41 protein-coding genes and 4 pseudogenes (2 of these 45 running past the window's edge) are annotated in these 57,671 nt (G+C 72.2%); 15 read left to right on the top strand and 30 right to left on the bottom strand.

The window, feature by feature from the left end; translation table 11 throughout:
- The 4 genes from F3L20_RS14230 to F3L20_RS14215 form a co-directional block, all read left to right on the top strand.
- Positions 1–332: the 3' end of a thiamine pyrophosphate-binding protein gene (locus F3L20_RS14230; protein ID WP_150154708.1), read on the top strand. The gene continues 1,351 nt to the left of window position 1, outside the view; only the last 332 of its 1,683 coding nucleotides appear in the window; its start codon lies beyond the left edge, outside the window; its stop codon occupies positions 330–332.
- A gap of 11 nt (positions 333–343) precedes the next feature.
- The gene (frc, locus tag F3L20_RS14225; RefSeq protein ID WP_145826314.1) at positions 344–1,576 is read left to right on the top strand and encodes a formyl-CoA transferase; all 1,233 of its coding nucleotides are present in this window, start codon (positions 344–346) and stop codon (positions 1,574–1,576) included.
- 4 nt (positions 1,577–1,580) lie between these two features.
- The gene (locus F3L20_RS14220) at positions 1,581–3,725 is read left to right on the top strand and encodes an acetate--CoA ligase family protein (RefSeq protein ID WP_150154707.1); all 2,145 of its coding nucleotides are present in this window, start codon (positions 1,581–1,583) and stop codon (positions 3,723–3,725) included.
- A gap of 123 nt (positions 3,726–3,848) precedes the next feature.
- Positions 3,849–5,228, top strand: coding sequence for an OFA family MFS transporter (locus F3L20_RS14215; RefSeq protein WP_150154706.1), 1,380 nt, complete (start codon positions 3,849–3,851; stop codon positions 5,226–5,228).
- An 81-nt stretch (positions 5,229–5,309) separates the two neighbouring features.
- On the opposite strand, the gene F3L20_RS14210 is transcribed toward F3L20_RS14215, so the two are convergent.
- The 19 genes and pseudogenes from F3L20_RS14210 to F3L20_RS14125 all read right to left on the bottom strand — a co-directional run bounded on the left by F3L20_RS14210 (position 5,310) and on the right by F3L20_RS14125 (position 30,805).
- A complete protein-coding gene (locus tag F3L20_RS14210; RefSeq protein ID WP_150154705.1) occupies positions 5,310–6,512 on the bottom strand; it encodes a sugar phosphate isomerase/epimerase family protein in 1,203 nt (400 codons plus the stop codon).
- A 113-nt stretch (positions 6,513–6,625) separates the two neighbouring features.
- Positions 6,626–8,005: a nucleotide pyrophosphatase/phosphodiesterase family protein gene (locus F3L20_RS14205; protein ID WP_150154704.1), complete on the bottom strand. Its 1,380-nt coding sequence runs from the start codon at positions 8,003–8,005 to the stop codon at positions 6,626–6,628.
- Complete coding sequence (eboE, locus tag F3L20_RS14200) at positions 8,002–9,171, bottom strand: metabolite traffic protein EboE (RefSeq protein WP_150154703.1); 1,170 nt, start codon at positions 9,169–9,171, stop codon at positions 8,002–8,004. Before eboE ends, F3L20_RS14205 begins: the two co-directional genes overlap by 4 nt.
- 3 nt (positions 9,172–9,174) lie before the next feature.
- A complete protein-coding gene (locus tag F3L20_RS14195; RefSeq protein ID WP_145826320.1) occupies positions 9,175–10,065 on the bottom strand; it encodes a TatD family hydrolase in 891 nt (296 codons plus the stop codon).
- Positions 10,065–10,814: an EboA domain-containing protein gene (locus tag F3L20_RS14190; protein WP_150154702.1), complete on the bottom strand. Its 750-nt coding sequence runs from the start codon at positions 10,812–10,814 to the stop codon at positions 10,065–10,067. The genes F3L20_RS14195 and F3L20_RS14190 overlap by 1 nt, the downstream gene beginning before the upstream one ends.
- Positions 10,811–11,758, bottom strand: a complete 948-nt coding sequence (locus tag F3L20_RS14185; RefSeq protein ID WP_150154701.1) for a sugar phosphate isomerase/epimerase family protein — start codon at positions 11,756–11,758, stop codon at positions 10,811–10,813. The genes F3L20_RS14190 and F3L20_RS14185 overlap by 4 nt, the downstream gene beginning before the upstream one ends.
- Positions 11,755–12,812, bottom strand: a pseudogene (locus tag F3L20_RS14180) (SCO3242 family prenyltransferase). The gene F3L20_RS14185 and the pseudogene F3L20_RS14180 overlap by 4 nt, the downstream one beginning before the upstream one ends.
- A 25-nt stretch (positions 12,813–12,837) precedes the next feature.
- Positions 12,838–14,004, bottom strand: a pseudogene (locus tag F3L20_RS14175) (inositol-3-phosphate synthase); the annotation flags it as partial.
- Positions 14,005–15,112: 1,108 nt separating this feature from the next.
- Positions 15,113–18,826 carry a ThuA domain-containing protein gene (locus F3L20_RS14170; protein WP_150154700.1) on the bottom strand — a complete coding sequence of 1,238 codons (3,714 nt, stop codon included), beginning with the start codon at positions 18,824–18,826 and terminating at the stop codon, positions 15,113–15,115.
- A 261-nt stretch (positions 18,827–19,087) separates the two neighbouring features.
- A complete protein-coding gene (locus F3L20_RS14165; RefSeq protein WP_150154699.1) occupies positions 19,088–20,086 on the bottom strand; it encodes a sugar phosphate isomerase/epimerase family protein in 999 nt (332 codons plus the stop codon).
- Between the two features lie 15 nt (positions 20,087–20,101).
- The gene (locus F3L20_RS14160; RefSeq protein ID WP_167534524.1) at positions 20,102–21,310 is read right to left on the bottom strand and encodes a Gfo/Idh/MocA family protein; all 1,209 of its coding nucleotides are present in this window, start codon (positions 21,308–21,310) and stop codon (positions 20,102–20,104) included.
- A 79-nt stretch (positions 21,311–21,389) separates the two neighbouring features.
- On the bottom strand, positions 21,390–22,439 hold the full coding sequence (locus F3L20_RS14155; RefSeq protein WP_150154698.1) for a substrate-binding domain-containing protein: 1,050 nt from the start codon (positions 22,437–22,439) through the stop codon (positions 21,390–21,392).
- Between the two features lie 17 nt (positions 22,440–22,456).
- Positions 22,457–23,476, bottom strand: coding sequence for an ABC transporter permease (locus tag F3L20_RS14150; RefSeq protein ID WP_150154697.1), 1,020 nt, complete (start codon positions 23,474–23,476; stop codon positions 22,457–22,459).
- Complete coding sequence (locus F3L20_RS14145; RefSeq protein ID WP_145826329.1) at positions 23,473–24,993, bottom strand: sugar ABC transporter ATP-binding protein; 1,521 nt, start codon at positions 24,991–24,993, stop codon at positions 23,473–23,475. Before F3L20_RS14145 ends, F3L20_RS14150 begins: the two co-directional genes overlap by 4 nt.
- 735 nt (positions 24,994–25,728) lie before the next feature.
- Positions 25,729–26,909: pseudogene (locus F3L20_RS14140) on the bottom strand (ROK family protein).
- Positions 26,910–27,219: 310 nt separating this feature from the next.
- A pseudogene (locus F3L20_RS14135) lies at positions 27,220–27,896 on the bottom strand (GntR family transcriptional regulator).
- 321 nt (positions 27,897–28,217) lie between these two features.
- Complete coding sequence (locus F3L20_RS14130) at positions 28,218–29,174, bottom strand: beta-ketoacyl-ACP synthase III (protein ID WP_150154696.1); 957 nt, start codon at positions 29,172–29,174, stop codon at positions 28,218–28,220.
- A 169-nt stretch (positions 29,175–29,343) separates the two neighbouring features.
- A complete protein-coding gene (locus tag F3L20_RS33975; RefSeq protein ID WP_167534523.1) occupies positions 29,344–29,484 on the bottom strand; it encodes an MFS transporter small subunit in 141 nt (46 codons plus the stop codon).
- Positions 29,453–30,805: an OFA family MFS transporter gene (locus F3L20_RS14125; protein ID WP_150154695.1), complete on the bottom strand. Its 1,353-nt coding sequence runs from the start codon at positions 30,803–30,805 to the stop codon at positions 29,453–29,455. Before F3L20_RS14125 ends, F3L20_RS33975 begins: the two co-directional genes overlap by 32 nt.
- 179 nt (positions 30,806–30,984) lie before the next feature.
- Between F3L20_RS14125 and F3L20_RS14120 the strand changes: the two genes are divergently transcribed.
- From F3L20_RS14120 to fdhD, 5 genes are read left to right on the top strand one after another with little or no spacing between them, the layout of a single operon-like run.
- Positions 30,985–31,956: a 2-dehydropantoate 2-reductase gene (locus F3L20_RS14120; RefSeq protein ID WP_150154694.1), complete on the top strand. Its 972-nt coding sequence runs from the start codon at positions 30,985–30,987 to the stop codon at positions 31,954–31,956.
- Positions 31,953–33,878, top strand: coding sequence for a molybdopterin oxidoreductase family protein (locus F3L20_RS14115; RefSeq protein ID WP_150154693.1), 1,926 nt, complete (start codon positions 31,953–31,955; stop codon positions 33,876–33,878). Before F3L20_RS14120 ends, F3L20_RS14115 begins: the two co-directional genes overlap by 4 nt.
- Before the next feature lie 6 nt (positions 33,879–33,884).
- Positions 33,885–35,750: an NAD(P)H-dependent oxidoreductase subunit E gene (locus F3L20_RS14110; protein WP_150154692.1), complete on the top strand. Its 1,866-nt coding sequence runs from the start codon at positions 33,885–33,887 to the stop codon at positions 35,748–35,750.
- Entirely contained in the window at positions 35,747–36,607 is an 861-nt protein-coding gene (locus F3L20_RS14105) for a 2Fe-2S iron-sulfur cluster-binding protein (protein WP_145826337.1), read from the top strand. The genes F3L20_RS14110 and F3L20_RS14105 overlap by 4 nt, the downstream gene beginning before the upstream one ends.
- Before the next feature lie 17 nt (positions 36,608–36,624).
- The gene (fdhD, locus tag F3L20_RS14100; RefSeq protein ID WP_150154691.1) at positions 36,625–37,473 is read left to right on the top strand and encodes a formate dehydrogenase accessory sulfurtransferase FdhD; all 849 of its coding nucleotides are present in this window, start codon (positions 36,625–36,627) and stop codon (positions 37,471–37,473) included.
- Positions 37,474–37,756: 283 nt separating this feature from the next.
- On the opposite strand, the gene F3L20_RS14095 is transcribed toward fdhD, so the two are convergent.
- Positions 37,757–38,770, bottom strand: coding sequence for a bile acid:sodium symporter family protein (locus tag F3L20_RS14095; RefSeq protein WP_206338920.1), 1,014 nt, complete (start codon positions 38,768–38,770; stop codon positions 37,757–37,759).
- A gap of 202 nt (positions 38,771–38,972) precedes the next feature.
- Here F3L20_RS14095 and F3L20_RS14090 point away from each other — a divergent pair, with 202 nt between their 5' ends.
- The 3 genes from F3L20_RS14090 to F3L20_RS14080 all read left to right on the top strand — a co-directional run bounded on the left by F3L20_RS14090 (position 38,973) and on the right by F3L20_RS14080 (position 42,894).
- Positions 38,973–39,854 carry a LysR family transcriptional regulator gene (locus tag F3L20_RS14090; RefSeq protein ID WP_150154689.1) on the top strand — a complete coding sequence of 294 codons (882 nt, stop codon included), beginning with the start codon at positions 38,973–38,975 and terminating at the stop codon, positions 39,852–39,854.
- Between the two features lie 296 nt (positions 39,855–40,150).
- The gene (locus F3L20_RS14085) at positions 40,151–41,977 is read left to right on the top strand and encodes an AMP-dependent synthetase/ligase (RefSeq protein ID WP_150154688.1); all 1,827 of its coding nucleotides are present in this window, start codon (positions 40,151–40,153) and stop codon (positions 41,975–41,977) included.
- Between the two features lie 125 nt (positions 41,978–42,102).
- Entirely contained in the window at positions 42,103–42,894 is a 792-nt protein-coding gene (locus F3L20_RS14080) for an aldo/keto reductase (protein WP_150157328.1), read from the top strand.
- A gap of 66 nt (positions 42,895–42,960) precedes the next feature.
- On the opposite strand, the gene F3L20_RS14075 is transcribed toward F3L20_RS14080, so the two are convergent.
- The 3 genes from F3L20_RS14075 to F3L20_RS14065 all read right to left on the bottom strand — a co-directional run bounded on the left by F3L20_RS14075 (position 42,961) and on the right by F3L20_RS14065 (position 46,642).
- Entirely contained in the window at positions 42,961–43,665 is a 705-nt protein-coding gene (locus F3L20_RS14075; protein ID WP_150154687.1) for an SDR family oxidoreductase, read from the bottom strand.
- Between the two features lie 187 nt (positions 43,666–43,852).
- Positions 43,853–44,770, bottom strand: a complete 918-nt coding sequence (locus tag F3L20_RS14070; RefSeq protein WP_150154686.1) for a class I SAM-dependent methyltransferase — start codon at positions 44,768–44,770, stop codon at positions 43,853–43,855.
- Positions 44,771–44,920: 150 nt separating this feature from the next.
- On the bottom strand, positions 44,921–46,642 hold the full coding sequence (locus F3L20_RS14065) for a glycoside hydrolase family 6 protein (RefSeq protein WP_150154685.1): 1,722 nt from the start codon (positions 46,640–46,642) through the stop codon (positions 44,921–44,923).
- A gap of 492 nt (positions 46,643–47,134) precedes the next feature.
- Between F3L20_RS14065 and F3L20_RS14060 the strand changes: the two genes are divergently transcribed.
- The gene (locus F3L20_RS14060; RefSeq protein ID WP_150154684.1) at positions 47,135–50,050 is read left to right on the top strand and encodes a glycoside hydrolase family 48 protein; all 2,916 of its coding nucleotides are present in this window, start codon (positions 47,135–47,137) and stop codon (positions 50,048–50,050) included.
- Between the two features lie 123 nt (positions 50,051–50,173).
- Here F3L20_RS14060 and F3L20_RS14055 read toward each other — a convergent pair whose 3' ends face one another.
- Both F3L20_RS14055 and F3L20_RS14050 read right to left on the bottom strand, forming a co-directional pair.
- On the bottom strand, positions 50,174–50,917 hold the full coding sequence (locus F3L20_RS14055; protein ID WP_150154683.1) for a class I SAM-dependent methyltransferase: 744 nt from the start codon (positions 50,915–50,917) through the stop codon (positions 50,174–50,176).
- Positions 50,918–50,922: 5 nt separating this feature from the next.
- Positions 50,923–51,228, bottom strand: a complete 306-nt coding sequence (locus F3L20_RS14050) for a 4a-hydroxytetrahydrobiopterin dehydratase (RefSeq protein WP_145826347.1) — start codon at positions 51,226–51,228, stop codon at positions 50,923–50,925.
- A 125-nt stretch (positions 51,229–51,353) separates the two neighbouring features.
- Between F3L20_RS14050 and F3L20_RS14045 the strand changes: the two genes are divergently transcribed.
- The gene (locus F3L20_RS14045; RefSeq protein WP_150154682.1) at positions 51,354–52,166 is read left to right on the top strand and encodes a helix-turn-helix domain-containing protein; all 813 of its coding nucleotides are present in this window, start codon (positions 51,354–51,356) and stop codon (positions 52,164–52,166) included.
- On the opposite strand, the gene F3L20_RS14040 is transcribed toward F3L20_RS14045, so the two are convergent.
- A complete protein-coding gene (locus F3L20_RS14040) occupies positions 52,148–52,573 on the bottom strand; it encodes a hypothetical protein (protein ID WP_150154681.1) in 426 nt (141 codons plus the stop codon). The genes F3L20_RS14045 and F3L20_RS14040 overlap by 19 nt on opposite strands.
- Before the next feature lie 195 nt (positions 52,574–52,768).
- On the opposite strand from F3L20_RS14040, the gene F3L20_RS14035 reads away from it, so the two are divergent.
- Entirely contained in the window at positions 52,769–53,632 is an 864-nt protein-coding gene (locus F3L20_RS14035) for a helix-turn-helix domain-containing protein (protein ID WP_150157327.1), read from the top strand.
- Between the two features lie 168 nt (positions 53,633–53,800).
- Here F3L20_RS14035 and dnaK read toward each other — a convergent pair whose 3' ends face one another.
- The 4 genes from dnaK to F3L20_RS14015 form a co-directional block, all read right to left on the bottom strand.
- Positions 53,801–55,684: a molecular chaperone DnaK gene (gene dnaK, locus F3L20_RS14030; RefSeq protein WP_150154680.1), complete on the bottom strand. Its 1,884-nt coding sequence runs from the start codon at positions 55,682–55,684 to the stop codon at positions 53,801–53,803.
- Between the two features lie 96 nt (positions 55,685–55,780).
- Positions 55,781–56,524 (bottom strand): glycerophosphodiester phosphodiesterase family protein, encoded by a 744-nt coding sequence (locus F3L20_RS14025; protein ID WP_150154679.1) that lies wholly within the window; start codon positions 56,522–56,524, stop codon positions 55,781–55,783.
- Positions 56,525–56,604: 80 nt separating this feature from the next.
- On the bottom strand, positions 56,605–57,033 hold the full coding sequence (locus F3L20_RS14020; RefSeq protein WP_024883822.1) for an OsmC family protein: 429 nt from the start codon (positions 57,031–57,033) through the stop codon (positions 56,605–56,607).
- A 101-nt stretch (positions 57,034–57,134) separates the two neighbouring features.
- Positions 57,135–57,671, bottom strand: partial view of a vWA domain-containing protein gene (locus tag F3L20_RS14015; protein ID WP_240810895.1) — the final stretch only. It continues 1,284 nt past the right edge of the window; the window shows 537 of its 1,821 coding nt (coding positions 1,285–1,821); its start codon lies off the right edge, out of view — the gene reads right to left on this strand; its stop codon occupies positions 57,135–57,137.

Genomic DNA, 57,671 nt, shown 5'->3' with positions numbered 1-57,671 from the left:
CCCTCACCGGCTGGGACTTCGAGACGCTGGTCCGCTACGACCTGCCGTTCGTCGGCATCGTCGGCAACAACTCCTCGATGAACCAGATCCGTTACGGCCAGGCCGCCAAGTACGGCAAGGACCGCGAGCGGGTCGGCAACACCCTCGGGGACGTCCGCTACGACGAGTTCGCGCGGATGCTCGGCGGCCACGGCGAGGAGGTCCGCGACCCCGCCGACATCGGGCCCGCGCTGCGCCGCGCCCGGGAGTCGGGCAAGCCGTCGCTGATCAACGTCTGGGTGGATCCCGACGCGTACGCCCCCGGAACCATGAACCAGACCATGTACAAGTGAGGTGAACGCCCGTGACCCCCAAGGCACTTGAGGGCATCCGCGTCCTCGACATGACCCACGTCCAGTCCGGGCCCTCCGCGACCCAGCTGCTGGCCTGGCTCGGCGCGGACGTCGTCAAACTGGAGGCACCGACCGGCGACATCACGCGCAAGCAGCTGCGTGACCTGCCGGACGTCGACTCCCTCTACTTCACGATGCTCAACTGCAACAAGCGGAGCATCACCCTCAACACCAAGACCGAGCGCGGCAAGGAGATCCTCACCGAGCTGATCCGGCGCTCGGACGTCATGGTCGAGAACTTCGGGCCGGGCGCGGTCGACCGGATGGGGTTCACCTGGGACCGCATCAGGGAGATCAACCCGCGCATCGTCTACGCCTCCATCAAGGGCTTCGGGGACGGGCCCTACACCGCCTTCAAGGCGTACGAGGTCGTCGCGCAGGCGATGGGCGGTTCGATGTCGACCACCGGTTTCGAGGACGGGCCGCCGCTCGCCACGGGCGCCCAGATCGGCGACTCGGGCACCGGCGTGCACGCGGTGGCCGGCATCCTCGCCGCGCTGTTCCAGCGGGAGCGCACCGGGCGCGGGCAGCGGGTGAACGTGGCCATGCAGCACGCGGTGCTCAACCTCTGCCGGGTGAAGCTGCGCGACCAGCAGCGCCTGGCGCACGGGCCGCTCGCCGAGTACCCGAACGAGGACTTCGGCGACGAGGTGCCCCGCTCCGGCAACGCGTCCGGAGGCGGTCAGCCCGGCTGGGCCGTGAAGTGCGCGCCGGGCGGCCCGAACGACTACGTGTACGTCATCGTGCAGCCCGTCGGCTGGAAGCCGGTCAGCGAGCTCATCGGCCGGCCCGAGCTGGCGGACGACCCCGAGTGGGCGACGCCGGAGGCCCGGCTGCCGAAGCTGAACAAGATGTTCCAGCTGATCGAGGAGTGGTCCTCGACGCTCCCCAAGTGGGAGGTGCTGGAGCGGCTCAACGCGCACAACATCCCGTGCGGGCCGATCCTGTCCACCAAGGAGATCATCGAGGACCGCTCGCTGGTCGCCAACGAGATGGTGGTGACGGTCCCGCATCCCGAGCGCGGCGAGTTCGTCACCGTGGGCAGCCCGCTGAAGCTGTCCGACTCCCCCGTGGACGTGGTCGCCTCCCCGCTGCTCGGCGAGCACAACGAAGAGGTCTACGTCGGCGAACTCGGCCTCGGCGACGAGGAAGTGCGCCTGCTCAAGTCGAACGGGGTGATCTGACGTGATGGCCGAGGACCGGGCGTCGAAGGTGCGCGCGCTGCTGGACGCGGTGCGTGCCGAGGGGCGGACCGCGCTCACCGCGCCCGAGGGCAAGGTGATCGCCGACGCGTACGGCATCGCCGTGCCCGGGGAGGAGCTGGCGCGGGACGTCGACGAGGCGGTGGCGTGCGCGGCGCGGCTGGGCGGGCCCGTCGTGATGAAGATCGTGTCCCCGGACATCCTGCACAAGACCGACGCCGGCGGTGTGGTCGTGGGCGTCGAGGGCGCGGCGGACGTGCGGGCGGCGTTCTGCCGGATCGTGGAGAACGCCCGGGCGTACGACCCCGGGGCGCGCATCGAGGGCGTGCAGGTGCAGGAGTTGCTGCCGCGGGGCCAGGAGGTCATCGTCGGCGCGGTCACCGACCCGACGTTCGGGAAAGTGGTGGCGTTCGGGCTCGGCGGGGTGCTCGTCGAGGTGCTGAAGGACGTCACGTTCCGGCTGGCGCCGGTGGACGCCGCCGAGGCGCTGTCGATGCTGGACTCGATCCGGTCGGCGGAGATCCTCACCGGGGTGCGGGGCCAGGAGGGCGTGGACCGGTGGGCGGTCGCCGAGCAGATCCGGCGGGTGTCCGAACTGGTCACGGACTTCCCGGAGATCGCCGAGGTGGACCTCAACCCGGTGATCGCCACGCCGGCCGGAGCGGTCGCGGCCGACATCCGGGTGATCCTCGCGGAGGGGGTGCCCAAGGAGCGGCGCCGGTACTCCCGGGAGGAGATCCTCACCTCCATGCGGCGGCTGATGCAGCCGCGGTCGGTGGCGGTGATCGGCGCGTCCAGCGAGCCCGGCAAGATCGGCAACTCGGTGATGCGCAACCTCGTCGACGGCGGCTTCGCCGGGGAGATCCATCCGGTGAACCCCAAGGCCGATGACATCTTGGGCCGCAAGGCGTACAAGAGTGTCACCGACGTTCCCGGCGAGGTGGATGTGGCGGTCTTCGCGATTCCCGCCCGGTTCGTGGCCTCGGCGCTGGAGGAGGTGGGGCGCAAGCGGATCCCGAACGCCGTCCTCATCCCCTCCGGCTTCGCCGAGACCGGTGAGCAGGCGCTGCAGGACGAGATCGTGGAGATCGCCGAGCGGCTGGGCATCCGGATCCTCGGGCCCAACATCTACGGCTACTACTCGACCTGGCAGGACCTGTGCGCCACGTTCTGCACGCCCTACGACGTCAAGGGCGGGGTGGCGCTGACCAGCCAGTCGGGCGGCATCGGCATGGCGATCCTGGGCTTCGCGCGGACCACGAAGACGGGCGTCTCGGCGATCGTCGGCCTCGGCAACAAGTCGGACCTCGACGAGGACGACCTGCTGACCTGGTTCGGGGAGGACCCGCACACCGAGTGCATCGCGATGCACCTGGAGGACCTCAAGGACGGGCGCGCGTTCGTCGAGGCCGCGCGGGCGACCGTGCCGAAGAAGCCGGTGGTGGTGCTGAAGGCGGGCCGTACGGCGGCGGGCGCCAGGGCCGCGGGCTCGCACACCGGGGCGCTCGCGGGCGACGACGCCGTGTACGACGACATCCTGCGGCAGGCCGGCGTGATCCGGGCGCCGGGTCTCAACGACATGCTGGAGTACGCGCGGGCGCTGCCCGTGCTGCCCGCTCCGCAGGGCGACAACGTCGTGATCATCACCGGGGCGGGCGGCAGCGGGGTGCTCCTGTCGGACGCGGTGACGGACAACGGGCTGACGCTGATGGAGATCCCGCCCGATCTGGACGCGGCCTTCCGGGAGTTCATCCCGCCGTTCGGGGCCGCCGGCAACCCGGTGGACATCACCGGGGGCGAGCCGCCGTCGACGTACGAGGCGACGATCCGGCTGGGACTCGAGGACCCGCGCATCCACGCGCTGGTGCTCGGCTACTGGCACACGATCGTCACACCCCCCATGGTGTTCGCCGAACTCACCGCGCGCGTGGTGGCCGAGTTCCGCGAGAAGGGCATCTCCAAGCCCGTGGTGGCCTCGCTCGCCGGAGACGTGGAGGTCGAGGAGGCCTGCCAGTACCTCTTCGAGCGCGGCGTCGTGGCTTACCCGTACACGACCGAGAAGCCGGTGGCCGTCCTCGGCGCCAAGTACCGCTGGGCGCGGGCGGCCGGACTCCTGGGAGGCGGCTCATGAGCTGAACGGAACCGGGCGGCCGGCCGGCGGGTGCGCGCCGGCCGGTCCCGGACCCGGGCGCGCACGAAAGGCACGGGACAGGGGGCGCTGGCCAGTTCTTTCGACGCAAGGGGTGCAAACTACATGACAACCACGGATGTCACACGGGTCGTCCCCTATCGGGAGGTGACCGACAGGAACGGGCGGGTCTACCGCGTCGGCGAGACCGACGTCGACATCATGGGCCGCAAGCGCAAGTGGATGGTGATCCTGCCCTGGGTCGGCATGATGGGCATCTCCTCTGCCGAGTACGCGTTCGCGTCGGCGGAGGACACGCTCCACGAGGCCCACAGCTGGTCCAGCGGCAGCATCTACTGGATGATGACCGCCTGGGTGTTCTGCCAGGCCGCGGTGGCCTTCCCGGCGGGCCGGCTGCGGGAGAACGGCAAGCTGCCCGCGCGGTGGGCGATGATGCTCGGCTCGGTCGGCACGCTGCTCGGCTATCTCTCGCTGGCGTTCGCGCCGCATGTCGCGCTGGCCTTCATCGGGTTCGGCGTGTTCAGCGGCATGGGCGCCGGCATGGTGTACGCGACCTGCGTCAACATGGTCGGCAAGTGGTACCCGGAGCGCAAGGGCGGCAAGACCGGCTTCGTCAACGGCGGTTTCGCCTACGGGTCGGTGCCCTTCGTCTTCATCTTCCACGGCTACATGGACGGCTCCAACTTCCGCTGGGTGCTGGTCTCCTCCGGTGTCTTCCTCGCCGCGGTGGTGGCCGTCGCCGGCTTCTACTTCCGCGACCCGCCGAAGAACTGGTGGCCGGACTCCATCGACCCGCTGAACCCGCCGGACGACCCGCGGGCCCGGCGTTCGCTCGAGAAGAACCCCCCGGCCGTGAAGCAGTACTCGCCCCTGGAGGCGTGGCGGACCGGCCGGGTGGCGCTGATGTGGTTCTGTCTCGCCTGCACCTCCGGCGTGAACATCTTCGGCATCGCCTTCCAGGTGGACATCGGTGAGCACGCGGGCTTCGCGGCCGGCATCGTGGCCACCGCGATGTCGCTCAAGGCGATCGTCAACGGCACCGGGCGCGGCGTGATCGGCTGGCTCTCCGACCTCTACGGCCGCAAGCAGTGTCTGCTGTACGTGTGCGTGATCCTGGGCCTGGCCCAGTTCGGCATCATCTGGTCGGCGGAGATCAAGAACCTGCCGCTGTTCCTGGTCTTCTCCGCGATCTCCGGCTTCGGCGGCGGTGCCATCTTCCCGATGTTCGCGGCGCTGACCGCGGACTACTTCGGGGAGAACAACAACGCCACCAACTACGGGATGGTCTACAGCTCCAAGCTGGTCTCGGGTCTCGGCGCGGGCATGGGGTCCGTGGTCGTCGCCGCCTGGGGCTACAACGGCGCCTTCGGGCTCGCGGGCGGCATCTCGCTGTTCGCCGGGTTCGTCGCGCTGTTCCTGACCCCGCCGGGACGGACCAGGAAGAAGCAGGTGACGCCCAACCCCCGTCCGCTCGGGGAGGGTTGACGGGCGGTACCCGCGGCCGGGCGACGGACCGGGCGGCCCCTCCCAGGTACGGGAGGGGCCGCCCGGTCCGTCGTCGCCCGGTCAGCGGCGGCGCTTGCGCAGGGCCGCCATGTTGTCATAGCTGATCTTGGCCTCGCGCAGCGACTGCGCGGGGTCGGTGGCGCTCGGGGAGTTGTCGTCCTCCACCATCGGGTTGCGGTAGTGGGTCAGGCCCACCCGGGAGAAGAACGTCGTGTAGTCGATGTCCCCGGTGCCGAACGGCACCATGTCCCAGCCCATGCCGTTGGTGGTGTCGACCACCCCGTCCTTGGCGTGGAACAGCGGGTAGCGCTTGTTGTACCGGGTGACCAGGCCCGCCGGGTCGAAGACGTTCCGGCGGGTGGAGCCGTCGGGGGCGGTGTAGGTGTGGAACTTGTACTGGGCGACGTGCGCCCAGAAGATGTCCATCTCCAGCCAGACCGTCTTCGGGTCGGTGACCTTCAGGAAGTACTCCAGCTTCCGGATGCCCGAACTGCGGGTCGGCCGGCCCTGGTCGTCCAGCGGGCCCCGGTCGAGCAGGAAGCCGTACGCGCTGTCGTGGTTGTGGGTGTAGAGCTTGATGCCCGCACGGCGGGCGATCTCACCGAGGGCGTTCCACTTGTCGGCGGCCACGTCCCAGTCGGCGCGGTAGGAGCTGCCGGTGGGGTCGCCACCGGTGCCCATGTGGTCCATGCCGAGGATGTTGGCGATCTCCAGGTGCTTCTTGAAGGTGTCCTTGTCGGCGGCGGTCAGGGGCCAGGACGACGGGATGAATCCGTGGTTGCCCTGGGCCCGCAGGCCGTACTCGTCGAGCCAGGAGCGCAGCAGCCGGGCGCCCTCGACCGACTCCAGGCTCGCGCCGCCCGGGGCGTTCGCGTGCTGGTTGTAGCCGGCGAACTCGACCTGCCGGTAACCGTGCCGGGCGAGCTGCTTGAAGACCTCGCGGAAGCCGGAGGGCAGGTCGCCGGCGAGCGGGTCGCGGGCGGTGGCGTCGCGCACGGTGTAGAGGATGATGCCGCGCTTGTGCGGCGGGACCAGCACCTGACCGCGACCGTGGTCGTGGCCATGGCCGTGGCCGTGGTCTCTGCCGTGGGCCAGGGCGGGGGCGGCGGCGAAGACCGGGGCGGCGACGGCGCCGGCCGCCACGGCGGTGCAGGTGCTCAGGAAGCGGCGCCGGCCGACGCCGAGGCTGCGGCGCAGCGCCTCGTCAGGGGTGTCGGTCAGAGGGGCGGCGTCGCTGCGCGAGGGATCGGAGTACGGGGTCACGGGTGCCTGCCTTCTCGGTCGTGGCCGGTCCCGGCGGCTGCGGGACGGCCGTTGTCAGTGCCGTGTGTTTCACTCTCGGTAGTCGGATCTCGGCGGCCGTGCGTGGTGCGGTGTCAGCCGAGCCCGGCGAGCCGGAGCAGGAGTTGTTTCACGTCGGTGGCCGCGACGCGGTCTCCGACAGCGCGGGGGGTGGAGCAGATGAGGAGCGGACCGTCGTCGTCGCTCGCGGGGAGGCGGCCGTGGCTGCCGCGGACAGGTGAGGCGTCGAGAGGCACGACCGCCATGCGGTAGCGCATGCCGAGCTTCTTGCGCGCCAGCGCGCCGGCCGCCTTGACCTTGACGTAGGGGTCGTGCGGGTCCATGAAGAGCTCGACCGGGTCGTAGCCGGGTTTGCGGTGGATCTCGACGAGCTGCGCGAAGTCGGGCGCGCGGTCGTCGTCGAGCCAGTAGTAGTACGTGAACCAGGCGTCGGGTTCGGCGACGGCGACGAGCTCACCGGCCCGCGGGTGGTCGAGGTGGTGGGCCTTCTTGCCCTCGTCGTCGAGGAGCTGCTCGATGCCGGGCAGTCCGTCCAGGGCTTCCCTGGCCGCGTCCAGGTCCTCGGGGCGGCGTACGTACACGTGGGCGATCTGGTGGTCGGCGACCGCGAAGGCGCGGGAGGCCATCGGGTCGAGGTACTCCATGCCGTCCTGGGTGTGGACCTCGAGCAGGCCGGCGCGGCGCAGGGCGCGGTTGATGTCCACCGGCCGGTTCACGCGGGTGATGCCGTACTCGGACAGGGCGACGACGGTGCGGCCCTCGGCGCGGGCGTCGTCGAGGAGCGGGGCGAGGGCCGCGTCGAGGTCGGTGGCGGCCTTCAGGGAGCGCGGGTCGTCGGGACCGAAGCGCTGCAGGTCGTAGTCGAGGTGAGGGAGGTAGCAGAGCGTCAGGTCGGGGTGGCGGGTGTGCATGATGTGGCGGGTGGCGTCGATGATCCACCGGCTGGACACCAGGTCGGCGCCGGGTCCCCAGAAGTGGAACAGCGGGAAGGTGCCGAACTTCTCGGTGAGTTCGTCGTGCAGGGCGGGCGGCCGGGTGTAGCAGTCGGGTTCCTTGCGGCCGTCGGCGTAGTAGACGGGGCGGGGGGTGACGGTGATGTCGGTGTCCGCGCCCATGGCGTACCACCAGCAGATGTTGGCGACGGTGTAGCCGGGGTGGGCGCGGCGGGCGGCGTCCCAGAGCTTGTCGCCGGAGACGAGGCCGTTGTGCTGCCGCCACAGCAGGACGTCGCCGAGTTCGCGGAAGTACCAGCCGTTGCCGACGATGCCGTGTTCCGAGGGCATGGTGCCGGTGAGGAAGGTGGACTGGGCGGCGCAGGTGACGGCGGGCAGGACGGTGCCGAGCGGGGCCCGGGAGCCGGACTGCCCGAGGGACTTCAGGTGCGGCATGTGGTCGAGCAGGCGCGGGGTGAGGCCGACGACGTCGAGGACGAGCAGGGGGGTGGGGTCGCTCATGGGAGTTCCTTCAGGCCGAGGTCCGTCAGCAGGTCGCGGGCCAGGGTGAGTTCGGCGGCGATGCCGTCGGCGAGCTGGGTGCGGCCGCGGGGGCGCAGCTCGGGCGGGAGGGCCTGCCAGGTGTAGGTCTCCACCTCCAGGTGGTGGGTGAGCGGGTGCGGGCCGCCGACCAGCCGGGTCAGCACGGAGGTCAGGACGGGGAGCGTGGAGGTGAGGGGCGCGGCGGGGGCCGCGTGCAGCGGGACGTGGAAGTGGGAGCGCCAGGGGCCCCCGTCGGGCAGGGCGTCGCCGGCCAGGGCCTCGTCGAGGTCGTCGGTGCCGCGCAGGCCCGCGGCCGTGGCCGTGCGGGTCTGGTGCAGGAAGCGGGGTTCGGCGAAGGCGGCCAGGGCCTCACGGACCTCGGGGAGGTGCGGCTGTTCGGCGTGCAGGGCGGCGGACAGCTGGGACTTGACCACGCGGACGCCCGCGCGGCCGAGGTCGTCCAGGGCGGTGTGCGGGTCTTCGAAGGAGGTGGCGAGGTGACAGGTGTCGACGCAGATGCCGACGCGGTCGTGGCCGACCGCGGTGAGGGGAGCGATGGCGTCACGAGTGGTCTCGACGACGCAGCCCGGTTCGGGTTCCAGGGCGACGCGGACGGAGCGTCCGGTCAGCTCCTGGAGCGCGTCGAGCCGCTCGGCGAGGGTGCGCAGGGCGGTGCGGGCGGTTTCGGCGCGCTCGTCGTCGTAGGCGGTGCGCCAGGCCAGCGGCAGGGTGGAGATGCTGCCCTCGGTGACGTCGTCGGGGAGCAGTCCGGCCAGCACGCGGGCGAGGGCGGTGGTGTGCTCCAGGCGTTCGGGGTCGGCCCAGTCCGGTGTGTAGACGCGGTACTTGACCTCCTCGGCGCCGAAGCCCTCGTAGGGGAAGCCGTTGAGGGTGACGACCTCCAGGCCGCGCCGTTCCAGTTCGCAGCGCAGTCCGCGCAGGGCGGCGGGGTCGGTCACCAGGGCGCGGGCGGCGTCCTTGGCCAGCCACAGGCCGATGCCGAGCCGGTCCCGGCCGAGGCGCCGGCGGACGGGCTCGCAGTGGTCGCGGAGCTGGGCGAGGACGCCGTCGAGGGTCTCGGCCGGGTGGACGTTGGTGCAGTAGGCGAGGTGGACGGTGGAGCCGTCGGGGTGGCGGAAGCGCATGGCTCACGCCCCCGTGGCGGAGGCGGCGTCCGGCCGTGGCTCGTCTCTGGGGGCGCCGCGCAGGATGGAGTTGCCCTCGTGGGTGGCGCCGGGGGCGGTGACGTCGAGGTTCAGGCGGCCGCTGAGGCCGTAGAAGGCGACCGGGTTGCGCCACAGCACGCGGTCGACGTCGTCCTCGGTGAAGCCCTCGGCGAGCATCAGGTCGGCGACCTTGCGGGTCTTCAGCGGGTCGCTCCTCCCCCAGTCGGCGGCGGAGTTCACCAGCACCTGCTCGGGGCCGTGGGCGCGCAGGATGGCGACCATCCGTTCCTCGTCCATCTTGGTGTCGGGATAGACGGAGAAGCCGAGCCAGGCGCCGCTGTCCTTGGCCTCCTTGACGGTGGTCTCGTTGAGGTGGTCGATCAGCACCCGCTCCACCGGCAGCGCGGACTCGCGGACCACGTCGAGGGTGCGGCGCAGTCCGGCGAGCTTGTCGCGGTGCGGGGTGTGCACCAGCGCGGGCAGGCCGTGGTCGGCGGCCATCTGCAGCTGGGCGGCGAGGGCGGTGTCCTCGGCGGGGGTCATGGAGTCGTAGCCGATCTCGCCGACGGCCACGACGTTGTCCTTGACCAGATAGCGGGGCAGCGCGTCCAGGACGGGTGCGCAGCGCGGGTCGCCCGCCTCCTTGGGATTGAGGGCGAGGGTGCAGTGGTGGGCGATGCCGTACTGGGCGGCGCGGAAGGGTTCCCAGCCGAGGAGGGAGTCGAAGTAGTCGAAGAAGGAGGCCGGGGAGGTGCGGGGCTGGCCGAGCCAGAAGGAGGGCTCGACGACGGCGCGGACGCCCGCGGCGTACATGGCCTCGTAGTCGTCGGTGGTGCGCGACGTCATGTGGATGTGGGGGTCGAAGATGCGCATCAGGACTCCTTGCCGTGGGGGACGTCCGGGCCGTGCGGGTGGTCCGTGCCGGGTGCCGGGCCGGTGGACTCGGTCAGGGCCAGGACGTGGTGCAGGTCCTCCGGGACGGTGCGGCCGGCGGCGGTGCGCTCGGCGGCGTAGTCGCCGAGCATGCGGGCGAGTTCGCCGTCGCCCCGGGCACGCCGGGCGAGGTCGGCGACCAGGTCCACGCGGACGCCGGTGAACAGGCACTTCAGTACGGCGTGCCGCCAGGCGTGGGCGTCGAGGTGGCGGGCTCCGTAGGGGCCGAGCGCGGCGGCGACCAGCCGGGTGTCGTTGGTGCGCAGGGCGTCCTCGACGAGCGGGAGCGCCTCCGGTCCGGGCACCAGGTGGGGCAGGGCATGCAGGACGGCGCGGCGTTCGTCGGCGGTGCCCTGGAAGTAGACCCGGGTCAGGGCGCCGGCGTCGGCGCGGGCCGCGTGCAGGATGAGGACGCGGGCGGCCTCGGCGTGCTCGGGGCCGCAGCGGCGGCCCGCCTCGGCGAGGCGCAGTTCCCACACCGAGATCGGTCCGTGGGTACCGGGGTGGGCGGTGGCCTCGTCCAGGGCCTGGTCGAACCAGGCACGGGCGGCGCCGTCGAGCCGTGCCGCGAGGTGGCGGCGCAGGTCCGCGGGCGGGGTGAGGGCGGGGGTGGTGCCGTCACCGGGGGTGGCCGGTCTGCCGGTGGTGTCGGCCTCCGGGCCGGCCGGGATCGCGTGCGGGCGGGTCATGGGGTGGTGCTCCCTTCGGGGGTGGCGGAGGGATCGCCGTGGGAGGGGACGGTGGAGGGACCGCTGGTGGTCCGTGCCGCGAGCCGGGCGGCGCGGCGGAGGTACGGCAGGGAGTGGGCGGCGAAGCGGGGGCCGGCGTGGGAGTGGCGGGGCAGTTCGACGACCGTCAGCCCCTGGTACCCAGTGGCGGCGAGGGCCGCGAGGACGGGTGGGAAGTCGATCTCGCCGTCCCCGAACGGCAGGTGTTCGTGGATGCCGCGCCGCATGTCCTCGATCTGCACGTGGCGCAGCCAGGGGGCTGCCTCGCGGACGCAGTCGGCGGGTGCGAGGGGTTCGAGGCACTGGCAGTGGCCGACGTCCAGGGTGAGGCCGAGCGGCTCGGGGTCGCCGAGGGCGCGGCGCAGCTGGTGGAAGTCGGCGAGGGTGGCGAGGAGGTGGCCGGGTTCCGGTTCGACGGCGAGCGGGACGCCCGCGGCGGACGCGGCGTCCAGTACCGGGGCGAAGGACTCGGCGAGGCGTTTCCAGGCGGTGTCCTCGTCGGTGCCGTCGGGCACGGTGCCGCTGAAGCAGTGCACAGCGTGCGCCCCGAGGTCGGCCGCCACCCGCACGGCCCGCAGCAGCAGGTCGACGCGGCGCGCCCGGTCGTCGGGGTCGGGGTCGAGCAGGGACGGGCCGTGTTTGCGCCGGGGGTCGAGGACGTAGCGGGCGCCGGTCTCCACGGTGACGCCGAGCCCCAGTTCGTCCAGCCGGCGGGCGACCCGCCCGGTGCGGGCGGCGAGGTCGGGGGCGAGCGGGTCGAGGTGCATGTGGTCGAGGGTCAGGCCCACGCCGTCGTAGCCGAGGTCCGCCAGCAGGGCGAGGGCGTCGTCGAGGCGGAGGTCGGCGAGGCCGTTGGTGCCGTAGCCGAAACGCAGCGGCAGCGCCGAGGGCTCGTGCGGGGTCATGTGATGCTCACCTTCCTCATGGCGCGCCTGCGGGCGAACGCCCGGCCCGCAGGGGCCAGGGCGGCGATCAGCAGGGACGTGACGGGCGCGCCGGACCGGGCGGCGAGCGCGGCCTGCAGCGGGACGGTGGCGCGAATGCCGCCTCCGACGGCGCGCTGGGTGAGCGGGGGTGAGGGGTTGAGCGCGGCGTGGAAGTACCGCCGCGCGGCCGTGGCGGCGTACGCGGCGGCCAGCGCGGCGGTGAGGGCGCCGGCGGGTGCGGGCCGGGCGCCGCCCGGGGTGGAACCCGGCAGGCCGGGGGCGGCTGCTGCCCGCCGGCCTGCCGGGAGTCGGGTACGGCCACGGGTGACCACGCCGGTCAGGACGGCCGTCGCCGCGAGGGCCGCGAGCGGGGCCGTCGCCGAGCCCCCGGTGGTCTCGCGCCGGGAGACGGCGGTGACCGCGAGGGTGTGGCAGCCGAGCAGGGCCGCGGAGGGCACGGCGGCCTTGGTGTCACCGGCGGCCGCCGCGCCCATCAGCAGGTCCAGCGCACGGGCGGCGGCCATGGCGGCGGGGCCCGCGGGCGTGTGCTTCAGCGCCAGGTCGTACGCCCACACGGTCGCCGCCAGCGGCGCGGCCACCGCGAGGGCGGGCCGGCCGGCACGGGCGGCGAACAGCAGTCCGGCGCCGGTGAGTCCGCAGGCGGCGGCGAACGCGGCGGCGGGCGGACCCGTCCGGACGGGAGGGGGCGGTGCGGGCGTTCCACGGCGTCCTCGGCGCGGTCGGCCCAGTCGTTCAGCACCATGCCGGCCGCGTACAGGCACAGGGAGGAGCCGACGGGGAGCAGCGCGCGGACTCCCGGGGTCCGGCCGGCCGCCGCCACGCCCGCCAGGGTGTCGCCGGGGACGGTGAACAGCGCGGGCAGGCGCACCAGTTCGGCCCAGGCGGCGGCTCGGCCAGGGCGTGGGGCGGCCGACGGGGTGGTCCCGGGTGCCGGGGTGCCGACCCCGGAGGTGGTGTCCGGGGCCACAGGGGCGGGCGGGGCGGTCCGGTGCGGGGACGCGAGGCGGGTCATCGCCGGGCCTCGCTGTCCCCGCGTCGTCGCGCAGGCGTGCGGCGAAGCGTCGCAGCTCCGTGTACTGCTCGCCGAGGGACGACGGGCCGTCGCCGACGGGGTCCTTGAAGTAGAAGCCGAGTTCGCCCAGCGGTCCGGCCAGGCCCTTCTCCTGGGCGCGCACCAGCAACCGGGCCAGGTCGAGCACCAGCGGCGCGGCGAGGGCGGAGTCGCAGCCCTGCCAGATGGTCTGCAGGATCATGCGGGAGCCGAGGAATCCGTCGAAGGCGACGTGGTCCCAGGCGGTCTTCCAGTCCCCCAGCGCGGGCACGTCGTCGATGTGCACCTCGCCCTGCGGCGCCGCGCCGAGGGTGTCGGCGAGGACGCGTTCCTTGCCCGCGTTCTTCGCGGCGGCCGCCGCGGGGTCGGCGAGGGCGGCACCGTCACCGCCGCCCAGCAGGTTGGTGCCGGACCAGGCACGCACGGCGAGGGCGCGCTGCTGGAACATCGGGCCGAGCACGGAGCGGAGCAGGGTCTGCCCGGTCTTGCCGTCGCGGCCCGCGTACGGCACGCCGGAGGACGCGGCGAGGCCGGCCAGCGCCGGGTGGTGCAGGCCGGTGGAGGGCGTGAAGTTGGCGTAGGCGCAGCCGGCGCGCAGGGCGGCGGCCGCGTAGAGGGAGCTGGGCGGCAGGGTACCGTCCGCGGGGGCGGGCTCGGTGGAGGCGACGTTCACCACGACGGCGCCCGCGAGGTCGTTGCGGCGCACGAAGTCACGGATGTCGGCGGCGAACACCTCGATCCACTCGTCGTCGGTGCGGGCCGGGACGGTGTCCGTGTCGCCGGGTACGGGGCCGCCGGGCCTGATCTCCCGGTCGGCGGCGGCCAGTTCCGCGTGCACGGCGGCGGGCAGGCCGTGCGGCAGGACACCGCCGTCGGCGAGGTGCTCGGCGCGCTTGGGCAGCGGGCAGTCGACGGTGTCGTGCCCGCCGAAGACGAGGGACGACAACGATGGCAGACCGCACGCGGCGAAGTCGGCCGTCTCGGTGACCATGCCGGTCGCCGGGTGGAGACCGGCGGCGACGGCGGCACAGCCCGCGACGGCGGTCGTGGCCACGGACCCACGGGCGCCGACGAACCAGACGCCGTGGCGGGAGCGGAGGGGGAAGCGGCGGTGGGGTGGTGGGAGTGGGGTGGACGACGGTTCGGCGGACATGGGCAGCCTCCTTGTCGAACGCGAACCGGGTGGCGGTACGCCGGCCCGGGGCCGGGCGGGTTGCCGGTTCTCGGGAACCGGCGGTGCGCCGGTTCCCGAGCCGTGCGGTGTGCCCGGCCCGGGGGCCGGCCGGGTTGCCGGGCCGTGGGGCCCGGCAGGCGGACCCGGCCGGCGGCCGGGCCCGGCGAGCGGTGCGGTGCACCGGGCCCGGGGCCCGGCGGTTCACCGGCCCATGGGCCGGACGGTGTGCCATGGCCCAAAAGCCGGACGCGGTGCCCGGCCCGGGAACCGGGCACTGTGGGCCTGAGAACCAAGCCGATGCCTGACCCGAGAACCAGGCCCGGTGCCCTGCCCGAAGGCCAGGCCCGGTGCCCGGCCCGGGACCAGGCGTTGTACCTGGGCCATGAGCCGGACGTAGTGCTTGAGCCGTGAGTGGGGCGCTGGACCCGGCCAGGCCCAGGTGCGGTGCCGGAATCAGGACCGGGCATGCGCTCGGTCCGAGGGACGGACAGGGTGCCGGGCCGAAGACCGGCGGGGTGCCGATCCGGGGCCGGCGGATGCCGGACCCGAAGGCCGACCAGAGTGCCGGGCCAAGGGCCGGCGGGGTGCCGGCCCTTGGTCGGCGGGGTGCCAGGCCAAGGATCGGCGGTGCCGGGTCACGGACCTGCTGGATGCAGGCCCTGCTCGACGGGGTGCCAGGCCAAGGATCGGCGGGTGCCGGCCCTGCTCGGCGGGTGCCGGGTCACGGACCTGCTGCAGGCTGGATGCAGGCCCCTGCTCGACGGGGTGCCAGGCCAAGGATCGGCGGGGTGCCGGCCCTGCTCGGCGGGTGCCGGGTCACGGACCTGCTGGATGCAGGCCCCTGCTCGACGGGTGCCAGCCAAGGATCGGCGGGGTGCCGGCCCTGCTCGGCGGGTGCCGGGTCACGGACCTGCTGGATGCAGGCCCCTGCTCGGCGGGGTGCAGGCCAGGATCGGCGGGGTGCCGGCCCTGCTCGGCGGGTGCCGGTCACGACCTGCTGGATGCAGGCCCTGCTCGACGGGGTGTCGGGCCGCGAGGCCCGGGGGCGGAGGTCCGGCGTCCTTCGCCCGCCGCCGTTCTCGGTGCCCTAGGAGGGCAGTTCCTTCAGCTGGATGTTGCGGAAGGACACATGGTCCGCGGCCCCGTGGTTCTGCAGACCGATGTACCCGTCGGTCAGGCTCCGCTGCGGGTCCTTGTTGGTGAAGTCGTTGATCTTGACTCCGTTGAGGAACACCTGCAGCCGCTCGCCCTGGACCTTGATCTCGTAGGAGTTCCACTGCCCCGGCGGGCGCAGCACCTGGTCACGGGCCTTGATGTTCGCCGCCTTGAACGTGTAGATCGCACCCGTGGTGCGGTCCACCGCGTCCGTCGCGTCGATCTGGACCTCGTAACCCCTGTCGACCGCCGACCACGGGTCGTCGGAGGCCGGGAAGCCCACGAAGACACCGGAGTTGTCGTCGCCGCTCATCTTCCAGTCGAGCTTGAGCGAGTACGACCCCAGCTCCTTGGCCTGGTACCAGAGCAGACCCATGCCGCCCTCGGACTGCAGGGTACCGTCCACGACGTTGAACTTGCCGGGGCCGGCCTGCTTCCAGCCGTCCAGGGTCTGGCCGTTGAAGATCTTCCGGTAGCCCTTGTCCGGCTTGCAGTCCGCCTTCACCTGGCCGGTGGCGTACTGCAGACCGCCGAGCAGATGGGTGCGGAAGGCCTCGTCGGCGTACGACTCCTTGGTGTGGCCGCCGCCCGTGTAGAAGGAGCGGCCGCCGCCATAGGTCTGGCACCAGGCGATCGGGTGGTCGCCCTTCATGTTGCCGCCCTGGTAGGTGGTCTCGTCCAGGGTGGCGAGGACCTTGGCCTGCTCACGCGGGTTGGTGCGGTAGTTGTACCACTCGTCGGTCCGTTCCCACGCGTCGTCCAGGTGGGCGGTCGCGGGGTGGTCGTGGTCCTCGACGCGCACGGTGGCCTTCTGGATGGCCGGGTGCGAGTGGAAGTACGCGCCTACGAGTCCGCCGTAGAACTCCCAGTCGTACTCGGTGTCGGCGGCGGCGTGGATGCCCATGTAGCCGCCGCCGTTCTTGACGTAGTTCTCGAACGCCTGCTGCTGCTCGGCGTTCAGCACGTCACCGGTGGTGGACAGGAAGGCCACCGCGTCGTACTTGGCGAGGTTGGCGGTGGTGAACTGCCGGGCCTCCTCGGTCGCCGTGACCGAGATGCCGGCCGGGGCGCCGAGTTCCTTCAGGGCGGCGACGCCGGTCTCGATGGAGTCGTGCCGGAAGCCGGCGGTCTTCGAGAAGACCAGGACCTTCTTGCCCTGCTTGAACGGCTCGTCGGAGAACTCGAAGTCGTCCACGTCGTACAGCGCGCCGTCACCGCCCCTGAAGACCAGGTAGATCTCGGTGGTCTTCTTCGGCAGTGCCCGCAGCGGGACGTCGACGTCCTGGAACGTCTCCCAGCTGCCGGTCGGCGGGATGTACGCCGAGCCGTGCAGCGGGCCCTCGGGCGAGCCGGTGCGCAGCTCGACGAAGCCGCCGGAGCCGCCGGAGGAGGCCCGTACGGTCATCTTCTTCTGCCCGTCGAAGCGGTAGGGGCTGAAGGAGATCCAGTCGCCGTCGTGGATGTCACCGACGGTCTTGCCGCCGTTGGCCTGCGTCTTGTCGAAGACGTTCACGCCGGACTGGGCGGTGAAGTGCTCGGCCTGGCGGTGCAGCGGCTGGACGACGGTGCGCGCGGTGCCGGTCAGCGCCTCCTGGCCGTTGGCTCCGCCGTCGGTGTAACTGGCGCCGACGACACCGTAGATGTTGGCGTTGGGGTCGTGGCCGCCGTCACCGGCGGGCGGCTTGAGGGTGCCCTCGCAGCCCGTCTCGCTGGTGAGCTCGTGGGCGTGGGAGTCGTGGCCGAGGCTGTAGGCGACCTTGACCTTGGAGCAGTCGATCGTCTCCTCGGGGTCGGTGACGGTGACCTTGAACGGCACGGGCTCACCGAAGGCGGCCAGGCTGCCGTTGCCGGGGACCTCGATCTTCACCGTCGGCTCGGTGTTGCCGACGACGATCCGGGCGCTGGCGTTGCCGGTGTTGCCCTCGGGGTCGGTTGCGGTGAAGGTCGCGGTGTAGGTGCCGACCTTCTTGTACTTGTGGGTGGGGGTGAGTCCCTCGCCCTTGGTGCCGTCGCCGAAGTCCCAGGCGTAGGTGAGCTCCGGGGAGTCGGCGTCCTCGGCGGTGGCGGTGAACGTGACCTTCAGTCCGGCCGCGCCGGACGTCCGGTCGGCGGTCACCCCGACGATCGGGGAGAAGCCGTCCTCGGCGTTCTCGATGCGGTACAGCCCGGAGTACTGGTCGCCCTGGAACCAGGAGAGGCCGTAGTCGAGGACGTAGAGCGCGCCGTCGGGGCCGAACTCCATGTCCATGATCTGGGTGCCGGTCCACGGGAAGTCGTTGATCTTCGCGACCGAGCCGTCCTCGTTCTGCTCGATGCGCTTGATCCAGCGGCGTCCGAACTCACCCGCGAAGAAGTCGCCGTCGAACTCCTCGGGAAACTTCACCGAGGACTCCAGGTCGGGGTCGTAGCGGTAGACCGGGCCGCCCATCGGGGACTCGGAGCCGGTGCCGAACTCGGGGACGGAGCCGTCGTCGTAGGGGATCCAGGCGGGCTGGGCGGGCGGCAGGTCGACCAGGCCGGTGTTGTGCCGGGAGGTGTTCTTCGGCGCGGAGCAGTCGAACTTGTCACCCGAGGCGCCGGTGGCGAAGTCGTAGTCGACGTAGGCGTCGTTGTCGCCGGTGCAGAACGGCCAGCCGAAGTTGGCGGCCTTCGTCACCTTGGCGAACTCGACCTGTCCGGCGGGGCCGCGGGTGGGGCTGGCGGCGCCGGCGTCGGGACCGTAGTCACCGACGTAGACGATGCCGGTCTTCTCGTCCACGCTGATGCGGAACGGGTTGCGGAAGCCCATCGCGTAGATCTCGGGACGGGTCTTGTCGGTGCCCGGCGGGAAGAGGTTGCCCTCCGGGATGGTGTAGGAGCCGTCCTCGGCGACCTTGATGCGCAGGATCTTGCCGCGCAGGTCGTTGGTGTTGCCGGAGCTGCGGCGCGCGTCGAACGCGGGGTTGCGGTCCGGCCGCTCGTCGATCGGCGTGTAGCCGTCGGAGGCGAAGGGGTTGGTGTCGTCGCCGGTGGACAGGTAGAGGTTGCCCTCGGCGTCGAAGTCGATGTCGCCGCCGACGTGGCAGCAGGTGCCGCGGGAGGCCGCGACGTCGAGGACCTTCTTCTCGCTGGAGAGGTCCAGGGTCCCGTTGGGGTTCAGCACGAACCGGGAGAGGCGGTTGACGCCGTCGAACTTGGCGAAGTCCGCGGCGGTGCCGTTCTCCGGGGCGTCCCCGGCGGGGGTGTCGAGCGGCGGGGCGTAGTAGAGGTAGATAGCCCGGTTGGTCTCGAAGTCGGGGTCGACCCCGACTCCCTGCAGACCCTCCTCGTCGTGGTTGTACACGTCGAGGCGGCCGGCGACCTTGGTGGTGCCGCCCGCGTCGGTGAGGCGCAGGGTGCCGTCCCGGGAGGTGTGCAGCACGCTGCGGTCCGGCAGCACGGCGAGCGACATCGGCTCGCCCGTCTCGGGCTCGCCCTTGGCGAGCGGAACCTGCTGGAACTGGCCCTCGGCCGCGGCCGGCTGGTCGTGCTCCGGGTGGCCGGGGTGGGCGCCGGCGACGGTGGCCGGGGTGCCCACGGCCAGCAGCAGGCCCGTGACGAGGGCGAGGGTGGTGCGGAAGGCGGGGCGTGTCGTGGTGCGGGTGGATTTGAGTCTTCTTCTGTGCACGAAGTCCCTCCGGGAACGGGATGGGGCCGTACGGAACAGGTGCTGATCGTGCGGGCGCCGGGGTGCGCCGTCACCCCGGAGGCGTGGGTGTCCTGAACACTTCAGGGACGGTAACCGCGTTCTTCCTGGGGCAACACCCCTTGGACCGCGACTGGTTCAACTTTTTCCCACGAGAGGACAAAGCGGGTTCCGGGCAGGCCGGAGCGGGGGCCGACGGCTTCGCCGGCCCCCGTCCCCGGCCTGTCGCCGGGCCCGCGTCGGTCAGTTGTTGAAGGCCGCGTCGAAGGACGCGGTGGGCGGATCGAAGTCGAACGCCTTGAGGCGCTTCAGCGCCTCCGGGGCGCCCTGGAGGCGGTCCATGCCGGCGTCCTCCCACTCGACGGAGACGGGGCCCTGGTAGTCGATGGAGCGCAGCATGCGGAACACGTCCTCCCAGGGCACGTCACCGTGGCCCGCGGAGACGAAGTCCCAGCCCCGCCGCGGGTCGCCCCACGGCAGGTGGGAGCCGAGCCGCCCGTTGCGGCCGTCCAGACGCTTGCGGGCCTCCTTGCAGTCGACGTGGTAGATCCGGTCGCGGAAGTCCCACAGGAAGCCGACCGCGTCGAGGTCCTGCCACACGAAGTGGGACGGGTCGAAGTTCAGTCCGAACGCCGGGCGCCGGTCCACCGCGTCCAGGGCGCGCACGGTGGTCCAGTAGTCGTAGGCGATCTCGCTGGGGTGCACCTCGTGGGCGAAGCGCACGCCCTCGGCGTCGAAGACGTCCAGGATCGGGTTCCACCGCTCGGCGAAGTCCTCGTAGCCGCGCTCGATCATCGACTCGGGGGCGGGCGGGAACATGGCGACCAGGTGCCAGATGGCGGAGCCGGTGAATCCGATGACGGTGTCGACGCCGAGGAGGGCCGCGGCGCGCGCGGTGTCCTTGATCTCGGCGGCCGCCCGCTGTCGTACGCCCTCGGGTTCGCCGTCGCCCCAGATGCGGGGCGGCAGGATGCCCTGGTGGCGTTCGTCGATGATGGCGTCGCAGACCGCCTGGCCCACCAGGTGGTTGGAGATCGCCCAGCACTTCAGCCCGTACTTGTCGAGGAGCTGGTGGCGCCCCGCCACGTAGGACGGATCGGTGAGGGCCTTGTCCACCTCGAAATGGTCGCCCCAGCAGGCGAGTTCGAGGCCGTCGTAGCCGAAGTCACGGGCGAGCCGGCAGACCTCCTCGAGTGGCAGGTCGGCCCACTGGCCGGTGAACAGGGTGAAGTTGCGCGGCATCCGTATCCGTCCTCCTCAGGCGGCGATCGGGGTGTAGACGGCGTTCTTCTCGGCGCTCTCCTCCACCGCCGCGAGGACCCGCTGCACCTGGAGTCCGTCGGCGAAGGACGGCTCGGGGCTGCGGCCCTCGGCGACGGCGTGGACCAGGTCGCGGGCCTGGTGCGCGAAGGTGTGCTCGTAGCCGAGGCCGTGGCCCGGCGGCCACCAGGCGTCGAGGTAGGGGTGGTCGGGCTCGGTGACGAGGATCCGGCGGAAGCCGCCGTGCGTCGCGGACCCGGTGCCGTCGTGGTACTCCAGCTCGTTGAGCCGCTCCAGGTCGAAGGCGAGCGAGCCGCGCTCGCCGTTGAGTTCGATCCGCAGGGCGTTCTTGCGTCCGGTGGCGTACCGGGTGGCCTCGAAGGACGCCAGGGCGCCGGAGGTGAACCGGCCGGTGAACAGGGCGGCGTCGTCCACGGTGACCGGCCCGGTGCCCGCCGAGGAGACGGCGGCCAGGCCACTGCTGGGCGCGGTGGGCAGCGGCCGCTCCTTGACGAACGTCTCGGTGAGCGCGGAGACGCCCGCGAGCTGCTCGCCGGCCAGGTACTGGGCGAGGTCGACGATGTGCGCGCCGAGGTCGCCGAGCGAGCCGGATCCCGCCTGTTCCCGGCGCAGCCGCCAGGTGAGCGGGAACTGCGGGTCCACCAGCCAGTCCTGGAGGTAGACCACCCGCACGTGCCGCAGGGTGCCGATGCGGCCCTCCTCCACCATCCGCCGGGCCAGTGCGGTGGCGGGCACCCGGCGGTAGTTGAAGCCGACCATGGCGACCTGGCCGCGGGCCTGCGCGTCCTGTGCGGCGCGGGCCATCGCCTCCGCCTCGGTGACGGTGTTGGCGAGGGGCTTCTCGCACAGCACGTGCTTGCCCGCGGCCAGCGCGGCCAGCGCGATCTCGGCGTGGCTGTCGCCGGGGGTGCAGATGTCGACGAGGTCGATGTCGTCGCGCTCCACCAGCGCGCGCCAGTCGGTCCCGGCCTCCGCCCAGCCGTGCCGGTCGGCCGCCGCCCGCACGGCGTCGGCGTCCCGGCCGCAGATCACGGCCATGTCGGGGCGGAGCGGCAGGTCGAAGACGCGTCCCACGGTGCGCCAGCCCTGGGAGTGGGCGGCGCCCATGAAGGCGTAACCGACCATGCCGATGCGCAGCGGTGGCTTCCCCGTTTCCGCCCCTTCGGACGCTTGCGGCTGTGCCATTCGGAAGTCCTCCTCGTCGTCGTGACGGGCGGGGCGGTCCCCGCCCGGTGGGCTGGTCAGGCCCGTGGAGCGGGGCTCCTCACCGGAAGCCGGTGGGCATGTACTGGTCGACGTTCTCCTTGTCGACGACGGCCGAGTAGCAGGTCACCGACGAGGGGATCTCGAACTCGGCCAGGCCGCCGATGCCCTTGCCCTGGCCGAGGGCGCGAGCGAGGTCGATGGCGGAGGCGGCCATGGTCGGCGGGTACAGGACGGTGGCCTTGAGGACTCCGTTGTCGGCCTTGATGGCCTCGAACGCGGAGAGCGCCCCGGCGCCGCCCACCATCAGGAAGTCGTCCCGGCCGGCCTGTTCGATGGCGCGCAGGGCGCCCACGCCCTGGTCGTCGTCGTGGTTCCACAGCGCGTCGAACTGCGACTGGGCCTGGAGCAGTTGCGCCATCTTGGCCTGGCCGGACTCGACGGTGAACTCGGCGGCCTGGCGGGCCACCTTGCGGATGTTCGGGTAGTTCTTCAGCGCGTCGTCGAAGCCCTGGGTGCGCTGCTTGGTCAGCTCCAGGTTGTCCAGGCCGGCCAGCTCGATGACCTTGGCGTCGGACTTGTCCTTGAGCTTCTCGCCGATGTAGTGCCCGGCGTTCAGGCCCATGCCGTAGTTGTCACCGCCGACCCAGCAGCGGTACGCCTGCGGAGTGTTGAAGATGCGGTCGAGGTTGACGACCGGGATGCCGGCGCGCATGGCCTTCAGGCCGACCTGGGTGAGCGCCTTGCCGTCGGCCGGCAGGATGACCAGGACGTCGACCTTCTTGTTGATGAGGGTCTCGATCTGGCCGATCTGCTGGGCCGTGTCGTTGGAGCCCTCGGTGCTCTCCAGCGTGACGTCGGAGTATTTCTCGGCGCGCTTCTTGGCGTTGTCGTTGATTGCGTTGAGCCAGCCGTGGTCGGCCTGCGGTCCGGCGAAGCCGATGGTGACCTGCTTGCCGGGCTTGTCGTCGGCGGCCGGCTGGTTGTCGGCGGCGGGCTCGTCGCCGCCGCTGGGCTCGTTGCTGGTGCAGCCGGTGACGAGGGCGCCGGCGGAGACGGCGGCGGCTCCGAAGAGAAGCCCTCTGCGGCTGGTGAACGTCGGCTCTGGCATGGCGGTGAACCCTTCCCTCAGGTCGTGCTCGCGGTACGCCGCTGGACCAGCACGGCGGCGACGATGATCGCGCCCTTGGCGATCTGCTGGACGTCGGTCTGCAGGTTGTTCAGGGCGAAGATGTTGGTGATGGTGGTGAAGATCAGGACGCCGAGGACGGAGCCGACGATGGTGCCGCGGCCCCCGGTGAGCAGGGTGCCGCCGATGATCGCGGCGGCGATGGCGTCGAGTTCGTAGAGGTTGCCGTTGGTGTTCTGGCCGGAGCCGGCCAGCACGATCAGCAGGAACGCGGCGATGCCGCAGCACAGCCCGGACAGCAGGTACAGGTAGAGCCGCTGGCGGCGGACGTCGATGCCGGCCAGCCGGGCGGCCTCCGCGTTGCCGCCGACGGCGACGGAGCGGCGGCCGAACGTGGTGCGGTTCAGGACCAGCCAGCCGATGACGGTGACCGCGGCGAACACCAGCACCAGCGGGGGGACGCCCAGCACGTAGGCGTCGCGCTCGCCGAGATCGAGGACGCTGTCGACGGTGACGATCTGCGTCCGCCCGTCGGTGATCTGCAGGGCGAGGCCGCGGGCGGAGGCGAGCATGGCGAGGGTGGCGATGAACGGCACCATCCCGCCGTACGCGATGAGCACCCCGTTGACCAGGCCGCAGCCGAGTCCGACCAGGACGGCGGTGAAGAGGATGCCGGCGAAGCCGTACTCCTGGGTGGCGACGGTGGTGGCCCACACCGAGGCGAGGGCGACGATCGCGCCGACCGACAGGTCGATGCCGCCGGAGATGATCACGAAGGTCATGCCGACGGTGACGACACCGATGACGGACGCCTGGGTGAGGACCAGCTGGAGGTTGCGGGTGTCCAGGAACTGGTCCGGCTTGGTGAGGCCGCCGATCAGGATCAGCACGGCGAGTACGCCGAGCAGGGACAGGGTGCGCACGTCGGCGCGGAAAAACACGGCCCGCCAGGCGGGCTTCTCGGCGGCCGACGGCACCTTGTCGGTGCTGTCCCGCGGCGGGGAGACGGGCTGCGTCATGACGCCGGGCTTCCTTCCATGACCAGGTCGAGTACACGGTGTTCGTCGAGTTCGCGGGCGGGCGCCGTGTGGACGACGGTGCCCTCGCGCAGCACCAGGACGCGGTCGGCGAGGCCGAGGACCTCGGGCACCTCGCTGGAGACCAGCAGCACGGCGAGGCCCTCGTCGGCCAGCCGCCTCACGACGGCGTACAGTTCGGCGCGGGCGCCGACGTCGACGCCCCGGGTGGGTTCGTCGAGCAGCAGCACCCGGCAGCCGCGCAGCAGCCAGCGGGCGAGCACGGCCTTCTGCTGATTGCCGCCGGACAGGGTGCGCACGGGCACGTCGGGGTTGTCGGGCCGCAGGGAGAGTTCGCGGACCGCCGCGCGCGCCGCCCCCAGTTCGGCGCCGCGGTCGATCCAGCCGGCCCGTGCGAAGCGGGACATCGAGGAGACGGACACGTTGCGGGTGACCGACTCCAGCATCAGCAGGGCCTGCGCCTTGCGTTCCTCGGGCGCGAGGCCGAGTCCGGCGCGGACGGCCGCGCGGACGCTGCCCGGGCGGAGGGGTTTGCCGTCGACGAGGACCCGGCCGGTGTCCGGCTTGCGGGCGCCGTAGACGGTCTCCAGGATCTCGGACCGCCCGGACCCGACGAGTCCGGCGAGACCGACGATCTCGCCGGGGCGGATCTGGAGGTCGAGTGGCGCGAACTCGCCCTGCCGGGACAGGTTTTCGACGGTCAGCACCGGTTCGCCCGCGGTCGGTGCGGCGGCGGGGCGGGGCGGGAAGACGTACTCGACGTTGCGTCCCGTCATCAGCGAGACCACCTCGCTGGTGGGCGTCGACCTGGCGGGCAGCCCGCGGGCCACCGCCCGGCCGTCCTTCAGCACGGTCACGCGGTCGCCGATGCGGCGGATCTCCTCCAGCCGGTGGGAGATGTAGACGACGGCGACGCCCTCGGCGGTCAGGTCGCCGACGATGCGGAAGAGGTTGTCGACCTCGTCCGGGTCGAGCGCGGCGGACGGCTCGTCCATCACGATCAGCCGTACGTCGTGCGAGAGGGCGCGGGCCATCGACACGATCTGCTGGTGCGCCGCGGAGAGGTCGCCGACCAGCCGGCCCGGGTCGATCTCGGGGTGCCCGAGCCGCTTCAGCAGGTCGGCGGTGGACGCCTTGGCGGCGCGTCCGCGGACGACGAAGCCGGCGGCGGTGGGTTCGTGGCCGAGGTGGACGTTCTCCGCGACCGACAGGTGCTCCACCAGGTCGAGTTCCTGGTAGATGGTGGCGATGCCGAGGCGCATGGCGGCGATCGGCGAGCGCAGGGTGACGTCGTCGCCGCGCCAGCGGATCGTGCCCGTGTCGGGCTGGTGGGCGCCGGCCAGCACCTTGATGAGGGTGGACTTGCCGGCGCCGTTCTGGCCGAGCAGGCAGTGCACCTCGCCGGCCTGGACGTCGAGGTCGACGCCGTCCAGGGCCCGGACTCCCGGGAAGGACTTGGTGATGCCGGACATGGTGAGCAGCGGTGGTTCTGGTGCCATGCGGATTCCCCTCGGCGGGCGGTACGGGGCCGGTGGCCCCTCGCGGGGCAGGCGGTGCCTGGCCCCTGACGGGGGCCGGCTGTCTACCGGCCCCGCGCGGGGCAAGCGTTTTCTGGCAGGGCGGAGCTGAGCGGCGGCGTGGTGTGGTTTCGGGACGGGTGATGCGGCTCGCACCGGGGCGGGGTGGCTCCCGCGCCGGCGGGTGGTGCGGCTCGTACGGGTACGGGGCGGCGCCCCGCGTCGACGGGTGGTGCGTTCCACCGCCGGAACGGGCGGCTTCCGCCCGGCGGGTCGTGCGGTCCGTGCGGGTGCGAGTGGCTTCCGCACCGGCACGGTTGGTGCCGTGCACCGCCGGTACCGGACAGCGCTCGCCCCGGCGGGTCGTGCCTCGCGTGCCGGAACGGGCGGCTTCCGCCCCGGCGGGTCGTGCGGTCCGTGCCGGTGCGGCTGGCTGTCGCACCGGCGAGGTGGTGCCTTGCGCGCCGGCGAGGGTGTGGTGCCGCGCCGGCGGGTGGTGCCTGCGTGCCGGTACGGGACGGCGCCCGTGCCGGCGGTGGTGCAGTCCGGGTCGGTGCGGGCGGGCCCGCGCCGAGTGGTGCCGGGCGGTGCACTCGCCCCGGTCGGTGCTGGTGCCGGGCGGGCGGACCCGTCCCGGGTGGTGCTGGTGCCGGGCGGGTTGGTCCGCGCCGGGTGGTGCTGAGGGCCGGTCGCGGCGGGTGCCGCCCCGGCGTGGGCCTACGCGGGTGAGAACAGGTGGTCGCTGATGAGACGGGCCGCGCCGATGACACCGGCGGTGGGGCCCAACTCCCCCAGGACGATGGGCAGGTTGCCCGTCGCCAGGGGCAGCGAGCCGCGGTAGACCTGGGTGCGGATCGCGGCGAGCAGGGTGTGGCCGAGGCCGGTCACCCCGCCGCCGATCACCACCAGGCCGGGGTTGAAGAAGCTGACCAGGCCGGCGATGACCTGACCGGTGCGGTTGCCGCCTCACGGATCAGGTCGAGGGCGGTGGCGTCACCGGCGGCGGCCGCGGCGGCGACGTCGACGGCGCTGAGCGTGCCGTTCGCCTCCAGCCGGGTGGCGAGTTCGGCGGAGAGCCGCTGTTCGGCGGCCTCCGTCGCGTCCCGGGCCAGTGCCGCGCCGGAGAAGTGCGCCTCCAGGCAGCCCCGGTTGCCGCAGGCGCACGGACGGCCGTCGGGCACGGCCTGGATGTGCCCGATGTCGCCCGCGCTGCCCGTCGTGCCGCGGTAGACGTCACCGCCGACGACGATGCCGCAGCCGATGCCTGTGCCGATCTTGACGCAGAGGAAGTCGGCGACGGTGCGGGCGACGCCCGCGTGCTGCTCCCCGAGCGCCATGAGGTTCACGTCGTTGTCGACCATGACCGGGCAGCCGAGCTCCTGGCTGAGCGCCTCCCGCACGGGGAAGCCGTCCCAGCCGGGCATGATCGGCGGCGCCACCGGGATGCCCTCGGGGAAGCGGACCGGTCCGGGGACGCCGATGCCGGCGCCGTCGAACCCTTCCGCGAGCCCGGTGGCCCTCAGCTTGGCGGCCATGGCCAGCACCTGCTCGAAGACCGCGACCGGTCCCTCGCGCACGTCCATCGGCTGGTTGATGTGTCCGAGGATCTCCAGTTCGGCGTTGGTGACGGCGACGTCGACCGAGGTCGCGCCGATGTCGACGCCGAGGAAGCGCAGGTGCGGGTTGAGGCGGATGTTGTGGGAGCGGCGGCCGCCGCGCGAGGCGGCGAGTCCGTCGGCCACGACGAGTTCCGTCTCCAGCAGCCGGTCCACCTCCACGGCCAGCTTCGACCGGGACAGGTCGACCTGGTCGCCCAGCTGGGCACGGGAGTTGGGTCCGCCGTCGCGCAGCAGCCTGAGCAGTCGTGCCTGATGGGCGTTCGCGGGTCGCGCTGTCATGCGTCTCACGAGCCCCTCCCCGCCTCGTCGGCTGTGCGCGCCGGATTCCGGCCACGTGTGTGGCGTGCTTTCGGATGGGAAAGTAGCAGCGCCTGCCGGAGGTGGGAAGAAGTCGCGCAGGAATTGCCCCCTACTTTTTCCACTCTCAGGACAAAGAGGGGGGCGCGGGGCCCCGGGAGGACCCGGTCGGTACGGGTTCGGACGCGTCGGGACCAGGCATCGTGCGGTGCCGCGCGCCGACGGGCGGGGCGGGCTCGACTCGCCCGGACCGCCCGCGGTCTGGCCGGAAACCCGTAGGCTTCGTGGCTCCTCAGCCGTCCGTCCGGGCGTGGTACGACCGGCGGGTGTGCTCGGTGTGCTCCCGCATCAGGCGGGTCGCCGACTGCTCGTCGCGCGCGGCGATCGCCGCGATCAACTCCCGGTGCTCCACCCAGGACTGGGCGCCGCGCTGCCGGGCGACCGGCGTGTAGTACCAGCGCACCCGCCGGTCGACCTGGGCGGCCAGTTCGGCGAGCACGGCGTTGCCGGCCAGCTCCATCACCTTGGCGTGGAAACGGGCGTTGAGCGCCACGGCGGCGTCCACGTCGTCGGCCTCGACGGCCCCGAGCCCTCGGCGAGGATCCCCTCCAGGGCCCGCACCCCTTCGCTGTCCGCGTTGCTCGCGGCCAGCCGGGCCGCCTCCGCCTCCAACAGGGTGCGGACGGTGAGGAGTTGGTCGGCCTCCTCCTCCGTCGGCTCGTGCACGAACGCGCCCTGGGCGGGACGCAGGTCGACCCAGCCCTCGGTGTTGAGGCGCTGCAACGCCTCGCGCACCGGCTGGCGGGACACGCCGAGGTGGCCCGCGAGTTCGCTCTCGACGAGGTGCTGGCCCGGCCGGAGGGCGCGGGTGGTGATGAGTTCGAGCAGTGCCTCGTAGACGCGGTCGCGCAGCGGACCCGGCCGTTCGAGCCGGGGCACCGCCCCCTGGGGCAGTCCTGTCGACAACATCGGTCCCCTCCTCGGCGGCGCCCGTGCACCCGGCGAACGGGCCGGTGACACCGCAGACGTCCTGGGTGGTGATTGTCTTTCGTCTACAGTCTACGGCGCGGCACCGGCCTCCGGCCGGGTTGCTCTCGTCACACCGACCCGGGCCCGCTCAAGGGCACCGGTAATGACGGCCCGCCCAAGGCACATCGCTGAGGACAGCCCGTGCAAGCGCACACCCCGAGGACGGCCCCGTCCAGGAGCACACCCCGAGGCCCCGCCCGCTCGACGGCACCACTCCGACAAGGCGCCCGCTCGACGGCACCACTCCGACAAGGCGCCCCCTCAAGGGCACCGCACGACCTGCCCCGCGTACGACAGGTTCCCGCCGAACCCGAACAGCAGCACCGGGTCCCCGGTCGACACGGCCCCCTGCTCGACGAGTTTGGAGAAGGCGAGCGGAATGCTCGCGGCCGACGTGTTGCCGGAGTCGACGACGTCCCGCGCGACCACCGCGTTGACGGCGCCGATCCTGCGCGCGAGGGGTTCGACGATCCGCAGGTTGGCCTGGTGCAGCACCACCGCGGCGAGGTCCTCGGGCGTCAGCCCCGCCTTCTCGCACGCCTGCCGGGCGAACTCCGGCAGCCGGGTGGTCGCCCAGCGGTAGACGCTCTGTCCCTCCTGCGCGAACCGCGGCGGAGTCCCCTCGATCCGCACCGCGTTCCCCATGTCGGGCGCCGAACCCCACAGCACCGGCCCGATGCCGGCCCCGGCACCCTCCGCGCCCGCCTCGGTCGCCTCCACGACGGCCGCGCCCGCCCCGTCGCCGACCAGGACGCAGGTGGTGCGGTCGGTCCAGTCGGTCACCTCGGACATCTTGTCCGCGCCGATCACCAGCACCCGCCGCGCCCCGCCGGCCCGCACGGCGTGGTCGGCGGTGGCGAGGGCGTGGGTGAAGCCGGCGCACACCACGTTGACGTCCATCACGGCGGGGTGGGGCATGCCGAGGCGGGCGGCGACCCGGGCGGCCATGTTGGGCGAGCGGTCGATCGCGGTGGAGGTGGCGACCAGGACCAGGTCGATCTCGGCGGGCGTGCGGCCGGCCGCGGCGAGCGCCTTGGCGGCGGCGTGCGCGGCCAGTTCGTCGACGGGCTCGTCGGGCCCGGCGATGTGACGGGTACGGATGCCCACCCGGCTCGTGATCCACGCGTCGCTGGTGTCGACCATGCCCGCCAGGTCCTCGTTGGTCAGGACCCGGGCGGGCTGGTAGTGGCCGACGGCGGTGATGCGCGAGCCGCTCATGGTGATCCCCTTGGTGATCCGGTTGCGGGATGCACCAGTCTGATCAGTGACTCACGGGTACGACCGCAGGTGAAGCGACAGGAAACGGGCGCGAGGCTTGTCGGCTTCCGTCAGCCGCCGGAAGGCTCCGGCAGGCGTCCCCGCGCCCGTCCCCTCGGCTACCGGCCGGTCACCCGGTGAACAGCTGTGTCGCCTTGCGCACCAGCTCGTACAGGCCGTAGGCGAGCGGGAGGCCCACCCAGAACCAGGAGAAGGCGATCAGCGCGCGGCGGTCGGGCTCAGGCGGACTCTGACTGCTGTCGCCGGTCATCGGCGGCCTCCTTCCGGGTCCCGGCCGGGGTGCCGGCGGCGGGTTCGTGGTGGCGGGGGTGGACGGGGCGGACCAGTTCGTTGGCGACGAAGCCGACGACCAGCAGCCCGATCATGACGACCAGGGACACCCCGTAGAGGGACGGACCGTGCTTGCCGGCCTCCTCCTGCCGGTCGGCGACCCAGTTGACGATGAGCGGTCCAAGGACGCCGGCCGTGGACCAGGCGGTGAGCAGCCGGCCGTGGATGGCGCCCACCTGGTAGGTGCCGAACAGGTCCTTGAGGTAGGCGGGGACCGTCGCGAAGCCACCTCCGTAGAAGGACAGGATGACGAGCGCGGCCAGCACGAACAGCGGCTTGGAGGAGTCGCCCAGCGACCAGATGAGGGCGTACATCAGCGCGCCGACGCCGAGGTAGACGCGGTAGATGTTCTTCCGGCCGATGAGGTCGGAGGTGGTGGACCAGCCGATGCGGCCCGCCATGTTGGCGGCGGACAGCAGGGCGACGAACCCGGCGGCGGCCGTGGCCGACACCGGCGCGGAGGTGTCCGCGAAGAAGTCGGTGATCATCGGCGCGGCCTTCTCCAGGATGCCGATGCCGGCGGTCACGTTCATGCAGAGCACGAGCCACAGCAGCCAGAACTGCGGGGTGCGCACGGCGGACCGGGCGGAGACCTGCGGTCCGGTGGTGACGGCGGGCGCGTCGGCCGTCGGCCGGGCGGTGGGCGGCACCCGCACCAGCAGCACGCCGAGCGACATGAAGACGGCGTACGTCAGCCCGTGCACGAGGAAGGCGTACGCGATGCCAACGTTGTCGGTACCGAAGGATTCGAGCATCTGCGCCGACCAGGGGGAGGCGATCAGCGCGCCGCCGCCGAAGCCCATGATGGCGATGCCGGTGGCCATGCCGGGCCGGTCCGGGAACCACTTGATGAGCGTCGAGACGGGCGAGATGTAGCCGATGCCCAGGCCGATGCCGCCGACGAAGCCGTAGCCGAAGACGATCAGCCAGTACTGCTCGGTGGCCGCGCCGAGCGCGGAGAGCAGGAAGCCGGAGGAGAAGCAGATCAGGGCGACGGTCATCGCCCAGCGCGGGCCCCGGCGTTCGACGAGGGTGCCCCCGAAGGCGGCGGACAGCCCGAGCATCACGATGCCGAGCTGGAAGGGCAGGGCGCTCTGGGTGCCGCTGAGGTCGAGCGCGGACTCCAGCGGCGGCTTGAACACGCTCCAGGCGTAGGCCTGGCCGATGGAGAGGTGTACGGCGAGTGCGGCGGGCGGTACGAGCCAGCGGCTCCAGCCCGGCGGTGCGACGGGGGGACTCATGAGTCCCCAACCGTAGGGAGTGACCCGCCCCTTGAGAAGACGGTTGAGCAGACAACCACCGGTACTGCACAAAGCCTTGTCGGCCTTGCTTCCATACTGTAGACAATATTTCGTCGACAGAGATTCGGCGATTCTCCCGGTTCTTCGGTATCCCTCGACCGAACGGAGCTCCCTTCGCCATGAAAGTCGCAGTCCTCGGCGCCGGGGCGATCGGCGCCTACGTCGGTGCCGCGCTCCACCGTGCGGGCGCCGACGTGCATCTCATCGCCCGCGGACCGCATCTGGCGGCCATGCGGCAGGACGGGGTCCGGGTGCTCAGCCCGCGCGGTGACTTCACCGCGCGTCCCCGTGCCACCGACGACCCGGCCGAGGTCGGCCCGGTCGACTACGTGTTCCTGGGTCTGAAGGCCAACTCGTACGCGGCGTGCGGGCCGCTGGTCGAGCCGCTGCTGCACGGCACGACCGCCGTGGTGGCGGCCCAGAACGGCATCCCCTGGTGGTACTTCCACCGGCACGGCGGCCCGTACGACGGCCGCCGCCTGGAGAGCGTGGACCCCGGCGGGGCGGTCAGTGCGGTGCTGGCGCCCGAACGGGCCGTCGGCTGCGTGGTGTACGCCGCCACCGAACTCGAACGGCCCGGTGTCGTCCGCCATGTCGAAGGCACCCGCTTCTCGATCGGCGAGCCCGACCGCGGCGTCTCCGCGCGCTGCCGCGAGTTGAGCGAGGCGATGCGGGCCGGCGGCCTGAAGTGCCCGGTCGAGACGGACCTGCGCAACGACATCTGGCTCAAGCTGCTGGGCAACATCTCCTTCAACCCGATCAGCGCGCTGGTGCGGGCCACCATGCGGCAGATGTGCCACCACGGCGGCACCCGGCGGGTCATCGAGACGATGATGACCGAGACCCTGGCGGTCGCCCACGCCCTCGGCTGCGAGGTCGGCGTCTCCATCGAACGGCGGCTGGCCGGCGCCGAGAAGGTCGGCGACCACCGCACCTCCACGCTCCAGGACCTGGAGCGCGGCAAACCGCTGGAGCTCGACGTGCTGCTCGCGGCCGTGGTCGAGCTGGCGGAGATCACGGGTGTCCCCGTGCCCACCCTGCGCACCGTGCACGCCCTGTCCGACCTGCTCGCGCTGAGGAGCGCCGCATGAGGAAACGCGACCGGACCCCGAAGACCTACACCCGCCTCACCCACCCCCTCGTCCGCGACTCACGGGACGAGCCGTTCCGCAGGGCGACCTGGGAGGAGGCCCTGGACCGCACCGCGCGCGAACTGGCGGCGGCACGCGGCGCGTTCGGCATGTTCTCCTGCTCCCGCGCCACCAACGAGATGAACTACGTGGCGCAGAAGTTCGCCCGGGTCGTCATGGGCACCAACAACGTCGACTCCTGCAACCGCACCTGCCACGCCCCCTCGGTCGCCGGGCTGTCCGCCGCGTTCGGCTCGGGCGGCGGCACCTCGTCGTACGAGGAGGTCGAGCACACCGACGTCGTCGTGATGTGGGGCTCCAACGCCCGCTTCGCGCACCCGATCTTCTTCCAGCACGTCCTGAAGGGCATCCGTAACGGCGCCCGGATGTACGCCGTCGACCCGCGCCGGACGTCCACCGCCGAGTGGGCGGAGAGCTGGCTCGGGCTCAACGTCGGCACGGACATCGCGATGGCCCACGCGATCGGCCGCGAGATCATCCACGCCGGTCTGGTCAACGAGGCGTTCGTCCGGCGGGCCACCACCGGCTACGAGGAGTACAAGGCGCTGGTCGAGCCCTGGACGCTCTCCCTCGCCGAGAAGGTGACGGGCGTCCCGGCCGCGGCGATACGGGAGCTGGCGCACGCCTACGCCCGCGCCGAACGCGCCCAGCTGTGCTGGACGCTCGGCATCACCGAGCACCACAACGGCACCGACAACGTGCGGGCTCTGATCAACCTCGCCCTGCTGACCGGGCACGTCGGCCGCTACGGCTCGGGCCTGCAGCCCCTGCGCGGCCAGAACAACGTGCAGGGTGGCGGCGACATGGGGGCGATCCCCAACCGGCTCCCCGGCTTCCAGGATCCCCTCGACGCGGGAGTGCGCGCCAAGTTCGAGGCAGCCTGGGACACCGTCATCCAGCCGCACTACGGCATGACCCTGACGGAGATGTTCGAGGCGATGGAGGACCGGTCGCTGCGTGCCGTCTACTGCATCGGCGAGAACCCGGCCCAGTCCGAGGCGGACAGCGACCAGGCCGTCCGCCGCCTGAAGGAGCTGGACTTCCTCGTCGTCCAGGACATCTTCCTCACCAGGACCGCCGAACTGGCCGACGTGGTACTGCCCGCGACCGCCGGCTGGGCCGAGACCGAAGGCACCACCACCAACAGCGAACGCCGGGTGCAGCGCGTCCGCCGGGCCGTGACCCCGCCCGGTGAGGCGCGCGAGGACATCGACATCCTCTGCGACCTCGCCACGCGACTCGGCCACGACTGGAAGTACGCCGACTCCGAGGCGGTGTGGAACGAGCTGCGCTCGGTCTCCCCGGACCACCACGGCATGACGTACGCCCGCCTGGAGGAGCATCAGGGCATCCAGTGGCCGTGCCCGAGCACGGACGGGCTGGAACCGCCGTACCTGCACGGCCGGCTGTGGGAGAAGGACCCCGGGCGGCGGGGGCGGCCGGCGCCGTTCGGCATGGTGCGGCACGACCCGCCGGTGGACCTCACCGACGAGCGGTACCCGATCCGCCTCACCACCGGGCGCCGCCTCGACTCCTACAACACCGGGGTGCAGAGCGGCTCCTTCGCTTCCCCGCTGCGGCGGGGCGAGTCCGTCGAGCTGTGCCCGGAGGACGCCGAGCGGTACGGGGTCGTGGTGGGCGAGGAGGTGCGGGTGACCTCGCGGCGCGGGTCCGTGCTGGCGCCGGTGTGGGTGGACCCCGCGCTGCGGCCGGGGCTCGCCTTCATGACGTTCCACTTTCCCGACGAGGTGGACACCAACCAGCTGACGATCGAGGCGAACTGCCCGATCGCGGGGACGGCGGAGTTCAAGGCGTCGGCGATCCGGATCGAGAAGCTCCCGGTTCCGACACACGTGAGGTGAGCAAGCGTGGACCTGCACTTCGGTGACAGCAAACCGACCGACGAGGAACGCGCCGCCGTCGACGCCCTGCTGGGCCCGCCCGAGTCGTCCTGGGAGGGCGCCGACCGTTCCGAGGCGGACCTGCGGTGGGCGCGCGGCGGGCGGGCGGCGCGCGACCGCCGCGACCTGCTGCTGCCGGGGCTGCACGCGCTCAACGACCGGGTCGGCTGGATCAGCGAGGGCGCGCTGGACTACCTGTGCCGCCGGCTGACGGTGCCGCCGGCCGAGGCGTACGGGGTCGCGACCTTCTACGCCATGTTCTCCGTACGTCCGCGCCCGGCCACGGTGCTGCACGTGTGCACGGACCTGGCCTGTGCGGCCGCGGGCGCGCCGAAGCTGTGCGAGGCGGTGGAGGCCCGTCTGGGCCCGCGGTCCGGGGTGGCGGTGGAACGCAGCCCCTGTCTGGGCCTGTGCGAGCGGGCCCCGGCGGCGCTGGTGGTCCGGGCCGGGGCGGACGCTTCCGCGGTCCCCGACGGCGGAGCGCCCGGCGGCGTCCCCCGGGCCGCCGCCGTCTGCGCGCCCGCCACCCCCGACGCCGTGGTCCGGGTGGCGCTCGCCCCGGAGAACGCCCCGCAGGAGCCGCCGGCCGTCACGGCGGTCCCGCAGGCCGGCGATCCCGGGCTGCTGCTCCTGCGCCGGGTCGGCACCGTGGACCCGGCCGATCTGGACGACTACCGGGCGCACGGCGGCTACACGGCGCTGCGTCGCGCCTTCGCCCTCGGGCCCGCCGGGGTGATCCGGGAGGTGACCGACTCCGGTCTGCTCGGGCGCGGCGGCGCCGCCTTCCCCACCGGCCGCAAGTGGCAGGCCACCGCGTCCCAGCCGGACCACCCGCACTACCTGGTCTGCAACGCCGACGAGTCCGAGCCGGGCACGTTCAAGGACCGGGTGCTGATGGAGGGCGACCCGTACGCGCTGGTGGAGGCCATGACGATCGCGGCGTACGCGACGGGCGCCCGCCTCGGCTACCTCTACCTGCGCGGCGAGTACCCGCGCGCCCTGGAGCGCATGGAGCACGCCATCGCCCAGGCGCGGGCGCGCGGCCTGCTCGGCGACGACGTCCTCGGCCAGGGTTTCTCCTTCGACATCGAGATCCGGCGCGGTGCGGGCGCCTACATCTGCGGCGAGGAGACGGCCCTGTTCAACTCCATCGAGGGCTACCGGGGCGAGCCCCGCTCCAAGCCGCCCTTCCCGGTGGAGAAGGGGCTGTTCGGCAAGCCGACCGTAGAGAACAACGTGGAGACGCTGGTCAACGTGCTGCCGATCCTCACCCTGGGCGCCCCCGCGTACGCGGCGATCGGCACGGGGGCGTCCACCGGCCCCAAGCTGTTCTGCGTCTCGGGCAGCGTGGCCCGCCCCGGGATCTACGAACTGCCGTTCGGCGCGACGCTCGGCGAGCTCCTCACGCTCGCCGGCGTACGGGACGGTCTGCGGGCGGTGCTGCTCGGCGGGGCCGCCGGCGGATTCGTCCGTCCCGACGAGCTGGACATCCCCCTCACCTTCGAAGGCACCCGCGCGGCCGGCACCACCCTCGGCTCCGGAGTCGTCATGGCCTTCGACGACACGGTCCCGCTCCCCCGTCTGCTGCTGCGCATCGCCGAGTTCTTCCGCGACGAGTCCTGCGGGCAGTGCGTGCCCTGCCGGGTCGGCACGGTCCGCCAGGAGGAGGCGCTGCACCGGATCGCGGAGCGCACCAGCGTGGACGCCGCCGCCGACATCACCCTGCTGCGCGAGGTCGGGCGCGCGATGCGGGACGCCTCGATCTGCGGTCTGGGCCAGACCGCGTGGAACGCCGTGGAATCCGCCATCGACCGTCTGGGGGCGTACGAATGACCGTGACACCGCTGGGGATCCCCCGCCGCCTGCTGGAGTTCACCCTGGACGGTGAGCCGGTCCGGGCGCCCGAGGGGTCGACGATCCTGGACGCCTGCCGGGCCGCGGGGAAGGACATCCCCACGCTGTGCGAGGGGGACACGCTCACGCCGAAGAACGCCTGCCGGGTGTGCGTGGTGGAGGTCGAGGGCTCGCGCACCCTGGTCCCCGCCTGCTCGCGCAAGGCGGAGGCGGGCATGGAGGTGCGCACCGGGACCGAGCGGGCCCGGCACAGCCGCAAGGTCGTCCTGGAGCTCCTCGCCTCCTCGGTCGACCTGTCGACGACACCCCGGGTCGCCGAATGGCTCAAGGAGTACGAGGCGAAACCGGACCGCTTCGGACCGGACGCGGCCCGGCTGAACGAGGAGCCGCGGGTCGACAACGACCTGTACGTGCGCGACTACGGCAAATGCATCCTCTGCTACAAGTGCGTGGACGCGTGCGGCGACCAGTGGCAGAACACCTTCGCGATCTCCGTCGCCGGGCGCGGTTTCGACGCCCGCATCGCGGTGGAGCACGACGCTCCGCTGACCGACTCGGCGTGCGTGTACTGCGGCAACTGCATCGAGGTCTGCCCGACGGGGGCGCTGTCGTTCAAATCCGAGTTCGACATGCGGGGGGCGGGTACGTGGGACGAGTCGCGGCAGACGCGCACGACGACCGTGTGCGCCTACTGCGGCGTGGGCTGCAACCTGACGCTCCATGTGCAGGACAATGAGATCGTGAAGGTCACGTCGCCGCACGACAACCCGGTGACCCACGGCAACCTGTGCATCAAGGGCCGGTTCGGCTACCAGCACGTGCAGAACCGGGACTGAACGGAACGGACAGGGACATGGGACGAGTCACGGAACGACGCAAGGTGATCCGCATCCGGGACGGGGCGGTGTCCACCCGCCCGGACACGCTCGTCGCCGAGGAGCCCCTGGAGATCCGGCTGAACGGCAAGCCCCTGGCCATCACCATGCGCACCCCGGGGGACGACTTCGCGCTGGCGGCCGGCTTCCTGGTCAGCGAGGGCGTGCTGGCGGCCGCGGCGGACCTGCGGAACATCGTCTACTGCGCCGGGGCCACGGCCGACGGGTCGAACACGTACAACGTGGTCGACGTGACGACCGCCCCCGGGGTGGAGATCCCGGACATCACGCTGGAGCGGAACGTCTACACGACGTCCTCCTGCGGTCTGTGCGGCAAGGCCAGCCTGGACGCGGTGCGCACCACGACCCGGCACCCGATCGCGGACAGCCCGCCGCTGCGGATGACGCCGGAGCTGCTGGCGGAGCTGCCGGACCGGCTGCGGGCGGCCCAGCGGGTCTTCGACCGCACCGGCGGACTGCACGCGGCGGCCCTGTTCGACGAGCACGGCGAGCTGCTGGACGTGCGGGAGGACGTGGGGCGGCACAACGCGGTCGACAAGCTGGTCGGCCGGGCGCTGCAACAGGGGAACCTGCCGCTGTCCCGGACGGTGCTGATGGTGTCCGGGCGGGCCTCGTTCGAGCTGGCGCAGAAGGCGGTCATGGCCGGCATCCCGGTGCTCGCGGCGGTCTCGGCGCCGTCCTCGCTGGCCGTGGACCTGGCGGCGGAGACCGGCATGACGCTGGTGGGCTTCCTGCGGGGCACTTCCATGAACGTGTACGCGGGTGAGGAGCGGATCGCCCTGCGGGCCGCGGCCGTCCGGGCCTGACCGGTCCCCCCGCTGCACGGCGGCGGGGCCCCAGCCGGCGGGGAGCGCCCCCTGCGCCGCGGGGCCCCGCCGCGAGAAAGGCCCGGCCGACGACGGTGACCGCGTGCGGGGCGTGCGCCCTGCGGGGCCCTGGCCCGGGCCGGCGGGCTCGTTCACCCCGCGCCGCCCGGGCCCGCCCGCCGCCGCCCGGACCCGCGGGCGCACCCGGAGCCGAGCGGCGGCGGGCGGCCGGTGCTCAGCCACGACGTGAACGGGCCGGAGACGTCCGCGGCGGTGGTGCCGTTCAGCCGGAACGTGTCCCTGTACCGACCTCGGTCCGTGACCGTGCGGCCCGGTCCTCCGCGGTGACCTCCGGGACCGGGTCCTTCGAACGGCGCTTGGCGATCACCGCGCACACCATCAGCTGCATCTGGTGGAACAGCATCAGCGGCAGCACGGCCAGCGAGGCGTGCGCCCCGAACAGCACGCTCGCCATGGGCAGTCCGGCGGCCAGCGACTTCTTCGACCCGGCGAACTGGATGGCGATCCGGTCCTCCCGGCCGAAGCCGAGGCCCTTGGCGCCGTACCAGGTGAGCGCCAGCATCACGGCGAGCAGCACGGCCTCGACGACGAGCAGTCCACCGAGCCGGGCGGGGCTGACCTGGCTCCAGACGCCCTGCACCATGCCCTCGCTGAACGCGGTGTAGACGACGAGCAGGATCGAGCCCCGGTCCACCAGTCCCAGCACCTTGCGGTGGCGGGCGACGAAGCCGCCGATCCAGCGGCGCGTGAACTGCCCGGCGAGGAACGGCAACAGCAGCTGGAGCACGATCTTCACCACCGAGTCGGCGGAGAAGCCGCCGGCGCTGCCGCCGAGCAGCGCCGCCGCGAGCAGCGGGGTGACGACGATGCCGGCCAGCGAGGAGAAGGAGCCGGCGCAGATCGCGGCGGGCACGTTGCCGCGGGCGATCGAGGTGAAGGCGATCGACGACTGGATGGTGGAGGGAACGAGCGTGCAGAACAGCAGCCCTTGGTACAGCGGGTCGGTGAGCAGCACCGGGACCAGTCCGCGGGAGGCCAGGCCCAGCAGGGGGAAGACGACGAAGGTGCAGGCCAGCACGGTGACGTGGAGCCGCCAGTGCTTCAGCCCGTCCAGCGCCTCGCGGGTGGAGAGCCGGGCGCCGTAGAGGAAGAAGAGGAACGCGATCGCGGCCGTGGAGGCGCCGGAGGCGATGTCCGCGCCGGTGCCGCGGGCGGGCAGCAGCGCGGCCAGACCCACCGTGCCGAGCAGCAGCGTGATGTACGGGTCGATCGGCATCCATCGCGGCCAGTGCGGGCGTTTCACGGTGCTCCACGTGCTCGGGTGTGTGCTCGGCGGTGCGTTCCGGAGGACGGGTGCCCCCGGCGGCCGGGGACAAGGCGTCCCCGCCCCATCCTGCTCCTCCGCTCCGTGATCGGGAATCCCGTACACCGCTCTGACTGTGATCGGGGTATGTGATGACCGGGGTAGGCTGCCGGGCATGTACGAGCCTACCCACCTGCGGACCTTCCTGTCCGTGGCCCAGACGCTGAGCTTCACGCAGGCGGCGCGGCGGCTCGGACTGCGCCAGTCGACCGTGAGCCAGCACGTGCGGCGGCTGGAGGAGGCGACCGGACGGCTGCTGTTCACCCGGGACACCCACTCCGTGGAACTGACCGAGGACGGCGAGGCGATGCTCGGCTTCGCGCGGCGCATCCTGGACGTGCACGAGCAGGCGGCGCAGTTCTTCACCGGCACCCGGCTGCGCGGGCGGCTGCGCTTCGGGGCCTCCGAGGACTTCGTGCTGACCCGGCTGCCGGAGATCCTCGAACGGTTCCGGCACGAACACCCGGAGGTCGACCTGGAGCTGACGGTCGAGCTGTCGGGCACCCTGCACGAGCAGCTCGCCGCGGGCCGCCTCGACCTGGTGCTGGCCAAGCGGCGGCCGGAGGACCCGCGCCCGGACCCGCACCGGCTGGTGTGGCAGGACGAACTGGTGTGGATCGGCACGCCGGGCCTGCGCCTCGACGCGCACCGCCCGGTGCCGCTGATCGTCTACCCGCCGCCGGGCATCACCCGCGACCTCGCGCTGCGGGCGCTGGAGCGGGAGGGACGGCAGTGGCGCATCGTGTGCAGCAGCGGCAGCCTCAACGGCCTGCTCGCGGCGGCCCGGGCGGGGCTCGGGGTGATGGTGCACGCGCGCGGGCTGGTCCCGCCGGGGCTGGTGCGGATGCCGGAGCGGGCCGGACTGCCGGAGCCGGGTCCGGTGGACTTCGTGGTGGTGCACGGCCGGCGCCGCCCCTCGGCGCAGGGCGCGGCGGACGCGCTGGCGGCGGCGCTCCTCGCGGGCGGCGACCGGCTGCACCGCGGCGGGCAGGGGTGACGGTCCGGGCCGTCCGTGCGCTGAGCTGGATGAGAGCCGTCGCGACGGCCATGGGGCGGTCATGGGGTCGTACAGATTCCGTGGAGATTGCCGCACCGAAACTTACTCCACCGTCAGGAATGTGCCGGACCTCTCCCCATCTGGGAGGTATCTCCTTCACCGGCTCACACCAGGCCGCCCGGTACGCGGCTTTCGACCCGGTTTCGCCCCTCGGACCCGTGGGGTAGCTTTCACCGCGCTGTGCGGGACGACGGTGTTGCCGCACCGGTCCGAGCGCCAGGAAGCGGGGAGCGGGATTGCGCGAGTTCACCAACCCTCCGTTGTCACAGGCGCCCACGGTGGGCGGTCTGGCCGACGTGGTGTTCCGGTACGCCGAGGAGGAGCCGCAGCGCGTGGCGCTCGGCCGCAAGGACGAGGACGGCCACTGGCGCGACGTGACCTGTGCCGAGTTCCGTGACGAGGTGCTGGCGCTGGCGAAGGGCCTGCTGGCGGGCGGCATCCGGTTCGGCGACCGGGTCGCGATCATGTCCCGCACCCGCTACGAGTGGACCCTGTTCGACTTCGCGCTGTGGGCGATCGGCGCGCAGGTCGTCCCGGTCTACCCCACCTCCTCCGCCGAGCAGTGCTCCTGGATGCTGCACGACGCGGAGGTGACGGCCGCGATCGTGGAGCACGAGGACCACGCGATGACCATCGCCACGGTCATCGACCGGCTGCCGCGGATGCGCCGGCTGTGGCAGCTCGACGCCGGCGCCGTACAGGAGCTGTACGACGCGGGAGCGCACCTCGACGACGACGTGGTGCACCGGCACCGCCGGGCGGTCACCCCCGACTCGGTGGCGACGGTCATCTACACCTCGGGCACCACGGGCCGCCCCAAGGGCTGCGCGCTCTCGCACGGCAACTTCATGTACGAGGCGGACACCGTCATCGAGCGCTGGGAGCCGGTGTTCCACTCCCGCCGGGGCGACGAGGCGTCGACGCTGCTGTTCCTGCCGCTCGCGCACGTCTTCGGACGGATGGTCGAGGTCGCCGCGATTCGCGGCAAGGTGAAGTTCGGCCACCAGCCGCAGCTCAACGCGGCCGCGCTGATGCCGGACCTGGCCGCGTTCAGACCGACGTTCATCCTGGCCGTGCCGTACATCTTCGAGAAGGTGTTCAACGCGGCGCGGCGCAAGGCCGAACGGGAGGGGCGCGGCGGGCCCTTCGAGAAGGCCGTCGAGGTGGCGGTGCGGTACGCCGACGCGGTGGAGGCGAAGGCCTGGGGCACCGGTCCCGGCCCGTCGGCGTCACTGCGGATGCAGCACCAGCTCTTCGAGAAGCTCGTCTACACCAAGATCCGCGCCGCGATGGGCGGCAGGATCCGGCACGCGATGTCGGGCGGTTCGGCCATGGACCGACGGCTGGGCCTGTTCTTCGCGGGCGCCGGCGTGCAGATCTACGAGGGGTACGGGCTGACCGAGTCGACCGCGGCGGCCACCGCCAACCCGCCCGAGCGCACCCGCTACGGCACGGTGGGACAGCCGATCCCCGGGGTGAGCGTGCACATCGCCGACGACGGCGAGATCTGGCTGCACGGCGAGAACGTGTTCCAGGGCTACCTCAACAACCCCAAAGCCACCGACGAGACGCTGCACGACGGCTGGCTGGCCACGGGCGACCTGGGTTCGCTGGACGAGGACGGCTATCTCACGATCACCGGGCGGAAGAAGGAGATCCTGGTGACGTCCGGCGGCAAGAGCGTCTCGCCGGGGGCGCTGGAGGAGCGGGTGCGTGACCATCCGCTGGTCAACCAGTGCCTCTTGGTCGGCAACGACCGGCCGTACGTCGCCGCGCTGGTCACCCTCGACCAGGAGGCCGTCGAGCACTGGCTGTCGATGCGCGGGAAACCGCGGCTCCCCCCGGCCCAGCTGGTGCGCGACGCGGACCTGGAGACGGAGGTGCGGCGCGCGGTGGTCGCGGCCAACACCCTGGTCTCGCAGGCCGAGTCGATCCGCACCTTCCGCATCCTGGCGCAGCCGTTCACCGAGGAGCACGGACTGCTCACGCCGTCGCTGAAGCTGAAGCGCAAGGCGATCGAGAAGGCGTACACGGAAGAGGTCGAGGCGCTGTACCGGGCATGAATTCCGCGGTCAGGAATGCGCCGGACGCCGTGATCGTTGACGATAGGGGTGTCACCTGACCACAACCTAAGGATCGAGAGCTCGTGAGCAAGGTCCCCCCGATCACCCTGAACAACGGCGTCGAGATGCCCCAGCTGGGTTTCGGCGTCTGGCAGGTACCGGACGCGGAGGCCGAGACGGCCGTGGCGGCGGCACTGGAGGCCGGCTACCGCAGCATCGACACGGCGGCGATCTACGGCAACGAGGAGGGCACCGGAAAGGCCATCGCACGGTCGGGCGTCCCCCGTGAGGACATCTTCGTCACCACCAAGCTGTGGAACAGCGACCACGGGTACGACTCCACCCTGAAGGCCTTCGACACCTCGCTGGCCAAGCTGGGCCTCGACTACGTCGACCTGTACCTCATCCACTGGCCGACCCCGGCCCGCGACCTGTACGTCGACACGTACAAGGCGTTCGAGAAGTTGCTGTCCGACGGGCGGACGCGCGCGATCGGCGTGTCCAACTTCCTGCCGGAGCACCTGGAGCGCCTGATCGCGCAGACGTCGGTCGTCCCGGCGGTCAACCAGGTCGAGCTGCACCCGCACCTGCAGCAGGCCGCCACGCGTGAGTACCACGCGGAGCAGGGCATCGCCACGGAGGCGTACTCCCCGCTCGGTTCCGGCAAGGGCATCCTGGAGATCCCGGCGATCGTGGCGATCGCCCAGAAGCACGGCCGCACCCCCGCCCAGGTGGTGCTGCGCTGGCACCTCCAGCTGGGCAACGTCGTCATCCCGAAGTCGGTGACGCCGTCCCGGATCAAGGAGAACATCGACGTCTTCGGGTTCACCCTGGACGCCGAGGACCTCGCCGCGATCAGCGCGCTCAACGAGGACCGGCGGGTGGGTCTGAACCCCGCGGAGTTCAACCAGGGCTGACGGCCCAGGTGCCGGTGGCCGGTTCCCGTGGTGACGGGCGGCCGGCCACCGGCGTGTCCGGGCCGGTCAGTTCGGCTGTCCCACCGGCCGGACGACGACGGTGTTGACGTCCACCCCCTCCGGCTGCCCGAGGGCCCACACCACCGAGTCGGCGATCTGGCCGGCGGTGAGCAGGTTGCCCGGCGGCAGACCGTCCCCGCCGTCCCAGAACGGGGTCTCCACCCGGCCCGGTGCGATCAGGGTGACCCCGATGCCCCACTCGGTGACCTGCCGCCTGGTGTTCTCGGCGAGCCCGGTCACCGCGTACTTCGTGGCTCCGTACAGGTTGCCCGGAGTGGGCACGAACCCGGCGACGCTGCCGATCAGCACGATCCGCCCGCCGCTCGCCCTGAGCGCGTCGACGGACGCCCGGATCAGCAGGGCGGGGCCCAGCACATTGGTCAGCACCATCTCGGTCCACCCGGCGGGATCGCCCTCGGCGACCGTGTCGTGGGTGGCGAACCCGGCGTTGGCGACGACGGTGTCCAGCCGGCCGAACCGCTCCAGCACGGCGTCGACCGCCGCCCGCACGTCGTCGTACACCGCCGCGTTCCCGGGGATGGTCAACAGCCGCTGCGGATCGCCCAGTTCCTTGGCGAACGTCCGCAGCCGCTCCTCCCCGCGCCCGGTGACGGCGACCCGTTCCCCCGCCTCCAGCAGCCGCCGTGTCACGGCGGCCCCGATCCCGCTCCCGCCACCCGTGACGAGCGTGACGCGCGTGTCGTCGGTCATGAGTCCCCCTTGTGTGTGAGTGCGGGAAGTCCACCACTTGAAGCGCTCTCCAAGTCAAGCGCCCTCTCCCTCGTACCGGCACGGCAGGCCGGTTCGGTCCTCGTCAGGACCGCCGTCCGAGCCCCGCACCCGCGCGGAACGCGTCGAGGGCGTACCGGTGTGCGGGCGCGTCCACGACGCGTTCCGGTCACACCGGGCGCACCGCCGCGTGGACGGTGTGCGCGGCCAGGACGAACACGTCCGGGCGGTGGTGGACACTCGCCGGATCGTCCGGGTCGGTCAGGCGGTCCAAGGTCGCGCGGTCGTCGGCGTCCAGGTACTCGCCGAGCATGTCGCGGGTGCGGGTGAGGGACGTGACCACGTAGGCGCGGGCACGCTCCGGCACCGGGGCCGGCAGGTCGAGGAGGAAGGTGCGCGAGCGGGTGTGGTGCAGGCCGGCCGCGGTGAGCAGCGCGGGCCAGTCCTCCACCTGGGCCACCGTGTCCGGCAGTTCCTCGCGCATCCGGGTGAACCGCTCCTCCTCCACGGCGTCGATCCGCGCCTGCAGCCCGGGGCGGCCGAAGCCGATGTCACGGGGCAGGAAACGGGCGGGCAGCCCGCCCTCCATCACGGCCAGGGTGCCGCCGGGCGCGAGGCGTTCGGCGCAGGCCGCGAGCGCCGCGCCCTGGTCGCCGAGGTGGTGCACGCTGCGGCTGGCCCACAGCAGGTCGGCCGGGTAGTCCAGCTCGGCCAGCACGCCGGGCATGTCACCGGTCAGCGTGTCGAAGCGGTCGGCGACCCCCAGGCGTTCGGCGCGGGCACGGGCCCGCTCCAGGAGCGGCTCGGAGCCGTCGACGGCCACGATCCGGGCGCCCGGGAAGGTCTCGGCGAAGAGGCCGGAGATCACTCCGGGACCACTGCCGGCGTCCACGACCAGCCCCGGTTCGGTGACCTCCTTCGCCAGCCAGGTCAGGGCCCGCTCGTACAGCGGGGTGAACAGTTCCGCCTGCGACTCCAGCAGCGGTGCCAGCTCGGCCCAGTCGAGGTGCTCGTGGTCGTGCCCGTGCTGCCCGTGTCCGTGCTGCCGGTGGTCGTCGTCGTGCCCGGGTGTGTGGTGGTGCGCCATGGTGGTCAGCCTCTCCGCTCGGATGCGGTCAGCGTGCGACGACGCACCGGGAAGGGGCAAACGGTGTTGCCACTCCCGCAAAACCGGGCGAGGGTCCGCCGGACCCGGGCCCGGCGAAGGGTCCGGGCCCGGCGGACCGGGGTCATGCCGTCACGACAGCGGCGGGTAGGCGTTCTTCATCAGCTCCTGGAACTGGGCGGAGAACCAGTGCCCGGAGATCGGGGCGTCGCCGAGCGCTCCCGACATGTTGTTGTCGTTGCGCGGGTTGCCGGTGTACGTGGGGTCGCACATCCGGTCGAATCCCTTGCCCTCGTCGTTGTCGATGACCTCGCTCGCGCCGTCCGACTCACCCGGGGGCTTCATCCACACGTAGGCGTCGATACCGGGCTCGGGGGACGCCTGGGGACGCTCACCCAGTCCGGCTCCCGCCTGGTTGCACCAGTTGCCCGGATTGAAGCGGCGGTCGTAGCGGCCACCGTCGACGTAGGTGTCCACACTGGTCGTCGCGCCGGGACCGGTGGGCCGGTTCGCCCCGCCCCAGCCGTTACGGGAGGTGTCGATCAGCATGCCGATCTTCGAGTCGAAGCCGAGCGAGACCAGTTCCTCGCGCAGCGCCTGGGCGTACGACAACTCGTCGACGTAGCGGTTCCAGCTGACCCACTTGGACTCACGCACCGACTTGCCGGCCACCGTGTCGCCGATGGAGAAGTGGTCCTCCTTCAGCGCGCTGTAGTTGGCCGTGTTGGCGATGAAGCCGTGCACGTCGGCGACGGTCGCGCCCTCGGCGGTCGCGGCCTGCTTGAACACCTGGGCGGAGGCACCGAAGTTGTCGTCCCAGCCCAGCCAGCCGTGGTGCCCGGCGTCCACGTAGTTGTAGACGTTGGGCACGTCGCCCAGCTTGTTCAGGGCGTAGCCGACGCCCTTCACGTAGTTGCCGTTGGACTTCATCACGTCACAGTTCGGCGTGGCGGTCGCCCGCGGCGACACGTTGGTGACCAGGTTGGGCAGGGAGTCGATCTCGACCGTGGTGACGATGCGCAGCGAGGCGTACTTGGAGTCGGAGAGGATCTCCGCGATCGGGTCGATGTACTCGCTCTTGTAGCGGTCGATCTCCGTGGGACCGAGCTCGCCGTTGGAGGCGAGGGCGGCGCAGTCGCGGCCCGGCAGGTTGTAGATGACGAGCTGGACGACGAGTTCGCCGGAGCCCTTCTGTTCCAGGGCCTCGTCGAGGTGGTCCCGCAGCCCCATCTTGCCGCCCGCCCCGTTGATGGCGGCGATGCGGTCCAGCCAGACGCCGGTGGGCTGGTCGGCGATGCGGCTGCCGCCCGGCTCGGCGGCCGCGTTCGCGGACCACTCGGGGTTCACGTAGACCTCGGCGCCGTCGTACGGGTTGTCGACGCGGTCACCCGGGTCGGTCGGGTCCGGCGGGTCGGTCGGGTCCGTCGGACCGCCGGAGTCGACGTTGCAGGTCACGCCGTCGAGGGTGAAGGTGGCGGGCACGGCGTTGCTGCCGCTGTAGCTGCCCTGGAAGCCGAAGGTGGCGGAGCCTCCGGTGGCGAGCGTGGCGTTGTACGACTCGTTGGCCGCCGTGACGTTCGCGCCGGACTGGGTGATCCTGGCGTTCCAGCCGCTGGTCACCCTCTGGTTCCCGGCGTACGTCCAGTTCACGGCCCACGACGACTTCGCGGCGCCGTGGTTGGTGACCGTCACGGACGCGGTGAAGCCGGTGGCCCACTGGTTCTGCACCGTGTAGTCGACGGTGCAGGGGACGGCGGCCGCGCCGGCGTCGCCCGGGACGGCGGCGATCGCCGAACCGGTGGCGCCGGCTACCAGCGCCATGGCGGCGAGGAGCGCGGTTCTGGTGCGACTCATTGTGCGGGTTTCCTATCCGTAGGGGGCTTTCCTTCGAGGGCGCGCGCGGACGATCGCGCGGCCTGGTGCCTTACGGGGTGGGGGATGCCGTCCCGGATCCGCACGGGCGGGTCCGTGATGCCGGCCGGACGTCTCCGGGCAGCACGACGGCACAGGGATCCCACGGGGATGAGCGCCCCGCGTCAGGTGCTCCACACGTGCACGGGGGTGGCTAAAAGTACTGAACGCGGGGGGTGGCGCATCGAGCGACTCCTTGCAGCTCGGACGCGTCGTGACGGACGCGTCGACTGATGGAACCGCTCCCACTGGTGCACATGAAGCTAGCGCCAAGTGACGATGAAGAACAGAGGGTGTGCGGACTTTGGCGGTTCCGCGTCTGTCGAATCTTTTCGATTTGCCCCAAGGCTTGACCGGTCATCACCCCGTCCCCACTATGGGAGCGCTCCCACTGGTTCAAGCCTTGACATGTCGAGTCGCAGGAAGGACCAGCACATGCATCCCCCACCCCGCAGACGCGGTGGCGTGCGGCGCCTCTTAGCCGTCGCCGTGACAGCGCTCGCCCTGCCGCTGACGATGCTCTCGACGGGCTCCACCCCCGCCCGCGCGGCGGCCGTCCAGTGCAGCGTGGACTACAAGACGAACGACTGGGGGTCGGGCTTCACCGCCGACCTGACGGTCACCAACCGCGGTACGGACGTCATCGACGGCTGGACCCTGACGTACTCCTACACGGGCAACCAGCGCCTGGTGAACGGCTGGAACGGCAGCTGGTCCCAGTCCGGTCCGACCGTGACCGTGCGGAACGCCGGCCACAACGGCCGGATCGCCGCCGGCGGCGCCGTGACGACCGGCGCCCAGTTCTCCTACAGCGGCTCCAACGCGGCGCCCGCCTCCTTCGCGGTCAACGGCACCACCTGCGCCGGCGCCCACCAGCCGCCCATCGCCGTGCTGACCAGCCCGGAGGCCGGCTCGGTGCACACGCAGGGCGAGACGGTGCCGCTCGCGGCCACCGCCGCCGCGGCCGACCGGGCCACGGTCACCAAGGTGGAGTTCTACGACGACACCGAACTGCTCGGCACGGACACCTCCGCCCCGTACACGCTGGCGGTCGGCGGACTCGCCGTCGGCGCCCACTCGCTGGTCGCGAAGGCGTACGACAGCCTGGGCGCCTCCGCCTCCTCCACCCCGGTCGGCATCACGGTGGCGTCGGGTCCTGCCGTGGTCGCGAGCCCGTCCCAACTGGGCGTGCGCCAGGGTGAGTCGAGCACCTTCGAGGTGAAGCTCTCCAAGCAGCCGAGCGCGGACGTGACCGTCACGACGGCCCGGGCGAGCGGCAACACGGGGCTGTCGGTGTCCTCCGGCGCGGCCCTCACCTTCACGCCGTCGAACTGGAACACCGCGCAGAAGGTGACCGTCGCCGCCGACGACTCCGGCACCGGCTCGGCCGTCTTCGAGTCCTCGGCGCCCGGTCACGCCAAGGCCGCGGTCACCGTGACGCAGCTGGGCGCGACCAAGTCGTACGAGGCGCGCTTCCTGGAGCTGTACGACAAGATCACCGACCCGGCGAACGGCTACTTCTCGCCGGAGGGCATCCCGTACCACTCGGTGGAGACGCTGATCGTCGAGGCGCCCGACCACGGTCACGAGACCACCTCGGAGGCGTACAGCTACCTGCTGTGGCTGCAAGCCATGTACGGCAGGATCACCGGGGACTGGACGCGGTTCAACAGCGCCTGGGAGACGATGGAGCGGTACGCCATCCCGACCGCCGCGGACCAGCCGACCACCTCCTTCTACGACCCCTCGAAGCCGGCGACGTACGCGCCCGAGCACGACACCCCGGCCGAGTACCCGTCGCAGCTCGACTCGAATGTCTCCGTCGGCCGTGACCCGATCGCGGCGGAGCTGAAGTCGGCGTACGGCACCGACAACGTGTACGGCATGCACTGGATCCAGGACGTGGACAACGTCTACGGCTACGGCAACTCGCCCGGCAAGTGCGAGGCCGGACCGTCCGACACCGGCCCGTCCTACATCAACACCTTCCAGCGCGGCCCGCAGGAGTCGGTGTGGGAGACCGTGACCCAGCCCACCTGCGACGCCTTCAAGTACGGCGGCACCAACGGCTACCTGGACCTGTTCACCAAGGACGCGTCCTACGCCAGGCAGTGGAAGTTCACCAACGCCCCCGACGCCGACGCGCGCGCGGTGCAGGCGGCGTACTGGGCCGACCTGTGGGCGAAGGAGCAGGGCAAGGGCGGTCAGATCGCCGGGACGGTCGCCAAGGCCGCCAAGATGGGCGACTACCTGCGCTACGCGATGTACGACAAGTACTTCAAGAAGATCGGCAACTGCACCAGCCCGTCCTGCCCGGCCGGCACCGGCAAGGACGCCTCGCACTACCTGCTCTCCTGGTACTACGCCTGGGGCGGCGCCACCGACACCTCGGCGGGCTGGTCCTGGCGCATCGGCTCCAGCCACGCGCACGGCGGCTACCAGAACCCGCTCGCCGCGTACGCGCTGGCCAACTACGCGCCGCTGAAGCCGAAGTCGGCGACAGGCGCGGAGGACTGGAACAAGTCGTTCCAGCGCCAGCTGGAGTTCTACCGCTGGCTGCAGTCCGCCGAGGGCGGCATCGCGGGCGGCGCGACCAACAGCTGGGCGGGCCGCTACACCACCCCGCCGTCCGGCACCCCGACCTTCTACGGCATGTACTACGACGAGAAGCCGGTGTACCACGACCCGCCGTCGAACCAGTGGTTCGGCTTCCAGGCGTGGTCGATGGAGCGGGTGGCGGAGGTGTACCAGCAGACCGGCAACGCGCTCGCCAAGTCGGTCCTCGACAAGTGGGTGGACTGGGCGCTGTCCGAGACCACGGTCAACCCGGACGGTTCCTTCCTCTTCCCGTCCACGCTGAAGTGGTCCGGCAAGCCCGACACCTGGAACGCGTCCTCGCCGGGTGCCAACAACGGGCTGCACGTCGAGGTCGTCGACTACACCAACGACGTCGGTGTGGCGGGGGCCTACGCCAAGATCCTGACCTACTACGCCGCCCGCTCCGGTGACACCGAGGCGGCGGACACGGCGAAGGCGCTGCTGGACGGCATGTGGGAGAACAACCAGGACGACCTCGGCATCGCCGTCCCGGAGACCCGCGCCGACTACGAGCGCTTCGACGACCCGGTGCACGTCCCCTCCGGCTGGACCGGCACCATGCCGAACGGCGACCGGATCGACTCGTCGTCGACGTTCCTGTCCATCCGGTCCTTCTACCAGGACGACCCGGCCTGGTCGAAGATCGAGAGCTATCTGAAGGGCGGCGCCGCGCCGGTCTTCACGTACCACCGGTTCTGGGCCCAGGCGGACATCGCCACGGCCATGGGCGCGTACGCGGAGCTTCTCGAATAGTCCCCGCCGACGCTCCGTGTACCGGCCCCGGCACCTGACGCCGGGGCCCACCGGGCCGGGCGGTCCCCTCGCACACGGGGGACCGTCCGGCCCTCGCACGCGCGAGGGCGGCGGTCCGTGACGCTACGGCGTCCTGCGGAACGCCTGAAGGGTGAAGACCGGGTCCGGGCGGGGGCGGGACTGGTCGGGGAGGGCTGCCAGGCGGGTGGCGAAGTCGTCCACGAGGGGGTGACCGGGCGGGAGGGTGACGAACCAGCCGCGTCGCAGGTCGTCCGCGGTGCGGCGGGGGCTGCGGCCCTGGCCGTGGCCCCGGAAGCGGGCCTCTCCCGCGGGGACCAGGCCCTGCCCGGCAGCGCGGGACGCGACGGTCCCGGGGGCGTCGGGCACGGGGCTCGGCGGGCGGTCGGCGAGCACGGCGTCGATGTCGCTGCCGACGTTGTGCGAGAGCCCTTTGTGCACGGTCGTGACGTAGACGCCCCCGGGCCGCAGCACCCGGGCGCACTCACGGATGACGGCGCGCACGTCACCGGGGTCGGTGAGCAGGTGCAGCAGCCACACGCTGACCACCGCGTCGAAGCACGCGTCGCGGAAGGGCAGCCGCCGGCTGTCGGCGCGGACCACGGCCCCGGGCAGCCGGCCCGCGGCCAGCCGGGTCATCGACGCGGAGAGGTCCGCGCCCGTGACCCGCAGTCCGGGACGGGCGCGCGGGAACAGCCGGGTGACGATGCCCGTGCCGCAGGCCACGTCCAACAGGCACCGCGCCTGCCGCGGAACCAGGCTCAGTACGGCCTCTGCGGCCGCCGCCGCGCGGGGTTCCCCGCCGCGCAGGACGTCGTAGCGCTCCGCTTCCTCGTCGTAGTCCAGCACGCGCCTCAGTGTGCCCCGTGGGCGGGCGCCAGGTCGTCCACCCTGCGGGCGAGCTCGAGGTCCTTCTCGGTGACGGCGCCGCCCGCGCTGTGGGTGTGCACGGACAGGGAGACGGTGTGGTAGCCGAGGGTGAGGTCGGAGTGGTGGTCCAGCTCGTCCTGCACCCGGGCCACATGGACCACCATGGCCGCCGCCGCCATGTGCGAACCGAGCCGGTAGGTGCGGGTGAGGCGGTCGCCGTCGAGCGTCCAGCCCGGCAGCTCGGCGAGCCGGGCCTCGATCTCCGTCCGGGACAGCGGTTCGACGGGCATGGTCGGTGCTCCTTCGCCGGGTCGGCTCTCGTGCCGCGTCCAGGCTGCCACAGAAGTCCCCCTCGTGCCCTGGCCGGAGAAGGGGCGGCTCCCCCGCACGGCCGCTCCTCGGCTACCGTCCTGGCATGACCACCGTCACGTCCGGCACCGCTTCCCGTACCGAGGGCGTGGGGCCGCTGCTGCGCGCCTGGCGGCAGCAGCGGCGGGTCAGCCAGCTGGAGCTGGCCCTGCGCGCCGACTCCTCCGCCCGCCACATCAGCTTCATCGAGACCGGCCCGTCCCGGCCCAGTGAGGAGATGGTGCTGCGGCTCGCCGAGCACCTGGAGGTGCCCGTGCGGGAGCGCAACGCGCTGCTGCTGCGGCCGGTTACGCGCCCGCTACCCGGAGACCCGCTGGACGACCCCGCGCTGGAGGTGGTGCGCGCCGGCATCGAGCGGCTGATCGGCGGCTTCGAACCGTATCCGGCGCTGGTGGTGGACGCGATGTACGACGTCGTGGCGGCCAACCGCGGGGTCCTGGCGCTGTTCGACGGCGTCCCCGAGGCGCTGCTGACGCCGCCGCTGAACGCGGTGCGGCTGACCCTGCACCCGCGAGGGCTTGCGCCGCGTATCCGGAACCTGCGGGAGTGGCGCGGCCATCTGCTGGAGCAGATGCGGCGCAACATCGCCCTGCGCCGCTCGGAGCGGCTGCGGGCGCTGTACGACGAGGTGGCGGCGTACCCCGTACCGGACACCGCGTGCCCGGAGGAACCGGCCGAGCCGGTGGCGTACTTCGCGCTGCCGATGGTGATCGAGCACCGGGGGCGGACGCTGTCGTTCGTGTCGTCCATCTCCACCTTCAACACCCCGATGGACGTGACCGTCGCCGAACTGGCCGTGGAGACGCTGCTCCCGGCGGACCCGGCGACGGCCGAGTACCTTCAGACCTGGCTGAGCTGACGCGCCCCCAGCGCCCTGTGCTGGAGCAGCGTGAGGCCCGCCACGGCGAGCGCCTGGAGCGCGATCCACAGCGCGCCGGCGGCCGTCGGCGTCAGCCACAGCGCGAGGGCGGCGAAACTCAGTACCGTCCAGGCGAGGTTGGCCTCGACGACGATCCGCACGCCGGGCACCGGCGGGTGCGGCCGGGCGGCCAGCAGGCCCACGCCGGCCGCGTAGGCGGCGAGGAACGCGCCGGCTCCGAGCAGCAGGCCGGACCCCAGACCGAGGAAGCGGCCGAGCGGTCCGGACAGGGCGAGGTAGGCGACGGCGTTGGCGCCGGTCACCACGGCGTCGAGGGCCAGGAGGCGGCGCAGCGTCCGCAGCGGTTCCACGGTGCGGGCGGGCGCGGCGAGCGGGGTCGTGGACACGGGGCATCATCCTCCGTCAGGAGTGGTCACCGGTTGTGGTGCGTCCACGATCCCGTGCGGGCCGGACCGGGTCGATTACGTGCGGGGTAATGCGGCGCGAGGCGGTGAAACCGGGCGGTCGTCCGCGGCGCGTGAGAGTCTCTGAGGGACATGACAGGATGAGCGCATGCCCGGGCGCGTTGGGGAGGCATGGCGTTGAGTGAGCGGCGGGCCGCACCCACCGTGGGCCAGGTGGTTCTGGGACGGCGGCTGTACGAGTTGCGGGAGGCCGCCGGGCTCTCCCGGGAGGAGGCCGCCCGGATCCTGCGGGTGGCGCCGGCGACCGTCCGCCGGATGGAGACCGCCGAGGTCGCGCTGAAGATCCCGTACGTGCAGATGCTGCTGGCGGCCTACGGGGTGCCCGACAGCGAGACCGACACGTTCGTCCTGCTCGCCGAGGACGCGAACCGTCCCGGCTGGTGGCAGCGGTACCACGACGTGCTGCCCGAGTGGTTCAGCCTGTACGTCAGCCTGGAGGGCGCCGCCCGGATCATCCGCTCCTACGAGCCGCACTTCGTGCCCGGTCTGCTGCAGACCGAGGACTACGCGCGGGCGGTCCTGGAGGCCGGGACCATCGGCACGGCGGGACCGGAGGCCGTCGAGCGGCACGTGGCGCTGCGCATGGAGCGCCAGCGGCTGCTGGAGCGCCCGGACCCGCCGCACCTGTGGGTGCTGATGGAGGAGACGGTGCTGCGCCGCCCGGTGAGCCCCGACAGCCGGGTGATGCGCGAGCAGCTGGACAAGCTGCTGGAGTACTCCGAGCGGGACCGGATCACGCTGCAGATCGCGGAGTTCGCGGACGGCCCGCACCCGGGCACGTACGCGCCGTTCTCGCTGTTCCGGTTCGCCGAGCCGGAGCTGCCGGACATGGTGTTCACCGAGTACCTGACCGGCGCCCTGTACCTGGACTCCCGCAAGGAGGTCTCGGTGCACCTGGAGGTGCTGGACCACATGACGGCCCGGGCGGCCACGACCCAGCGCACCGAGAAGCTGCTGCGGGAGTGCCGGGAGCACTGCTGAGCCCGGCGGGGCCGGCCTCGGGGGCCGGAGAGCGCGTGCGTCCTCCGCGCCCGCCGCACCGGGTCGTCGCGCGGACCTCCGGGGCCTAGCGCTGCCCCCGCCCCCTTCGCACGGCGTGCGCCCGGCCGGCCCGGCCGACGCCGGCTCGGGCGGGGCGCGGGTGCGGACTCAGGCGGCGCCGTCCTTGCGGCTCCCCTCACCGGTGTGCCTGTCGTCGTCGACGATCTCCGCGTCCACCACGCCGTCGTCCTCCTGCGGCGGTGTGCCCGGGCCGGCGGCCTCGCCCTCGGGGGCGGACGCCGTCTGCGCGTACATCGCCTGACCCATCCGCTGGCTGACCGAGGCGAGCTTCTCGACGCCGGTGCGCAGCTCGGCCGTGTCGGTGTTCTCCTGCCCCAGCAGGCCCTTGAGCGCGGTGACGGCCTCCTCCACCTCGGACCTGGTGTCCCCGGGGACCTTGTCGCCGTTCTCCCGGAGGAAGTTCTCGGTCTGGTAGACGAGTTGCTCGGCCTGGTTGCGGGTCTCGGCGGCCTCGCGGCGCCTGCGGTCCTCCTCCGCGTACTGCTCGGCCTCCCGCATCATGCGGTCGATGTCGTCCTTCGGCAGGGCCGAGCCGCCGGTGACGGTCATCTTCTGCTCGCGGCCGGTGGCCAGGTCCTTGGCGGAGACGTGCATGATGCCGTTGGCGTCGATGTCGAACCCCACCTCGATCTGCGGGACGCCGCGCGGAGCCGGGGGCAGGCCGGTCAGGTCGAAGACGCCGAGCTTCTTGTTGTACGCGGCGATCTCGCGTTCGCCCTGGTAGACCTGGATGCCGACCGAGGGCTGGTTGTCGACGGCGGTGGTGAAGATCTCCGAACGGCGGGTGGGGATCGTGGTGTTGCGCTCGATCAGTTTGGTCATGATGCCGCCCTTGGTCTCGATGCCCAGGGACAGCGGGGTGACGTCGAGCAGCAGGACGTCCTTGACGTCGCCGCGGATGACACCCGCCTGGAGGGCCGCGCCGAGGGCCACCACCTCGTCGGGGTTGACGCCCTTGTGGGGTTCCTTGCCGGTGAGTTCGCGGACCAGCTCGGTGACGGCGGGCATCCGGGTGGAGCCGCCGACGAGGATGACGTGGTCGACGTCGGACAGCCGCACCCCGGCGTCCTTGACGGCCTGGTGGAAGGGCTGCTTGCAGCGGTCCAGCAGGTCCGCGGTGAGCTCCTGGAACTGGGCCCGGGTGAGCTTCTCGTCGAGGTGCAGCGGGCCTTCGGCGGAGGCGGTGATGTAGGGCAGGTTGATCGTGGTCTCGGTGGACGAGGACAGCTCGATCTTGGCCTTCTCGGCGGCCTCCCGGAGTCGCTGCACCGCCATCTTGTCCTGGGCCAGGTCGACGCCGTACTGGCCCTTGAAGCGTTTGGCGAGCCACTCCACGACCCGCTGGTCCCAGTCGTCGCCGCCCAGGTGGGTGTCGCCGTTGGTGGCCTTGACCTCGATGACGCCCTCGCCCATGTCGAGCAGCGACACGTCGAAGGTGCCGCCGCCCAGGTCGAACACCAGGACGGTCTGATCGTTCTCCTTGTCCAGTCCGTACGCCAGGGCGGCGGCCGTGGGCTCGTTGACGATCCGCAGCACGTTGAGGCCGGCGATCTCGCCCGCCTCCTTGGTGGCCTGGCGCTGGGTGTCGTCGAAGTACGCCGGTACGGTGACGACCGCGTCGGTGACCTCCTCGCCGAGGTAGGACTCGGCGTCCCTGCGGAGCTTCTGCAGCACCCGGGAGGACAGTTCCTGCGCCCGGTAGCGGGTGCCGTCGACGTCACCCTGCTCGGGGAACCGCCACCCGACGTCGCCCATGTGCCGCTTGACGGAGCGTGCGGTGCGGTCGACGTTGGTCACCGACTGCCGCTTGGCGACCTCGCCGACCAGCACGTCGCCGTTCTTGGCGAAGGCCACGACCGAGGGCGTGGTGCGGGCGCCCTCCGCGTTGGCGATGACGGTGGGCTCACCGCCCTCGAGCACGGCGACCACCGAGTTCGTGGTTCCCAGGTCGATTCCGACGGCACGTCCCATCGCTGTCCCCTTCCGCCAGGGCACCTCTCCGGACTTCCGAACACTTCCAGCACAAAACTTGAGCGGGCTGTTGTCAAGAGTGCGGGCGGGGAGCTGTCAGCGCCCGGTGGGCCCGTCCGGGTGGTCGCGCAGCCGCACGGCGTGGCGGGGACGGTCGGTGACCAGGACGTCCACCCGCGGGTCACGGAGGAAGGCCCGCATCGCCGTGTCCTCGTTGACCGTCCACACCATGGTGAACAGTCCGGCCCGGGCGGCCTCGCGCAGCACGGTGGCGCGGGCCAGCCGCTGGTGCACGGCGACCCCGTGGGCGCCGCAGGCCCGGACGCGGCGCAGGGGCAGCAGTTCGCTGATCCGGGTCCGCACCAGCCGGCGGCGGCCGAGACCCCGGCCGTCGCGGCCCAGGGAGAGCAGGGTGCGCACGCCCGGGCGGGCGGCGGTGACGGCGGCGACGGAGCGGTCCTCCAGGGTGGTGGCGACGAACCCGTCCTCACCCAGCAGGGCGGCCGCGCGGTCGATCAGCTCCCGCTCGTACCCGGTCTCCTTCAGGTCCAGGTGCGCGACGAGCTTCCCGGCGACCAGCGCCATCACGTCGTCCACGAGCGGCACCGGGTGTCCGGCACGGGCGTCGAGTTCGGCGCGGGTGAGGGTGGACAGCAGGGGGCCGGTGCCGCCCACCCGGGGGTCGTGGTGGACGACGAGGGTCCCGTCGGCGGTGCGCCGGACGTCGAACTCGACGTACTCGGCGCCGGTGGCGAGCGCGTCCTGGTACGCCTCCCAGCTGGCCGGGGCGGCGCGCTCGGTGCCTCCCCGGTGGGCGGAGACGGCGGGGCGTGGCGTCATGATGGCGGCTTTCGGGGACGGGACGCGGCGCAGGCCGCCCCGGCGGGGACGGCCTGCGGTGGCCCGGCGGTACGGACGGGTCAGGCGAGCTTCGCCGTCAGGGTGATCTCGGTGCCCTTCAGCGCCTGGCTGACCGGGCAGTTCACCTTGGCGTCCTCGGCGGCGGCGACGAAGCCGGCCTCGTCCAGGCCGGGGACGGTGCCCTCGACGGTGAGGTGGATGCCGGTGATGCCCTGGCCGGGCACGAAGGTGACCTCGGCGTTGGTGGTCAGCCGGGTGGGCGGGTTGCCCGCCTTGTCGAGGCCGTTGGACAGGGCCATCGAGAAGCAGCTGGAGTGCGCGGCGGCGATCAGCTCCTCGGGGCTGGTCTTCCCGTTCGCGTCCTCGGCACGCGAGGCCCAGGTGACCGGCTGCTCGGGGATGGCACCCGAGGAGTCGAAGGCGACGACCCCGCTGCCCTTGAAGAGGCTGCCTTCCCAGACGGTGTGTGCGGCGCGCGTGGTTGCCATGACGCAATCCTTTCGAGAAAAGTCCGGCCGTGTGTCCGGCGGTGCTCGGTCCGGACGCCCGGGTCACCCGGGCGTCCTGTCCCATCCGATCACATCACGGCTCAACTCACCCGGAAGACGGGCCCCCTCGGGGTGAAGGGCAGCCGCGCGCCCTGCGGGATCAGGTAGGCGTGCTCACGCCGGACCCGCAGTACGTCGCACCAGCCGTCGGTGATGACCAGGACGGGCGCGCCGGGCGGGAAGTCGTCGGCGCGCTGGAGGAGGTCGATGCCGGGCTGGAGGACGGTGCCGCCCCGGCCGCGCACCCGTACCCTCCCGGCGATCTCGCCGACCGGCAGGTAGCCCGCGTCGTGCGGTGCCGCGTCGCAGAACACCACGCGGGCGGCCGGCACGTCCCGGGACCCGGCGTAGGAGGCGATCGCGCCGAGCGCCTTGCCGAGCAACACGCTGTTCATGGAGCCGGAGGTGTCGAGGACGACGCCGAAGGTGCAGCGGGCGACCTCCTCGGGCGGGAACCGGCGGCCCGCGCGCGGGATGTCCGGGGTGGACGCCTGACGCCGGGAGGGCCGCGCGAACGACCGCAGCGGTTCGGGACGGGGCACGAACTCGTCTAACCAGCGGGCGAGCCGGGCGTCCCA

Origin of the sequence: Streptomyces tendae (assembly GCF_008632955.1) — a bacterium.
Lineage (GTDB): Bacteria > Actinomycetota > Actinomycetes > Streptomycetales > Streptomycetaceae > Streptomyces.
Note: the sequence above shows the minus strand (reverse complement) of the source record. Positions and strands in the feature narration are given on the sequence as shown.

What these genes read in the sequence shown, in the direction of transcription:
- F3L20_RS14125 (WP_150154695.1), bottom strand. Translation starts at nt 30,805, where the DNA reads ATGAGTCCCCCCGTCGCACCGCCGGGCTGGAGCCGCTGGCTCGTACCG.
- F3L20_RS14165 (WP_150154699.1), bottom strand. Translation starts at nt 20,086, where the DNA reads ATGCCGCGCAACTTCACCCTGTTCACCGGCCAGTGGGCCGACCTGCCA.
- dnaK (WP_150154680.1), bottom strand. Translation starts at nt 55,684, where the DNA reads ATGGGACGTGCCGTCGGAATCGACCTGGGAACCACGAACTCGGTGGTC.
- F3L20_RS14065 (WP_150154685.1), bottom strand. Translation starts at nt 46,642, where the DNA reads ATGAGTCGCACCAGAACCGCGCTCCTCGCCGCCATGGCGCTGGTAGCC.
- F3L20_RS14120 (WP_150154694.1), top strand. Translation starts at nt 30,985, where the DNA reads ATGAAAGTCGCAGTCCTCGGCGCCGGGGCGATCGGCGCCTACGTCGGT.
- F3L20_RS14090 (WP_150154689.1), top strand. Translation starts at nt 38,973, where the DNA reads ATGTACGAGCCTACCCACCTGCGGACCTTCCTGTCCGTGGCCCAGACG.
- F3L20_RS14060 (WP_150154684.1), top strand. Translation starts at nt 47,135, where the DNA reads ATGCATCCCCCACCCCGCAGACGCGGTGGCGTGCGGCGCCTCTTAGCC.
- F3L20_RS14130 (WP_150154696.1), bottom strand. Translation starts at nt 29,174, where the DNA reads ATGAGCGGCTCGCGCATCACCGCCGTCGGCCACTACCAGCCCGCCCGG.
- F3L20_RS14160 (WP_167534524.1), bottom strand. Translation starts at nt 21,310, where the DNA reads ATGGCACAGCCGCAAGCGTCCGAAGGGGCGGAAACGGGGAAGCCACCG.
- eboE (WP_150154703.1), bottom strand. Translation starts at nt 9,171, where the DNA reads ATGCGCTTCCGCCACCCCGACGGCTCCACCGTCCACCTCGCCTACTGC.
- F3L20_RS14205 (WP_150154704.1), bottom strand. Translation starts at nt 8,005, where the DNA reads ATGAGCGACCCCACCCCCCTGCTCGTCCTCGACGTCGTCGGCCTCACC.
- F3L20_RS14115 (WP_150154693.1), top strand. Translation starts at nt 31,953, where the DNA reads ATGAGGAAACGCGACCGGACCCCGAAGACCTACACCCGCCTCACCCAC.
- F3L20_RS14220 (WP_150154707.1), top strand. Translation starts at nt 1,581, where the DNA reads ATGGCCGAGGACCGGGCGTCGAAGGTGCGCGCGCTGCTGGACGCGGTG.
- F3L20_RS14215 (WP_150154706.1), top strand. Translation starts at nt 3,849, where the DNA reads ATGACAACCACGGATGTCACACGGGTCGTCCCCTATCGGGAGGTGACC.
- F3L20_RS14045 (WP_150154682.1), top strand. Translation starts at nt 51,354, where the DNA reads ATGACCACCGTCACGTCCGGCACCGCTTCCCGTACCGAGGGCGTGGGG.
- F3L20_RS14070 (WP_150154686.1), bottom strand. Translation starts at nt 44,770, where the DNA reads ATGGCGCACCACCACACACCCGGGCACGACGACGACCACCGGCAGCAC.
- F3L20_RS14155 (WP_150154698.1), bottom strand. Translation starts at nt 22,439, where the DNA reads ATGCCAGAGCCGACGTTCACCAGCCGCAGAGGGCTTCTCTTCGGAGCC.
- F3L20_RS14095 (WP_206338920.1), bottom strand. Translation starts at nt 38,770, where the DNA reads ATGCCGATCGACCCGTACATCACGCTGCTGCTCGGCACGGTGGGTCTG.
- F3L20_RS33975 (WP_167534523.1), bottom strand. Translation starts at nt 29,484, where the DNA reads ATGACCGGCGACAGCAGTCAGAGTCCGCCTGAGCCCGACCGCCGCGCG.
- F3L20_RS14050 (WP_145826347.1), bottom strand. Translation starts at nt 51,228, where the DNA reads ATGCCCGTCGAACCGCTGTCCCGGACGGAGATCGAGGCCCGGCTCGCC.
- F3L20_RS14195 (WP_145826320.1), bottom strand. Translation starts at nt 10,065, where the DNA reads ATGCGCATCTTCGACCCCCACATCCACATGACGTCGCGCACCACCGAC.
- F3L20_RS14150 (WP_150154697.1), bottom strand. Translation starts at nt 23,476, where the DNA reads ATGACGCAGCCCGTCTCCCCGCCGCGGGACAGCACCGACAAGGTGCCG.
- F3L20_RS14075 (WP_150154687.1), bottom strand. Translation starts at nt 43,665, where the DNA reads ATGACCGACGACACGCGCGTCACGCTCGTCACGGGTGGCGGGAGCGGG.
- F3L20_RS14185 (WP_150154701.1), bottom strand. Translation starts at nt 11,758, where the DNA reads ATGACCCCGCACGAGCCCTCGGCGCTGCCGCTGCGTTTCGGCTACGGC.
- F3L20_RS14020 (WP_024883822.1), bottom strand. Translation starts at nt 57,033, where the DNA reads ATGGCAACCACGCGCGCCGCACACACCGTCTGGGAAGGCAGCCTCTTC.
- F3L20_RS14190 (WP_150154702.1), bottom strand. Translation starts at nt 10,814, where the DNA reads ATGACCCGCCCGCACGCGATCCCGGCCGGCCCGGAGGCCGACACCACC.
- F3L20_RS14105 (WP_145826337.1), top strand. Translation starts at nt 35,747, where the DNA reads ATGACCGTGACACCGCTGGGGATCCCCCGCCGCCTGCTGGAGTTCACC.
- F3L20_RS14025 (WP_150154679.1), bottom strand. Translation starts at nt 56,524, where the DNA reads ATGACGCCACGCCCCGCCGTCTCCGCCCACCGGGGAGGCACCGAGCGC.
- fdhD (WP_150154691.1), top strand. Translation starts at nt 36,625, where the DNA reads ATGGGACGAGTCACGGAACGACGCAAGGTGATCCGCATCCGGGACGGG.
- F3L20_RS14080 (WP_150157328.1), top strand. Translation starts at nt 42,103, where the DNA reads ATGCCCCAGCTGGGTTTCGGCGTCTGGCAGGTACCGGACGCGGAGGCC.
- F3L20_RS14145 (WP_145826329.1), bottom strand. Translation starts at nt 24,993, where the DNA reads ATGGCACCAGAACCACCGCTGCTCACCATGTCCGGCATCACCAAGTCC.